This is a genomic window from Xylocopilactobacillus apis (genome assembly GCF_033095965.1).
Lineage (GTDB): Bacteria > Bacillota > Bacilli > Lactobacillales > Lactobacillaceae > Xylocopilactobacillus > Xylocopilactobacillus apis.
The window spans coordinates 344,366-402,036 of the sequence record NZ_AP026801.1 but is presented as its reverse complement, the minus strand read 5'-3'; the positions used below and the strand labels follow the sequence as shown (position 1 = coordinate 402,036).

The window sequence follows — 57,671 nt, the reverse complement described above, 5'->3', positions numbered from 1 at the left end:
CTTTAAAACAAGAACTGCTCAATCTTTCAGGTCAGCAATTTTCCAGTTCTGATTTTTTAGTTGCTTCTTTTAAGGCTCATGGAGAAAAGTTAAACGCCCAATTATTAACAACAATTTTGCAGAAAAAAGGAATGCCCAGTCAATTTCTGGATCCCAAAGAAGCAGGTTTAATTGTCACCAACGATCCGCATAATGCCCACGTTCTTCCGCAGACCTATTCCAATTTGACTGATTGGCAAAATCGCGAAGAAATATTAGTCGTTCCAGGGTTTTATGGGATCACCGAAAATAACGAAATTGCTACTTTTTCAAGAGGTGGATCAGATATAACCGGGGCAATTATGGCTAAAGGTTTAGCTGCTGATATTTACGAAAATTTTACCGACGTTAATGCGGTTTATGCTGTAAATCCTAAGTTGGTTGCTAATCCCGTTCCAATTAAATCAATGACCTACCGGGAACTACGAGAACTATCATATACAGGATTTTCAGTATTTCACGATGAAGCATTGATCCCCACCATTGAAGCTAAAATCCCAATTAATGTAAAAAACACTAATCACCCTGATTTTCCGGGAACTCTTGTAGTACCAGAAAAAGATTTTAAACCGCAATATACAATTACGGGGGTCGCTAGTTCTAACCATTTTGCAGCAATTTATCTGCATCGTTACATGTTGAACAAAGAAACTGGTTTTACTCTTAAACTTTTGGAAATTTTTTATAAATATCATATTTCATATGAACATATGCCCTCTGGAATTGACGATTTAACAGTTATTTTCGACAAAGATCAATTCACTGATGAGTTGAAAGAAAAAATGTGTGAAGAAATTAAACAAACCCTTAAACCAGACCATTTAGAATGGATTGATGATTATGCGATTATTATGGTTGTTGGCGAAGGTATGCGGAACAAAATTGGCGTCCTTAAGAAGATTGTTGAACCTTTAGCCCAAAAAAATATTGCAATTCATATGATTAATCAAGGGGCTTCTCGAATTTCAATCATGTTAGGAACTAAACAAGCCGATGCTCCTAAAGCAGTAGCCCAAATTTATCAAAACTTTTTTACGGAGGACAAATAATGGTTCAAATTCAAAAAGTTCATGGTTCTGAGAATTCTTTTTTCTTACTAGATCAAACTATTTTGGATAGCCCGCTTACTCAATCCCAATTGGTTAAATTAGCTAAATATCTGACAAATCCGCAAAACCAGATTTTAAATGGTGCGGACGGTTTGTTGGTGGTGAGCGATTCTAAACATCCGGGCACTCTTGGTAAAATGCAGGTCATCAATGCTGACGGCTCAATTGCTTCGATGTGCGGTAATGGATTAAGAACGGTCGCTCGTTACTTAAGCGATAAATATCATGAGGACCAATTTTTGGTTGAAACTCAAAATGCAGATTTACAAGTTAAACGAGAACTTGACTGGTCTGACAATGTTTCTTGCATGAGTGTTGAAATTAGCCCAGTCAGTTTTGCTAAAAAAGATCTTCCATTTGATAATCTTGAGACAAACGAGATCATTAACCGCAAACTTTTGCCAATTGATCCCGAATTGAAATTCACATCAATTGCGGTGCCCAATCCGCATTTAATTAGTTTTGTTGATCAAAAAGTGATGAATAGTGATAAATTGGAACAATTGGGTACATTTTTAAATGGCAAAAATCCTTATTTTCCAGAAGGTGTTAATGTCAACTTTTCCCAGATAATCGATCATAATCATTTATTTGTCAGAACATTTGAACGCGGGGTGGGATTTACTAACGCATGTGGTACTGGAATGTCAGCTACTAGCTTAGCTTTTGCCCTCAACTACCCAGAATTTGAAGCTTTTAACCAATTGTTAACTGTCTCTAATCCTGGCGGTTACGTTCAAACTCGTGTTCATCATGATGATAGTAATTACTGGATGGAACTAATCGGTAATGCAACGATCACTCATTATTTAGAAATGTCCGAAGATGACTTGAAAACTTCTTCAATTAATCCAGAAAACATCGTAGTTAAAGAAACTGTAGAAGACAAAGCCTATCGAGATTTTATCAAAAAGCAAATTAATTAAAAAAAGAGCGAAGCGGCAGGTTGCCATTCGCTCTTTAATTCTATTCCTTACTTAACTTCTCAACTTCTGTTTGAGTTAACCCGGTTAACTCTTGAATATCTTCAAAGGACATTTTCTTTTTCAGCATTTTTCGGGCAGTTTCTTTAATACCTTCCTGAACTCCCTCTTTAATACCCTCTTGTCTGCCTTTAGCGATTCCTGACTTTTCGCCTTTAGCAATTCCCGATTGTTCACCCTTAATCCATTGGTAAGCAAACTCTGCTTCCTGATCTGCTTTTGCTCGTTGTGCTGCATCTAACATTGCTTGTTCCTCCTTTGACAAATTAGTATATTCCACTATTTTGCTGGCGGCTTTTACATGTTTTGGTGCTTTATTTGCCGCGTTACCCTTTTTTAAAAATTCATGCCAGTAACCTGAATTACCTTTGAGTTTTTCTGATGGTTTTAAAAGTTCTAAAGTAACAACCGTCCAAATCGGACGTCCATCTTCACTTTTTAATATGGTCTTATTTTTAATATCATATGGAACAAAGGTATGCAGTGGCTCATCATCTTCTTGAAACTGATTATAATATAAAATATTAATTGAGTATACCGGTCTTAATGAGCTATATTTAACTTCATGTCTGCCGTTTTTTATTTTTTCCAGTTTCTCAATACCAAAATTAGAACTATATTTTTCAGCTAGATAGTGCATTAATCTTTCAATAAAGAAAGCCTTGTGAGCAATCTGCATTTCAATTGTCACTAATGTTCCGTCGGCTAAACGAGCGATAACATCAACTTCTGTGACCTGAAGCCCTGAATTTTTATGAAAGGACCTAATATTATATGGATTGCCAACTTTCGCAGATTCAACATCAAGATCTAAAAGATCATTAATGAAAGCAACAAGAATCCATTCGTTTTCTGGACTCCCAAACAGTTTTTTGAACTGTAAATCACTCGATGGTGCAGTTTTTTTAATCATTTAATTTCCTTTTTCGTAATTTTTTGAATAGTGTTTTCCTACCCGTATAAAAATTACGCAAAAAAATTAAATTATTTACCTTTTAACTGCTGAGCGAGAGTATTAATTTTTCGAAGGCGATAATTAACCCCCGATTTACTAACCGTTTCTCCCGTTTCATCCTTTAAAAGCTGGCTTAGCTGATCTGTTGAAGCTTCTGGATACTTAAGACGCATTTCAGCAACACTTAATAACCGTTCAGGAAAATCTTGAACTCCTTTTACTTGAAAAATTATTTTAATATTTTCAATTTGGTGCTGAGCAGCAGCAATTGTTTTATTAATATTGGCTGTCTCGCAATTTACGACTCGATTAACGGAATTTCTCATATCTCTAACAATTCGTTCATCTTCAAAATGAAGCATTGATTCAGTTGCTCCCGTAATTTGTAATAAATCACTGATCTTTTCTGCTTCTTTAAGATAAACAATATAGCCGTTACGTCTTTTGGTAATTCTAGAATTAAAATCCAGTTTTTTCATAACTGACTGAATTTGTTTTGCCTGCTCTTGATATTGAGTTGCTATTTCCAGATGATAACTAGACTGTTTCGGATCGTTTACACTCCCAGTCGCCAAAAAAGCTCCTCTTAAAAAGCTTGCTCTTTTTTCTGGAGTATTTGTAAATTTAATTGCGGCACGTGTAAGATTATGATCCAAGGAAAGCTGAAATTTATCCATAATCTTATCTGTACCCTCAATAATTCTGATAATGAATTGGCTATTTTTCTGCAGCTTATTCTTTTTGGTCACAATTACTATTGGTTCAAGATTAAATATCTTTTTAAAAAGCACATAAATCCGCCGAGAAGTAGAAGAATTTTCGGTTTTTAATTCCAAAACCAATCTTTGATCAATAATATGAATTGAACCAGTCAGCATCATTAATGCTAGTAATTCACTATCAGAATTAGTCTCTTCAATAGGAACAAGTGTTAGCTCTTTTTTTACATCTTGAGCAAAAGACATCACTTTACCTCGTTAATTATCGTTAGAGAAAGATAAGTCTAAAATTTCTTTCGCTATTTTCTCTCCGTTATGATACACGCCATTTTCTCGTAAATCTAGAAAATCATCCATGATAACTTTAACGCCTAATTTTCTTAACGCCTGAAAATCATCAGCCACTGGTTCTAGATACCCATCACCCGTAGGATGTTTTAAATAACGTTCTGGAATCTTACCATTATTTACTAAAACTGTATTAATACAATTTTTTTTCAGATGGCGATTTAATACCTCAATGTGCATAGCATCAGTAAAGTGCTCTGTTTCACCCTGTTGAGTCATTAAATTACAAATATAGACAACCTGCGCTTTAGTTTTAACCAGTGCTTCACCTAGATTTGAAATCATCAAATTAGGCAAAATACTGGTAAACAAACTGCCGGGTCCTAAAATTACCACGTTGGCATCTAAAATTGATTGAATTACCGCATCAACCGCATGTGGTTCACGACCACTTTCTATTTCTTTAACCCAAACTCGCGAAATCAATTTTTCTGATTCAACAATTTGTCTTTCACCTACTGCTGTTGTCCCATCAGTAAATTCAGCGTGCAGAGTCAGTGGAATATTACTTGCTGGATACACGTGACCGTCTACCTGCATCATACGGGATAGGACCTGAATTGCTGGATAAATACCGCCTCGCATTTCAGAAAGTGCTGCAATTATTAGATTCCCGATTGCATGACCTGAAAAAAACGAATCATTACTTTGGAAACGATATTGAAAAATATCTAACTCTTCTTTTGGTAAATCCGATAGTGAAACCAAAACATTTCGAATATCTCCCGGCGGCACTACGTTCATATAGTTCCTAATGATTCCTGATGAACCGCCATTATCTGCAACTGTAACAATCGCTGTCAGATTAGCATTAAGATCTCTTAAACTGCGTAAAACAACTGGTAAGCCAGTTCCGCCACCAATTACAACAATATTTGGCCGGCGGCCTTTAATAACCCTAACAATTCTATTTTCTCTACTCATCTTATTGTTCCCGCGTTTCTTTTTTCATATCACGGTGAGTAACATCTACCGAATAACTACCAGCAAGGTCATCATGAAGTCTTTGAGCAATTGCAACCGAACGGTGCTGACCACCAGTACAGCCAACTGCAATAGTCAAATTCTCTTTACCCTGCTTTTTATATCCTGGAATCATTTCTTTAATCAATTGATAAAAGCGCTGATAGAATGACTCAGTTTCAGGCTGTTCCATCACATAATCCCGTACTTCTTGGTCAAGTCCTGTCAGCCGTTTTAATTTTTCAACATAAAAAGGATTTTTAATAAAACGAACATCAATGACGTCATCAGCATCAATGGGAATCCCATATTTAAAACCAAAACTTATAATTTCAATGAAGAAAGGCGCTTCTTTTCCTTCTTGAAAAGAATTATAAATCTGCTGTCTTAAACCGTTTGGCTTTAAATTAGTGGTATCAATAACAAGCTGTGCTTTTTTTCGGACACCGCTTAATAGCTCACGTTCTCTTATAATTCCACTCATCAAACGGCCTTCCGGCGCTAAAGGATGATTTCGTCTAGTTTCCTTATACCTAGCTACTAATGTTTCGTCAGTTGCATCAAGAAAGATGATTTTGACCTGATGCGTTTTTTCAGCCAAAAAATTAAGAAACTCACTAACCTGATCGAAGAATACGTTGGACCTTAAATCAATTACTAAAGCAATTTTTTTAATTGATGAATTATTGATAATCAATTCCCAAAATTTGGCAAATAGCGCTGGCGGCATATTATCGACACAGAAATATCCCATATCTTCAAAGCACTGGGCCGCAACTGTTTTTCCAGCTCCACTCATGCCAGTTACAATTACGACCTTGATCTCATTATTCATCCTTTATCCTTTCTTCAACATCTGAGCAAGATATTGTCCGGTGTATGATTTTTTTTCTTTTGCCACTTGTTCAGGTGTTCCTGATGCAACAACTTCTCCACCTAGATCTCCACCTTCTGGTCCAAGATCAATAATATAATCAGCCGACTTAATTACATCAAGATTATGTTCGATAACTAAAACTGTATTGCCCTGATCAACTAATCGATTCAATACATTTAATAAACGTGCAATATCATCAGTATGCAGGCCAGTTGTTGGTTCATCTAAGATATAAAAGTTTTTGCCGCTCGATTTTTTCTGTAATTCAGATGCCAACTTCATTCTTTGAGCTTCTCCGCCAGAAAGATCAAGCGCACTTTGTCCTAATTTTAGATACCCTAATCCAACATCTACAATTGTTTGAAGTTTACGTTTAATTTTGGGATGGTTTTCAAAGAACTTAACTGCTTCTTCGACCCGCATCTCCAGTACATCATAAATATTTTTGCCTTTATACTCAACTTCTAAAGTTTCTGAATTATAACGGCGTCCATGACACACGTCACAAGCTACAAAAACATCCGGCAGAAAATTCATTTCAATCTTCAGGATCCCATCACCATGACAAGCTTCACAGCGACCTCCCTTTGTATTAAAACTAAATCGACCCTTTTTATAACCGCGCATTTTTGCATCATTGGTTTTAGCAAATAAATCTCTAATATCGTCAAATACTCCGGTGTAAGTTGCAGGATTTGAACGGGGAGTTCGGCCAATCGGGCTCTGATCAATATTAATTAACTTTTCAATTCCCGTAACTCCCGTTAGCTTGGTATAAGGTTCTGGCTTACTGGTAGAAAGGTGCATTTGCTGACGCATGGCACGTTTTAAGGTCCCATTAACCAGTGTGGATTTTCCTGAACCTGAAACTCCCGTTACTAAAACCAATTCGCCGCGCGGAATTGTAATACTTAAATTCTTTAAATTATGCCCGTGAGCACCAGTTAATTTAATCTTCTTTCCGTCGCCTTTTCTTCTAGTCTTGGGAACTGGAATGGATTTTTTGCCGGAAAGATACTGACCGGTTAAAGATTTCGGATTATCTTCAACTTCTTTTGGAGTACCTGCTGCAATGATTTCTCCGCCGTGTTCACCTGCCCCGGGACCAATATCAACTAAATAATCAGCTGCCAGCATCGTCTCTTCATCGTGCTCAACAACAATTAAAGTATTTCCTAAATCTCTCATTTTCTGTAAAGAAGAAATCAATCGTGCATTGTCTCGCTGATGCAGCCCAATCGATGGTTCATCTAGGATATACAGGACACCTGACAAGTTCGAGCCAATTTGAGTGGCGAGGCGAATTCTCTGTGCCTCTCCGCCAGAAAGAGTTCCTGCTGCTCGGCTTAACGATAAATACTCTAAACCAACATTTATTAAAAATGTTAAACGATCAATAACTTCTTTTAAAATTGGTTTAGCAATTGCCGTTTCTTTTTCAGTTAGCTCTAAATTTTTGAAAAAATTAATTGATTCTTTAATTGGCTGCTCACAAATTTCAGCAATATTTTTGCCATTGATTTTAATTGCTAGCGCTTTGCGGTTTAATCGAGCACCGTGACAAGTTGAACACTCGATTTCATCCATATATTGATGCATTACTGAACGAACGAAATCACTGTTTGTCTCATGATAACGCCGATCAATGTTATTCATGACCCCCTCAAAAACAAAATCACCATCACTCACATTGCCAAATTCATTGACAAAATGAAAAGGAAAAGTTTTACCTTTTGATCCATGTAATACTAATTCTTGGTCACTGCGAGATAATTTTTCAAATGGTTTATTCATATCAATGCCAAAGTGATCACAAGCCTGCTTTAACATCTCAGGATAGTACTTGCTGGAAATCGGATTCCACGCAACGAGGGCTCCTTCGTTAAGTGTCTTTCTTTTATCTGGAACTACTAAATCTTCATCCACTTGCAACTGCATTCCAAGACCATCACAAGTCTCACATGCCCCAAAAGGAGCATTAAAAGATAACAATCTTGGCTCTATCTCGCCAACAGTGAACCCGCAAATTGGGCAGGCATAATGTTCAGAAAAGATTAAAGGTTCTCCTCCTATCACATCTATATCTGCATAACCATCAGCTAAGCGCAGCGCTGCTTCCATTGAGTCAAAAAGGCGGCTGCGAATCCCATCTTTAACCACAATTCGGTCAACAACTACCGAAATATCATGCTTTTTAGTTTTAGCTAGTTCAAAATCATCAGAAATATCGTGAACCTCGCCATCGACCATTATTCTTACATAGCCTTCTTTTTTAATTCGATCAAAAACTTTTTGATGCTGACCTCTTTTAGCACGGATCACGGGACTTAAAATCTGAATCCTCTGTCCCTCAGGAAGACCTAAAATCCGATTTACCATCTGTTCAACTGACTGACTGGTAATTTCTGTGCCATCATTCGGACAAATCGGATGTCCCACTCTAGCCCATAAAAGTCTTAGATAATCATTAATTTCCGTAACTGTCCCAACGGTTGAGCGAGGATTTTTAGAAGTTGTTTTCTGATCAATGGAAATGGCTGGCGATAGACCATCAATGCCATCTACATCCGGCTTTTCAATTTTCCCCAAAAATTGCCGCGCATAACTAGAAAGACTTTCAACATAACGGCGTCTTCCTTCTGCATATAAAGTATCAAAAGCAAGTGAACTCTTACCCGAACCAGAAAGACCAGTGAATACTACTAGTGCATCCTTAGGAATTGTTAAATTTACATTTTTTAAATTATTCTCCCTTGCACCTCTGATAACAATATTTCGATTTCCCTGGTTTTTCATTAATCCTCCTACTCTTGTGCTTCTAATTCTAAAATTGTATCACGTAACTGAGCAGCATCTTCAAAATCTAATTTCTTAGCTGCATCCTTCATTTGCTGTCTCAGCTTTTCAATAACTTTTTGACGTTCTTTTTTGTTAAGCTTCGTATAATCCACGTCTGGATCCCCGGTTGAAGACTTAACCTCTTCTTCAACAACAGCTGAAATATTATCACGAATTGGTTTAATGATTGTCTTTGGAGTAATTCCATGCTCTTCATTATATTTTTCTTGAATTGAACGGCGGCGTTTAGTCTCATCAATTGCCTTCTTCATTGAATCGGTTATTTTATCTGCATACATGATAACTTCCCCATTTTCATTTCTTGAAGCTCGGCCAATTGTCTGAATTAATGAACGCTCCGCTCGCAAAAAGCCCTCTTTATCGGCATCAAGAATTGCAACTAATGATACTTCCGGGACATCAAGTCCTTCTCTTAAAAGGTTGATCCCGACTAAAACATCAAATTTTCCTAAGCGCAGATCTCGAATGATTTCAGTTCGTTCTAAAGTTTTAACATCGCTATGTAAATAGCGAACTTTAATGTTCAAATTTTTAAAGTAATCCGTTAAGTCTTCAGCCATTTTTTTAGTCAAAGTTGTCACAAAAACGCGTTCATTTTTTTCAATTCGCTTATTGATCTCGCCTACTAAATCATCAATTTGACCCATGATTGGCCTAACTTCGATCTTAGGGTCTAATAATCCTGTTGGCCTAATAATTTGCTCTGAAATATTATTTGTTCGTTCTAGTTCATAAGGCCCTGGAGTGGCTGATACATACAAAATTTGGTTTACGTGCTGTTCAAATTCATGAAGTTTTAACGGACGATTATCTAAAGCTGATGGAAGACGAAATCCATAATCAACCAAAGTTTGCTTTCTAGCACGATCACCATTATACATCCCACGAATTTGGGGCATTGTAACATGAGATTCATCAACCATAATTAAAAAGTCTTTCGGAAAGAAATCAAGTAACGTAAATGGTGGCCCTCCAGGCTTACGGCCATCCATATGACGAGAATAATTTTCAATTCCCGAAGTATAGCCCATTTCTCTTAACATCTCAATATCATAATGAGTTCTCTGTTCTAAGCGCTGAGCTTCTAACAATTTATCATGATCACGAAACCACTTCAATTGTTCTTCTAACTCTTCTTCAATTCCTTTAATTGCGATGCCCATTTGGTTGTCATTAACCATAAAGTGGGTTGCCGGAAAAATTACGATATGATTTCTTTTCCCTAATACTTCACCAGTTAGTGCATCTACTTCGGTGATAGAATCAATCTCATCACCAAAAAAATCAATTCTTACTGCATGCTCGCCTTGAGAAGCTGGAAATATTTCAACTACATCACCCCGAACTCTAAAGCGCCCGCGTTGAAAATCAATATCATTTCTTTCGTATTGAATTTCAATCAGTGATTTTAAAAGCTGATTACGAGAAATCTCCATTCCCGGTCTAATTGATACTGAGTGATCACGATATTCAACCGGACTTCCCAAGCCAAAAATACTTGAAACAGATGCGACTACAATCACATCATTCCGTTCTAACAAAGCACTTGTCGCTGAGTGACGAAGTTTATCAATCTCATCATTAATCGAGGCATCCTTTTCGATAAAAGTATCACTTGAGGGAACATAAGCTTCCGGTTGATAATAATCGTAATAACTTACAAAATATTCAACTGCATTATGCGGAAAAAACTCTTTAAACTCTCCATAAAGCTGTCCTGCTAAAGTTTTATTATGTGATAAAACTAAAGTTGGACGATTTAAATTGGCAATTATTTCAGACATTGTAAATGTCTTTCCAGTTCCTGTAGCTCCCCAAAGAATTTCTTCTTTTTTGCCATTTAAAAAGTCATTCGTTATTTTTTCAATTGCCTGAGGCTGATCTCCTGCAGGCTTATAATCTGTTACTAAATCAAATTTGTTATCAGTAGTTCTTTCTATCATGCAAAATTACTCCTAGATTAACAAAGCGAGGCACCAAAAATGGCCTCGCTGAAAAATGAAAATATTATTATAGGTCAATAATTTCAACAGAAGACATAATCTCCTCTGCCATACCGTTAAGTTTTTTGTGATACAAAAAATCTTCATCAAGCATTTCTGGTAAGATTTTTTTAATAAAATATCGAACTGAGTAAAGCTCTTGAAATTGTAAAATTGTAGTCAAGCTTTCTTCAAACATCGAAAAGTAAACTTCTTCAGGATTTCCTTTTTCAATTTCTTCAAAAGATTCATACAATAAATCCAACTTATCAGCAACTGAAAGAATTTTTCCTTCTAAAGTAGAATCCTTACCTTCAGATAAACGACGTCTAAATATTTCTCGCAAATTTTCCGGAATTTCATTGTCAATAAAGTTTTCTGTCATCGACGATTCGACCGTTGCTAACATTTCCCTTAATTCATGAGAAGCGTATTTAACCGGGGTCTTAATATCACCAATAAATCTTTCAGTATAATCATGATTAAGCGATTTTTCATAAAGCATCCGCCAATCTACAACATTACCATCTAAATTTTCTAAATCTCCCAAAAGCTGAGCAACTTCAGCAACTCGAAATGAGTGAGCCGCAACTGAATGCTTTTCAAATTTAAAAAATCCGGGAGCTCGATAAATTTTTTCTAAATCATTTAAACTGCTGATATATTGATGAAGTCCCATTATGTCCTCCTATGATATATAAGCTTTTAGGGCTTTGATTAAATGATCCAAGGAGTCTTGGGCTGCTTGGTCGTCTTTTCCTTTAGTTCCAAAATAGAACTTAATTTTTGGCTCGGTACCTGACGGTCGAGCAGCAATCCAAGAACCATCTGTTAATACATATTTCAAAACATTAGATTTTGGCATGTTTAATTTTTCTTCTTTACCAGAACTATAAACTCTCAAATCACAATCATAATCTTCCGTTAATTCCACTGGAATTCCTGCAAAATTATCAATTTTTTCAGCTCTTAATTTAGCCATGATCGCAGCCATTTTGTCTTTTCCAGCTGCACCTTCAAATTCTTCTGAAATAGTTTTTTCAATAAAATGACCATACTGTTTAAAAATCTCCTGCAAACCATCGTAAACGGTTTGACCAATAGATTTATAATAAGCAGCAATTTCCGCCATAATCGTAATTGCTTGAATTGCATCTTTATCACGGACAAATTCTTTTAATAAATATCCATAACTTTCTTCAAATCCAAAAAGAAAAGTCCCATGATTTTGATCTTCAAATTCTTGAATCTTTTCAGCAATGAATTTAAAGCCGGTTTCAACTTGAAAAGTTTGAATGCCAAAGGATGAAGCAATATCCTTTGGTAATGTACTAGAAACAATGGACTCTACCAATGCCCCGTCACTAGGCAAATCATTATGAGCTTTTTTTGCGGTCAAAACGTAATTAAGAATAACGGCAGCAATTTGATTTCCTGTTAGCTGGCGATATTCACCATCTGGCATCTTAACTTCTACTCCCAGACGATCAGCATCAGGATCTGTTGCAATTAAAATGTCAGCATCGATCTCTTTACCAATTTGTTTTGCTTCGTTGAAGGTCTCCTCAAACTCTGGGTTTGGACTCGGAGTTTTTGGAAACTCCGGGTCAGCAATTGCCTGATCTTCAACCATTCTAAAATCAGTAAAGCCAATATTTTTCAATGCTTTATAACCAATAACCTTACCAGTTCCGTATAAAGGCGTATAAACAATCTTAGTTTTCGGTGCCCATTTTGCAATCATTTCTGGATCAATACTAACAGACTGAACATCAGCTAAGTATTTTTCATCAACATCAAATCCGATTATCTGCATCAGTTTTTGGTCTCTTAGTTCGTAGATTGAATCCTCTTTAATATGAAAAATATCTGTTACTTCTCTAATATATTTTGTGACAACATCGGCATCAACTGGCGGCATTTGTCCCCCGTCTTCACCATAAATCTTGTATCCATTATAGCGTTTAGGATTATGACTTGCTGTAATCATAATCCCAGCAAAAGTATTAAGTTCACGAATCGAAAATGATAATTCCGGAGTCGGTCGAATATCATCAAAAACATAGGTTTTAATTTGATGTGCGCCTAAAACACCAGCGGAGATAAAAGCAAATTCACGCGAATGATAACGAGAATCATAACTAATAACGACACCCCGTTTTTTGGCTTCGCTTCCCTGCTCATCCATAAATCGTGCCAGGCCTTCTGTTGCCTGCTTCACCGTATAAATGTTCATTTCGCCAATACCAGGTCCTAAGTACCCGCGCATCCCTGCAGTCCCAAATTCCATCGGGTAACCAAAAGCTTCTTGTTTTTCTTCTTCTGGCATTGTTTCTAACTGCCTGCGTAATTCAGAATCTAAATCCTCGTAATCTAACCATTTTTGATATTCAGTTTGGTAGTCCATTTTTTCCTCCAGACTTAAAATAAACTATCTAAATTATAGTCTCATCTAAGAGGAAAATATATTAATTTTATTATCATTTTGCAGCTGGTAAACTTTGAAGATAATCAAACACACCTTTTCCAGCAACTGCTCCTTCACCGACTGCATTAGCAATTTGACGCAAATCTTTTTTCCGAGCATCTCCAACTGCAAAAACACCTGGTACACTTGTAGTCATATCTTCTGGATTACTAATAATCCAGCCGTTATTATCAAGAACACCCAGGCTTTTAAAAGCATCTGTCATTGGAAGTACTCCAACATAGATAAAAATTCCGCTTGCTGGAACACTCTTTATTTCATCAGTTTGTTTATCACGATAAGTAATTTCTGTTACTGCTTTACCATCACCAATAATCTCTTTAACATCAGCATTCCAAATAAAATGAATTTTATCGTTTGCAAAAGCTCGATCCTGCAAAATTTTCTGAGCTCTTAATTGATCCCTTCGATGAATTATGGTTACTGAACGTCCTAAATTAGCAAGATAGATTCCTTCCTCAACTGCTGAATCTCCGCCGCCGACTACTGCAATATCTTTATTTTTAAAGAAGTTTCCATCACAAACAGCACAATACGAAACTCCTCGTCCACCGTACTCTTCTTCACCAGGAATTCCAATTTTTCTGTGTTCTGCCCCGGTTGCTAAAATAACCGCTCCAGCTTGATATGTGCCTTCATCAGTAATAACTTCCTTAACAGTTCCTAAATCATTAATCGTTTGAACTGTTCCATATCGGTAATCGGCACCAAATTTTTCGACTCCATCATACATTTTTTGTGATAAATCAGGGCCAAGAATACTTTCATAGCCGGGATAATTTTCAATTTCTGCTGTATTGTTCATTTGACCGCCATAAATCCCACGATCTAAAAGTAAAGTCTTTAAATTTGATCTTGCAGCATAAATGGCTGAAGTCATTCCAGCAGGACCTGCTCCAATTATAATTACGTCGAAAATTTCTGCTTCTGTCATTCCCTTTTGCCTCTTTTCTTACTTTAAGTAAGTGATAAAAATTATAGCATGCCTAATTATAAAAACCAAATTATTAAATAAATTCGGGTTTTGAATCACGATTCATTAAATCAATGATGCCCTGTTTAAGGTCTTTATTTTCATATAAAATTTCGTAAATTGTATCAGTAATTGGGACTGAAACTCCTAACTCCTGAGCCTCAAAGTGAACTGACTTAGCAGTTGTTACTCCTTCTACAACTTGTCCAATATTTTCTAAAATATCATCAAGCTTTTTTCCACGTCCTAAATCATTTCCTGCCCGCCAATTACGAGAATTAGAACTAGTGCAGGTAACTATTAAATCACCAACTCCAGATAAACCACTAAATGTTAAAGGATCTGCTCCAAGCTTTACCCCTAAACGAGTTATCTCAGCAAGACCACGAGTCATTAAAGCTGCCTTAGTATTATCACCGTAGCCTAAGCCATGAACAATCCCTGCACCAATTGCGATTACATTTTTAAGTGCTGCTCCGACTTCCACTCCAACAACGTCATCGTTGGTATAAAGTCTAAAATAATTATTTTTAAATATTTGTTGAACTGTTTGAGCATGAGAAATATCTCGGGAGGCCACCGTTAAAGCAGTTAAATCTTTCCTTGCGACATCTTCTGCGTGTGATGGCCCTGAAATTACTACGACCTCTCCATATTCAGCTACCGGTAAAATACTTTCAATAACCTGAGAGATTCTCAATTTTGTTTTTAATTCAATTCCTTTTGCCGCATGAATTAAAATTGGTTTGTTTTCAGCTTGGTCAAGATAGGGTTTAATTTGTTCAGCAACAACTCTAATTGCATTAGTCGGTACAACAAATAATACTGCATCAGACCCATTTAAAGCGATCTTTAAATCATGATCTGCTTTTAAAGTAGGATTTATGTGAAACTTCTTTAAATAATGTTCATTTGTGTGGATATTATTAATTTCATCAATTACTTTGGGATTATTACCCCATAAATGAACCTCATGACCGTTCTCAGACAACATATTACCCAAAATTGTCCCCCAAGAACCAGTTCCTAGTACCGTAATCCTACTCATTATTACCTCGTTTTATTCTATATACCATTTAAGTTTTCTGTTTTTTCGACGGACTATAATTAATAATCCAGAGCCCAAAACTAAGATTAAAGCTAAAACTTGCGAAACTCTCATTGTGCCAAACATCAGCGAGTCCGTTCTCATTCCTTCGATAAAGAAGCGGCCAACTGAATACCAAATTACATAAGTTAAAGCAATTTCACCTTGTTTAAATAATTGTTTTCGATGTCTAAGAGCCAAAATTATAATAACTCCAATTAAACTCCATAAAGATTCATAAAGAAATGTCGGCTGATAATAAACTCCATTAATCTTCATTTGATCAATAATAAAATTAGGTAAATGTAATGACTCTAAAAAAGCTCTCGTTGTTATTTCACCATGAGCTTCCTGATTCATAAAGTTACCCCAGCGTCCCATGGCCTGTGCCAGAAGAACTCCTGGAGTCACTACATCTAAAATTTGCCACATGTTAAGTTTCTTATGTCGGCAATACAGGTAAATCACTAATAACCCTGTAATTAAACCGCCATAGATTGCAATGCCGCCTTGTCGAATATCAAAAATTGCCAAAAGATCGTGCTGATAATTTTTCCAATCAAAAGCCACATAATAAATCCTTGCTCCGACAATTGAAAGAGGTACTGCCAAAAGCAAAATATCATAAAATGTATCATCTGGTAGACCAACTCTTCTGCCTTCGCGTAATGCCATCAAAAAAGCAATCACAATTCCGCTCGTAATAATAACACCGTACCAGCGGATCTCAAGCCCAAAAAAATTACCAAAAATCGGATTCAATGTTTCTAAATTAAGCATGATCTTGGTCATTTGTATCTTTATTTAAAGGTTTCGCTGCTGCGTGATCTTTTTGTCTTTGTTCTTCAGATTCATTTTCTTGATCAATTTTAGAATTTTTGGCTATTAATTGATTAAGATTATTATCAAAAGTTTTCGCTGCATCAAATCCCATCAATTTTGAACGATAATTCATGGCTGCTGCTTCAATAATTCCGGGAATATCGCGACCAACTCTAATTGGTACCGTCACACGAGGTACTTCAATTCCCAAAATTTCATCTTTTTTAAACTGGGTTCCAATTCGGTCATATCGGTTGTTATTATCCCAATTAACTAGTTCAACCTTAAAATTAATATCCGCCCGATCTCTAACTGCTCCAACACCAAACAAACTCATAACGTCAATGATCCCTAATCCCCTAATTTCTAACAGATGACGTAAAATTTCTGGTGGTTCACCGATTAAAGAGTTTTGATTCATTTGATGAATTTCTACTCGGTCATCAGCAATCAGCAAATGGCCCCGCTTTAAAAGTTCAAGCGCAGTTTCACTCTTTCCAATGCCAGATTCCCCAGTAATCAAAACTCCCAAGCCATAAATCTCAACAAAAACACCATGAATCGAAACTCGTTTTGCTAATTGATCACTTAGGAACTGCTCCAACATACTTGAAACTTGACTGGTCGCAATTGAGCTTGAAATCACCGGGATCCCATTAGAAGTAGCAACTGCCATTAATTCTGGGGGCACTTCTAGATCTCGAGTCACCAAAAAAGCTGGCGTTTCTGCTTCACACATTTCTTCAAAAACTGCCATTCGATTAAGATGACTAATTGACTTGATATAACTAATTTCCGTTCGTCCTAAAATCTGAATTCGATCTGCTGGATAAAAGTCAAAATATCCAGTTAACTCTAATCCGGGGCGAGAAATATCACTAACTTTAACTTTTCGATTGATAAAATCAATTCCTGATTTAACAGTTAAATTTAACTTTTTAACAACTTCATCAACTGTAACAAAATCTGCCATGAAAACCTCCTCAGTAACTTGTTACATTATACCTAATTTTAACGGCGAGATTTAAAATAATTTTGAACTAAAAGATTAGCACCAGAGAAAATCAACCCTAAGATTAAGGCACTAGAAAAACCATTAATGCTAATATATTCTCCGTGAAGATAATTATTCACCCATGAAGCGCTCAATTCTAATAGTCCAGCATTAAGAATTACCAAAAAAAAACCTAGCGACAAAACCGTAATCGGAAAAGATAGAACTTTAAGAATCGGTTTTAAAAGCGTATTGATGATGGCCAGAAAAAGCCCCGCAATAATTCCAACTTGCACTGAGTTAACAAAAAGCATACCTGGAAAAAGGTATGCCACTGCTAGAAAAACGATAATATTAGTTGCAATTCTTAAAATAAATTTAACCATTTTTGAATTTAAAAGTTACTCCATTCATCATGATCGTGATTACGACGACGATTCTTTTTATCCACTACATACCAATCTCGATGATGATAATGACGATTACGATAGCGATTACGAGTTGATTTAAACAGTCGTCCACCTGAAATTAGATCAATTATCCAAGCAACAAAGGCAACACTAATAATAATTCCTAAAAACTTGAACAACAATCCAAAAATCAAGCCCAATATCGAAAAGCAAACACCCAGGATCAATATTATTACAAAAATTGAAATGAACAGACTGAGCATTATTATTTGTCCTCCTCTGTTAAACTATCTTTTAAATAAACCGAACCAGAAATCGTACTAACTTGAAGATCGGCTGCACCTGCGCCAAGATGTTCAAGTTTCACTATTCGATTGTTTTTCTCAGATGACAAAACATTGATATCACTTAAACGATTGTTAATTGACCCATTTTTTGTTTCTGCTTTAATCACATAACCTAACTCAACTGGAACTGAAATTTTTACAGTCCCATTAACCACATGAGCATCAACATTTTTAGAATATTTACTTAAATGGCTCAAAATTATACTTCCATTAACGCTTGAAAGTTCAACATCGGTCAGACTATCCAAGGTCTTAATCGAGCCATTTACTGTATTTAATAAACCGTTTCTTAATGTACTTTGTTCAACTTTAATTGATCCATTTACATTATTTATTTCTAAATGATCCACGTCCGCTTGATTTAAAAATACAGTCCCATTAGTTGCCGCAACTACAAGATCATCAACTTCAAGATCGTTTAAATCAAAACTTCCGTTCTTACACCTTAAATTAACACTCGATAAACTAGTTTCTGAGGGGATATTAATTTCAATCGTTGCCTCAATTCGATGATGCATTTTAATGTTAAGAGTTGAGCCATTTAATTCATTGACAGTATTGTTTTTAAAAAAATCTTCAGCACTACTATTTCTAATATTACCGTAAACACGATAAGTAATACGTTCATGAATTTGATTATCATCACTCTTATTAATAATAATGTCTCCGTTAAAATTCTTAACTGTTAAAACTTTAACTCTGCTTGCATCATATTCATAATTATTAGTAATTTTCTTTGAACGAGCAAAACCTGGAATTTTTACATTGAAATCACGAAGTTCAAAGTTATTGGAAATGTTTTTTACACCTTCTTTAACCTTGGAAGCAAGATGTCTCGCTTGCTCTTCTAATCCATCAGTATCAATGTCGAAATCCATCCCAAAGAATTTTCGGTCATCTTGAGAATCCATTGTCTTACGTTCTTTTTCTGCCTTAACAAGTTCTGCCTGCAGTTCAGCTAAAGACCGCTCCAGATCATCGCGTTCAGCAGCCTCTTCATCATTAAGTCTTTCAAAATCATCCAGCGTATTTAAAACAGTTAAACGTTCTTTAACTTGTTCGATGCGCTTCTTTAAATTATCAATATAGTCACTAGATTCATCATTCTGATAAGTAGTTTTCTTCGTATTATAATTATAGGCATCTTCACCTGTGCCTTCGGCACTTTCTTCACCCAACTTTTCAAGCAAAACAATTGCTTCTTCTGAAGTGATTACTCCTTTTTTTACCAGATCCATGATCCTTTTACGTTCATCCATGGATAATTACCTCCAACTTGATTACCTTATTATTATGCCTTGATTAAAAGTATTTATCATAAGTCTTGAGGCTGATTTTAAAAATTAGGACATATTATCGGTATCAAGATCTACTAATTTACCTTCAACTAAATAAACAACCCATTCACAAATGTTAGTAACGTAGTCTCCCATGCGTTCAATTGTATTAGCTACTAGCATGTAATTTGTATCGGTCTCGACGGTATCAGTTCTTTTTTTCATATTCTTAATACACATCTTATATACTTCAATTGAAAACTCATTGATATTTTTATCTGAACGGGCAATTTCAATTGCCTGCTGTTGATTTTCTTTAGTAAACGCCAAAAGAACCTGATCCAACATTTGTTGAACATCAAGGCCCATTTGGGCAATAATTTGCTCAATTGGCATAATTCGCTCGAAATTATCTTGACGCAGTAAATATTTTGCAACACTTACTGCATGATCACCCATTCTTTCTAAATCAGAACTTGCCTTTAAAACAGTTATAATTAAACGTAAATCAGCAGTAACTGGTTGCTGTAAAGCAATTAATTCTAAGCTCTTCTTTTCGATTGTCATCTGCTCATCGTTGATCTCAAGATCCCTCTCAATTACTTTTTGAGCTAATTCTAAATCTTGATTTAAATAAGCACCAACTCCATCTTCAATTTGTTTTTCCACCATTTTACCCATATGGGTAAAACCTTCATTTAATTTTTCTAATTCCTCGTCAAAAGTCTGTCTCAAACTTTATTCCTTTCTAACCAAATCTTCCTGAAATATAATCCTGAGTTTCTTGTTGCTCTGGATTTAGGAACATTTTCGATGTTTTATCAAATTCTATTAATTTTCCTTGTAAAAAAAATGCAGTCATATCAGCAATTCGCGAAGCCTGATGCATATTATGAGTGACCATAATAATCGTATAATGATCCTTCATCGAAAGAAGCATATCTTCGATTTTATTGGTTGAAATCGGATCCAACGCACTTGTCGGTTCATCTAAAAGAATAATTTCTGGCCTAACTGCTAATACTCTGGCGATACATACTCTTTGCTGCTGCCCGCCCGAAAGTCCAAGAGCCGAAGAATTGAGTTTATCTTTCACATCTTCCCAAATATCTGCTTCTTTTAAAGATCTTTCACACACTTCTTCTAATTGAGATTTATCTTTAACTCCCGCAATTTTCAGACCATAAACCACGTTTTCAAAAATTGAGAAAGGGAACGGATTAGGCTGCTGAAAAACCATACCCACTCTCTTTCTTAATTTAGTAACGTCAGTTGAAGGTGCATAAATATCTGTATCTCCGATCACTGTTTTACCGGTAATAGTTACTCCCGGAATCAAATCATTCATTCGATTTAAAGTTCGAAGATATGTAGATTTACCACAGCCGGATGGTCCGATTAAAGCAGAAATTTCATTTTTCTTGAATTCAATTGAAATTCCATGTAAGGCTTCAAACTTTCCATAATAGAGATTTAAATTTGTTGTTTTTATTAATGCCATGTTTACCTTTAACCAAAATGTCCAGAGACATAATCATCCGTTAATTTTATTCGCGGACGCATGAAAATATTCTTTGTATCATCATATTCATAAACATTACCATGATGAAAAAAGGCTGTAAAATCACTAATTCTGGCTGCCTGCTGCATATTATGGGTCACAATAATAATTGTATACCGATCTTTTAACTCCATCATTGTATCTTCAACTGCTTGGGTTGAAATCGGATCTAGTGCACTTGCTGGTTCATCCATCAGTAAAATATCAGGTTCCATCGCAATTGCTCGAGCAATGCAAAGCCTTTGAGCTTGTCCTCCCGACAGAGCTAAAGCGCTGGTATGCAATTTGTCCTTAACTTGTTCCCACAAAGCTGCCTGCTTTAAAGTCTTTTCAACAATTGCATCAAGCTTTGCTTTATCTTTTTCACCATGCTGCTTTAAAGCAAAAGTAATATTATCATAAATCGATTTAGCAAAAGGGTTAGGCTGCTGAAACACCATTCCAATATGCTTTCTCATTTCATAAACATCAATTTTATCTGAATTAATATCTAAACCACGGTACATAATTTTTCCAAGAACTTTAGTACCATAAATATTATCATTCATTCGATTTAGCGAACGTAAGTAGGTAGATTTACCAGATCCTGAAGCTCCAATCAGCGCAGAAATTTTAAATCTTTCAAAACCCAAAGACACCCCATGAATTGCCTCATGCTCTCCATACCAAACATGTAAATCATCGGTACTTAGTGCAAGTTCTCGATCTTCTTTTTTTAGATCCCGAATATAAGTTTCTGAATTTTCATCAATCAACTTTGATTCCCCGTCATATGTTTATAAAGGCGATTACCTAGATATCTTGCCCCAAAGTTAAAAATTAAAACCGCAATAATCAATACTGCTGAAGCTCCTGCTGAAACTTGGGAAGCATCCGGGATTAATCCTTCTGAGTTCACTTTCCAAATATGAACTGCCAGAGTTTCTGCTGGTCTAAAAGGACTTAAAGGACTTGAAATATCAAAAATATTCCAATTAGAAAAGTTTAATGCCGGCGCACTTTGACCTGCTGTATAAATTAAAGCAGCGGCTTCACCAAAAACTCTCCCGGAAGCTAAAATCATTCCCGTGATGATACTCGGAAGGGCCGCTGGAATTACAATTTTCCACACAGTTTCAATTCTAGAAAGTCCTAAAGCAAGTCCTGCCTCTCTTTGAGTAAAATGAATCGACTGGAGTGCATTTTCAACATTAGTTGTTAAAAGCGGTAAACTAAAAATTGTTAACGCAAGGGCTCCTGACAATAAAGAAAAACCCATGTGAAATTGTAAAACAAATAAAATAAAGCCAAAAAGTCCAACCACAACTGAGGGTAAAGAACTTAAAATTTCAATCGTTGTACGAATAATATCCGTAAAACGATTCTTTTTCGCGTATTCTGAAAGCCAAATTCCAGCGCCTAAAGAAATCGGAATGGAAATAATCATCGTTAAAATTAACAGGTAAAACGAATTGAATAATTGAATTCCAATTCCTCCACCTGCCTGAAATGATTTGGAAGTGGAGGTCAAAAATTTCCATGAAACATGCGGTAACCCAGTAATTAAAATGTATAGAAGCAATGCTGCTAAGATTAAACAGATAATACCCGCAATTGCATAAAATACAACGTTTGCTACTCGATCACTGAATTGGCTGTCACGACTTTTTTTTGCACTATTCATTTCAAAGAACTCCTCTTACCAATCCAACGAACCAACATGTTAAATAACAGTGACATTAAAAGCAATAGTAACGCTAAGGACCAAAGAGCATTATTTTCTAATGTTCCGGAAACCGAATTACCAATCCCCATTGTCAAAATAGAAGTTAATGTCGAAGCCGGATTGGTTAAACTTGAAGGCATCAAAGCAGCGTTCCCAATTACCATTTGAACCGCTAGTGCTTCTCCAAAAGCACGTGCCATCCCGAAGACTACCGCGGTCATGATGCCAGGAGTTGCAGCCCGCCAAACAACTTTATAAATTGTCTGAAATCTTGTCGCCCCTAAGGCCAAAGAAGATTCACGATAATTTCTAGGAACCGAATTTAAAGCATCCGTAGTCATCGAAGTAATCGTTGGCAAAACCATCACAAAAAGTACAAGGGTTGCAGTTAAGATTCCAAATCCTGTACCGCCAAAAATTTTTCTGATTAATGGAACAAATACTGCTAATCCAACAAATCCATAAACAACAGAAGGAATTCCCACTAGTAATTCCATTACCGGCTGTAAATATTTTTTCCCTGATCTAGGAGAAATTTCCGTCATAAAAGTAGCTGCTCCAATCGCAAACGGAGTTGCCACTAATGCTGAAAAAATAGTAACTAATAAAGAACCCAGAAACATTGGCAGGGCACCAACCTGGGGTTTATCAAGCGATGGGTTCCACTTAGTTCCAAACAAAAATGAAATTGGATTAACTTTATTAACAAAAAAAGTTGCTAAACCTTTAAAGGTTACAAATAATAAAATTGCCCCCACCATCACAATGATCAGCAAAATACAAAAAGTGGTAATTATCTTCCCAATTTTTTCTTCTTTTGTTTTTTTTGAAGTTTTAAGTAAGCTCTCTTTAATTGGATCCATGATTTAGCTCCGGCGCTAATTTTTTAACCTTACCATTAACATCCCGTTCAACCTTCATTTGGCTGGTTGGAATATATTTCATTGATTTAATTAGTTCAGTTAACTTCTCAGACTGTAAATAATTTAAAAAGCTAACCGTGGTTTTATTTGGATTTTTACGGGTATAAAGATGCTCATAAGACCAAATTTTCCACTTATTAGTAGTAACATTTTTTTGAGTTGGGCGAACACCTTCAACTGTAGGCTGTAAAACACTATTTTTTAGATACGCAAAAGAAACATAACTAATTGCTCCCGGAGTTGAACTGACAATTGAAATTGTCATTCCGCTTGAATCTTGTTCCTGAGACGCTTTTGCCGTTTGTCCATTTAGGACAATCTTTTCAAAATTAAAACGTGTTCCACTACCATTAGCTCGATTTACAATTACAATTGGTAAATTTTGACCCGTAATCTTTTTCCAATTGGTAATTTTCCCCGAAAAAATATCTCTTAATTGTTTAAATGTTAAATTTTCTACTTTTACTTTATTGTTAACGACTGGTGCAATTCCCGTTACTAGAAGCCGATGATCTTGAAGCTGTTTAGTATCAATGCCACGTTTTTCTTCCGCAAAAAGATCGCTCATTCCAATATCTACAGCACCTTGCTGAATTTCTGAAAGTCCCGTGCCTGAACCACCACCTTGAACATTTACAAAAATTCCACTATGAGTTTGACTATAATCTTCGGCAGCTGCTTCAACTAGTGGTTGTAATGCCGTAGAACCTACAGCTGTAAGCTGCTGACCTTTAACCTTTACACCGCAAGCAGTTAGGCTCAAAGCCACTACTGGTAAAATTAAAAATAGCAGTAACTTTTTATACTTCAAAACTTCTCCTTCGCTCCAAATTGGAGAGAAATTATATTAAATTTTTAGAAATCTTCTCATTGAAACCAGCGAACCAAGGCTTCCGATGATAATAGCTAACAAAATTAGTAATAAATCAATTTGGAAAAGGAATCCCCCTGGTGCATAAAGAGTATAGCCTGAATTAGTTAATCCACTAACTGTTTGATTATAAACAACAGTATAGCCCCAATTAATTAAGATTATTGGAATAATTGAGCCTAAAATTCCAGTTTCTGCTCCTTCTAGTAGAAAAGGCCATCTGATATACCAGCTAGTTGCACCAACTAAACGCATCGCCTGAATTTCATTTTTCCTTGAAAGGATAGTTAATCTAATAACGTTTGAAATCAAGAATAAGGCAATTGCCACCAAAATTATAATTGAAATAATACTCCAAAATTGAACTCCACTCATAAACTTAAAGAGATTTTTAGCCTGATCTCCGCCGTACTGCGCACGATAAACATTATCTAAAGAACGAATCTCTTTTGCTACCTTAATAGTTTTCTTAGGGCTTTTTGTTTCAACAACAAAAACATCACTTAACGGATTTGCATCACCCGAAAACATTTTAAAATTAGAATTGTACACTTTGGTAATTTTGTCCAATTCATTGGTCTTGCTTGAAAAAGTAACTTTATTAACATCTGAAATATTTTCAATTTTCTTTCTTAAAGCCGATTCTTGAGATTTTGATGCTTTAGTATCAATTTCAACTCGAACCTTAACGTCTTTTTCAATCTGACCCGAAATATTTCCAACATTAAAAATTGCAGTAAAAAGTACCCCTACAATAAAAAGAGTAACAGTAACTGCACTAACGGCAGCAAAAGTCATCCATCCATTACGGCGGATACTTTTTAAACTATCAACTATATGACGCCAAATAGTTCTAAGCTTCATAACGATAAGCTCCTTCTTCTTGATCACTAATTAAATGCCCTTGTCTAATTGTCAAAACTCGATGGACATACTTATCAACAATTCCTTGATTATGAGTTGCCATAATTACTGTTGTATTTTGTTGATTAATTCGTTCAAGAATTTCCATGATTTCATCAGAGGTATCAGGATCAAGATTTCCTGTAGGTTCGTCAGCAATTAAAATCGATGGTTTATTCGTAATTGCACGAGCAATTGCAACTCGCTGCTGTTCACCACCTGATAATTCATTTGGATATCGTCTAATTTTGTCTTTTAAGCCGACCATTTCTAGAACTTCAATTACTCGCGTTCTAATTTCTTCTGGTCTTTTTTCAATTACTTCCATTGCATAAGCAACATTTTCATATGCCGTTAACCGCGGCAAAAGGCGAAAATCTTGAAATACAACACCAAGTTCACGACGAAGATAAGGAACTCGGCTATTTTTCATCCTCATTAAATCATATTCGTTTACTTTGATAATTCCAGAAGTTACTCGCTCTTCCCGATAAAGAGTTTTAATAAGAGTTGATTTTCCGGAGCCTGAAGCACCAACGATATAAATAAACTCACCTTGTTCGATTTTGAGATCAATTCCTTTTAAAGCGGTAATTCCATTAGGATATTCTTTTATCACATTTTTTAATTCAATCAATATCTTGTTCCTTATTTTGATTCAAGTTCCATTGCAGATAAGCATTAACAAAGCCTTCTAATTTTCCATCCATCACTGAGTTTACATCGCTTGTTTCAAAGCCGGTTCGATGGTCTTTTACTAAATTGTATGGATGAAAAACATAAGAACGAATTTGAGAGCCCCAGGCATTCTCCATTTGATTTCCTTTAATTTGGGCCATCTCTTTTTCTTTCTTCTCGCGCTCTAGTTGATAAAGTTTTGATTTTAACATTGTCATTGCAGTTTCCCGATTTTGAAATTGAGACCGCTGTTCCTGAGAAGCTGCAACCAGTCCTGTTGGCAAATGGGTGATCCTCACAGCACTAGAAGTCTTATTAATATGTTGGCCCCCAGCTCCACTTGAGCGATAAACGTCTACTTTTAGATCTTCTGGTCGGATATCAATTTCAATCGAATCATCAATTTCTGGAATTACATCAATTGATGTAAACGAAGTTTGACGCTTACCCTGAGCATTAAAAGGAGAAATTCGAACCAGCCGATGAACCCCTTTTTCTGATTTAGAAAGGCCATATGCATTATATCCTTTCAACACGAAGGTTGCACTTTTTATTCCTGCTTCTTCTCCCTCTTGATAGTCAATAAGTTCAAACTCAAAGCCACTAATAGCTGCATAACGGTTGTACATCCGGTAAAGCATTTCTCCCCAATCTTGAGATTCAGTGCCTCCTGCACCCGGATGAATTTCAAAAATAGCATTTAATTTATCATATTTACCGTTTAAAAGCTGACGCATTTCGTAGTGCTGCAGATCATTTTGCAGTTTAATTAACCCTGACTCTAATTCTTGTTGAATGTCTTGATCTGCTTCTGCACTGACAAGATCATAAGAAACTTTTAATTCATCAGCTTGTTCAGTCAATTTCTTAAAATTATTATAAGTATCTTTTAAACTATTAGTTTCATTAATTAAATCTTGTGCCTTTTTTGCATCGGACCAAAAGTCTGGCTCTGTCATTTGATCCTCATTTTGTGCAATCTGAGCTTCTAGACCTTCTAGGTCAAAGTGACCTCCTAAATTGATTTATTTTGGCATCAAAATTATCCAATTCTTTTTTTATTGTTCCTAATTCCAATTATTTCTCCTTTTAGATAGAAAAAATCGCCGAAGCGATTCTTTTTTACTTAGTTAGCAACGCTTTGTCTAATTTCTGCCTTCATAAAGAGTCTTGTAACTCCATCTTCGATGTCAGCAATCATTACTTCAAAACTATTGTAACCTTCTTCTTGATATTCAACTAATGGATTCATCTGACCATAACCACGTAAACCAATTGAATTACGTAATTGATCCATTTCATCGATATGATTAGTCCAACGATCATCTACGACGCGCAAAATGACAATCTTTTCGAATTCTAACATTTGTTCTGGATCACCAATTTGTTCAAACTTATGATCGTAGTTTTTAGTAACAAAATCCATTAAATATTTTTTAATTTCTTCAGCTGACTTGTCTTTCAGGTCATCAGTTGTAATTTCATCTTCTCCAACTAAAGTTGTCTGAGCAAAATTTACAATATTATCTAAATCCCATTTAGATTTATCATCACCTTGAGTATGAACATTGACAACTCGATTAATTGAACGTTCAGCCATTCCAAAGAATACCGGTTTTAAAGTTTCTTCTTCATCAATAACTTGTCGGCGCTGCTTATAGATAACCTCACGCTGTTCACGCATAACATCGTCATACTGAAGTGTTTGCTTACGAGCATCATAGTTTTGACCTTCAACCCGTTTTTGCGCAGCTTCGACTTGTCGAGTGAAAATTCTGCTTTCTAATACTAAATCGTTGTCATTGATCTTGAGCATTTTCAAACGTTTCTTCATTTGTTCTGATCCAAAACGTTTCATCAAATCATCTTCAAGTGAAAGATAAAATTGTGATTCTCCAGGATCTCCCTGACGTCCAGAACGGCCACGCAGCTGATTATCAATTCTGCGAGACTCATGACGCTCTGTACCTAAAACCATCAAGCCACCGAGTTCAACAACTCCTGGTCCTAATTTAATATCGGTCCCACGACCCGCCATATTTGTAGCAATTGTTACGGCTCCTCTTTGACCGGCATTCATAATGATTTCTGATTCACGAGTAATATTTTCCGGCTTAGCATTTAAAACAACATGAGGTACATGTGCTTCATTTAAAAGCTGCGATAAATATTCAGAAGTTTCAACGGCAACCGTTCCGACTAAAACCGGCTGTCCTTTTTCGTGCCGTTCAATAATATCATTAACAACAGCCGCAAACTTATTCTGTAATGTTGCATATAAAATATCATGACGGTCAACCCTAATCATTGGACGGTTAGTTGGAACCTCAATAACCCGCATGTTATAAATTTCAATAAATTCTTCTTCTTCGGTCTTTGCAGTACCAGTCATACCAGACAATTTTGAATACATTCTAAAATAATTCTGATAAGTGATCGTAGCAACAGTTTGAGATTCATCTTGAATCTCAACGCCTTCTTTTGCTTCAACTGCTTGGTGTAATCCGTCAGACCAACGACGACCGTCCATTGCACGTCCAGTAAATGGATCAACGATTAAAACTTCGCCATCTTGAACAACATAATCAATGTTTTTCAGCATGATATAGTTAGCACGTAATGCTTCTTCTAAATGGTGAGTTAACGCTGTATTTTCAATGTCATAAAGATTATCAAGACCAAAATTTTCTTCTGCTTTATGCATGCCGGCTTCAGTCAAACTAATCGTCTTTGTAGACCAATCAATTTTGTAATCTTCTTCATCTTTTAAGGTTTTAACAAAACGATCAGCTCTAATATAAAGAGCATTTGACTTTTCAGCCTGTCCCGAAATTATCAAAGGAGTTCTTGCTTCATCAATTAAAATCGAGTCAACTTCATCGACTACTGCAAAATTTAAACCGCGCTGAACCATTTGGTCATTTGAAACGACCATGTTATCACGCAAATAATCAAACCCTAATTCAGCATTCGTAGAATAAGTAATATCTTTTGCGTACGCTTCACGTTTCTCTTCTGAAGATAAACTTGCCAGGTTTAAACCAACTGATAATCCTAACCAGTTGTATAATTCACCCATTTCAGTAGCATCACGTTCTGACAAATATTCATTTACTGTAACAACATGAACGCCTTTACCAGAAATTGCATTTAAATATACAGGCATTGTAGCAGTTAAGGTTTTCCCTTCACCAGTCTTCATTTCGGCGATATTACCTTCATGTAAGGCAATCCCTCCAATAATCTGGACTTTAAACGGAAATAATCCCAAGACTCTGCGTGAACCTTCTCTTACTGCAGCAAAAGCTTCTGGGAGCAATTGATCAAGTGTTTCACCTTTTTGATAACGTCCCTTAAATTCTTCAGTTTTTGCCTTTAATTCATCATCGGATAATTTTTGATACTCATCTTCCAGAGCAATTACTTTATCGGCAATTTTTGCCATCCGATTAACTTCGCGTTTATCGCTTTCAACCCATCGACGCAAGAAATTAAAAGCACCTGGCCGTTTGTTAATATCGATCGTACCAGCTTCACGCGCTCTTTTTGTGTTTTCTTGAATCTTAGGATCTTCAATTTTATTTAATGTTGGATCTTTTTCTTTAACCATTTAACCTTCCCTAAAAAAATCAGGATTTATACAAATTACTATTATACAATTTTTAACAAAAAAAATGAACTGTTGTAACATAACGTTAAAAAAAGATCTTCTTTTCAAGAAGAAGATCTCTTCAAAATTAACCAGATCTACTCATCAGTTTCAATTAAACCATATTTATCATCGTGTCTGCGATAGACAATACTAGTACCATTAGTTTGAGCATCCTCAAAGATAAAGAAATCATGACCCAATAAGTTCATCTGAAGAATTGCTTCTTCCGCACCCATTGGCTTTAATGAAAGTCGCTTAGTCCGTACAACTGGAGTTGCTTCGTCTTCAACAGTGTCTTTTTCGCTATCAATGATAAGCTCAGACTCTTTAAAGCCTTTTGCCCGGTTCCGGCGATTAATTCGGGTTTTGTATTTTCTAATTTGACGTTCTAGTTTTTCTGAAACAAAATCAATACTCTGATATAAATCATTCGTTGTCTGTTCAGCTCGTAAAACTAGAGAATGAATCATAATTGTAACTTCAGCTTTTGCTTGTTTTTCCGGATATACTTTTAGATTGACGTTACAATTAGGATCTCCGCCTAAATCATTCGTAAAATATTTATCTAATTTATTTAATCTTTTCTCGATGTAATTTCTGATTGCCTCAGTTACTTCGATATTTTCACCGCGAATATTATAACGAAACATGTTTAATGCTCCTTTCATACCATTCTTTTTCTGGTTCACCTTTATTATAGTCGATCTATTCCAAGAAAGCTCGTAAAAAGAATTAATTAGTATTTTTTCAAACTAACGCGCAAGCGTTAAACTTTCAATTGGTGCATCAATATGCTGATCTCTAATTGCTTGACGCATGCGATAAATGGTTGCTCCTGTCGTATAGATATCATCAAATATCAATATTGAAGAAACATTTTTTAATTTTTGCGACTGAATTTCAGATAAGCTAAACGTCTGAATTGTTGCCAACCGCTCTCGTCGCGATTTTAATGATTGGTGTTCAACATTTAAAATATTATCAATTGTCACAGTCGGCTTAACTAGTTCTCCAAATAATGCTGTAACTGGATCAAATTTTCGTTTTAAAAAATGCTCTGAAGCGGTTGGAACAAAAATATACGCATCATATTTATGATGATCTAAATACTCGGCAATTATTTGTGAAAAAGCCAATCTCAAACGATAGTCGCCTCTTTTTTTAAATGAACGGAAATAATCGTGCATCTCTTGATCGTAAGCAAATAAGGATTTATTTTTTATAACGTCTTTACTATAAATACTCTGCCACTTTAAACAATCACCACAAATTTGATTATTATTCTGAAAACGTCCACATTGCGGACAGCTAGAATTTTTATTTAAACGGCAAAATTTATTTAAGCATCTTGGGCAAATAGAGGCGGGCCTTAACCGATTAAAATTAACGATAAATTTAAAATCCAAATTACGAACAAATTCTATATGACATAACAAACATTCAGTCATTCTCCGCCGCCTTTTGATTTAAATATTTTATCTGAGTTACCGCTTTTTTAAGATCTTTTGTATAATCAGAAAAATAGAAAATCACCTGATCGTCATAATGATCTTTATCACGTCCTGCCCTGCCGGCAATTTGAACCAAAGATGACCAATTAAATACCTTGCTTTCTGCTCCGATCACTAATACATTAATATGAAAAATTGTGACTCCTCTTTCTAAGATGGTCGTAGTAAACAAAACATCGTATTTACCCGTCCGAAAGTCTTGGACTTTTTCTTTTCGTTTTTCGTCACCGGCATAAACTGTTGCACATTTTGCTTTTTTAAAATTAGTATTAAAAGCTTTTTTAAGCTTATCAAGTAAGGAAATCTCGCTAACAAAAATTAAATAACGTTCTTTATTTTTCAATCCTTGAGCTAACACTCGTTTTACTTTTCTAGGCAAACGATTTGTTTTGACAAATTGCCGCCATTTTCCAAGATAAATACATTTAGGTACCGGCAGTGGATGTCCATGAAACCGCTGAGGTAAATAAGCAGTCGGAACTTTTTCGGTTAATTCATCTGGTGGAGTTGCTGATAAATAAATTCGACTGGCATTTTGTTTTACTGAATGATCTGCAGCAAAAGCCAAACTCTTATTGCCTGCATAAGGAAAAGAATCTACTTCATCAATAATAAGCACGTCAAAAGCTTGATAAAATCTAAGCAGTTGATGAGTGGTACATAAAACAAACTGGCAATAACTATAAGGTTCTTCATTAGAACCATATAGCACTGAAATGGGCAAATCCGGAAAAACTTTTTCTAAACGCGGAGCTAATTCAAGCACCACATCGATTCGAGGCGTTGCCCAACAAACTCTTAACCCCTGTTTAAAAGCTTCGTTCAAACCAGGAAACATCATTTCTGTCTTTCCAGCTCCAGTTACCGCCCAGAGTAATAGTGATTTACGTTTTAAAATTGCTTCAATTACTTCATCAGAAAGTCTCTGCTGAGCTTTTGTTAAAGTCCCATTAAAAACTAAATAATTAATATTTTTAGGAAAAAGATTGAATTCTGGTAAGTGGTATAATTTATCGCTGCTTGTTACTCGTCCTAAATTCACGCAATTGGGACAATAATAATCTCCTGTTGGTAAACAGACATCATTTTTTTGATATTGGGTGCTGCATCGTTCGCAAATAATTTCATCATTTATGATCTTCATTGCTGGACGATTTAATAATAAGTCTTTTTTAATTTCAGGCAGCTGAAAATCTAAGAGCTGCCTTCCAAATAATAATTCTTCATTGGCCATATAAAATATTACGCAAAAAAAACCGATCGACTTATTTACGATTTCGATTAAGTCGATGGGCAAACTTGCGTATCATATTTAAAAACGGGTGCCGATTTTCTCCCAGCAATCCAATTGCTTCGATGAAAAGCTCCAAACCTAACAAAACAAAAATTGTCAGGAAAATGCTAGCAGCAAATGATGAGATTGGATACATTAAAGAAATAAATGAAAAAATTAAAGAAATTCCATAAATGGCAAATACTGTTTGAGGAACGGTAAAACCCATTTGAAGTAATTGATGGTGCAAATGGTGTTTATCAGCCCTAGAGATTGGCTGTTTATTTAAAATTCTTCTCAGAATTGCATAAAATGTATCAGTGACGGGAACTCCTAAAATAATTACCGGAATTAAAAGGGTGATAAATGTTACATTCTTTAATCCCTGTAGTGAGAATATTGAGATCATAAAGCCAATAAATAATGCTCCAGTGTCTCCTAAAAAAATACGAGCCGGATGAAAATTATATGGTAAAAATCCTAGTAAAGCTGCCGCTAAAATGAAGATTGAAATAGCAATGCTTGGATTTTGAATATTTAAAAAGAAATAAGCGATGATGCCCATGGTACAAAGAGCAATAAAAGATACTCCAGTTGCTAATCCATCAAGCCCATCAATCAAATTTACCGCATTAGTAATAGCTAAAATCCAAAAAATCGTGATGGGCATACTAAAAATTCCAAATTGAATTTTACCAACTATCGGAAGAGTTAAAGAATTCATCTGGATTCCAGCTAAATAATAGATAATTAAGGCCGCAATTAGGATCCCTAACATCTTTTGACGAGGACGCAATTCTCTAATATCATCAATAATTCCGGTGATAATTATTACGCATTCTGCAATAAAAACTGAAAAAAGTGTATGGGTGGGAAAATTATAGCGCAAAAAAAGCATCATCGAAATATTAACTGCAATAAAAATTCCTAAACCCCCAATCGTGGGAATTGCTTTTTTATTTACTCTTCTTTGATTAGGCTTATCAACTGCACCTAAGGTAAAGGCTAACTTTCGAATAAATGGAGTGATACAAAGCGAAATTAACCCGGTCCCGAAAAGCATAAATATTGTTTTAAAAATAATTCTGACCTAACCTCTCCTTTTTTACTAATCATATTTTAGACAAAAAAGAGATGAAACAAAAGCCTTTCGACTTTTTTTCATCTCTAACTAGCAACTTCGACAGCTCTAAATTCACGTATAACAGAAACTTTAATATGTCCTGGATAAGATAAAGTTTTTTCAATTTTTTCTTTTATTTCACGAGCTAAAAATACCGTTTCATCATCGTTAATAACTTGTGGAGAAACAATAACTCTAATTTCTCGTCCAGCTTGAATTGCATAACTTTGTTTAACACCTGAAAATTCATCTACTAAATCTTCTAATTTTTCAAGCCGATGAATATAATTTTCCAAAGATTCTGAGCGAGCTCCTGGACGTGCTGCAGAAACTGCATCCGCAGCAGTTACCAAAACAGCGATAACTGATGTCGGTTCCTCATCTCCATGATGACTAGCAATCGTATTAATCACCTGTTTAGGCTCATGATATCTCTTAGTTAACTCAACCCCAATTTCAACATGCGAACCTTCGGTCTCATGGTCAATTGATTTACCAATATCATGCAATAAACCTGCACGGCGAGCCATCATTTCATCTTCGCCCAATTCTGCAGCCATTGTTCCTGCAAGCAAAGCAACCTGAATTGAATGATTTAAAACATTTTGGCCGTAACTGGTCCGATATTGAAGCCGCCCAATCAATTTAATTAATTCTGGATGAATATCGTGGAGCCCTAAATCGTAAACCGTCTGATCACCTAATTCTCGTAAATGATCATCAAATTCTTTTTGAGCTTTTTCAACTAATTCTTCAATTTTTCCTGGATGAATTCTTCCATCAGCAATCAATTTTTCTAATGCAATCCGTCCTATTTCTCTTCTGACAGGATCAAAACTGCTTAGCACAACTGCTTCTGGTGTTTCGTCAACAATTAAGTCAACTCCAGTTAACGCCTCAAAACTTCTAATATTACGTCCTTCTCGGCCAATAATTCTGCCCTTCATATCTTCATTTGGCAAATTAACAACCGTGACCGTAACATCAGAGACAATATCAGCAGCACTTCTTTCAATTGCTTGAACTACAATGTCTTTCGCAATTCGATTTGCTTCAATCCGGCTTCTTGATTCGCTTTCACGAACCATTTGAGCGCGTTCGCGCACCAACTTCTTTTTTAGTTTAGTAAGAATAATTGCCTTAGCTTCATCTTCTGTCAATTGAGCAATTTCATTGAGTTTACCCTGCTGAACTTCAACTAATTTCTTTGCTTCATTTTGCAAATTAGAAACTTCTTGACGTTGATTAGCAATAAGATCTTCTTGTCGATCTATTTGACTCTCTTTCTTATCAAGAAGTGTTTCACGTCGATCTAATTTCTCTTCACGATTATTTAAACGATTTTCTTGTTCAATAACGGTTACTCGACGAGAACGAAGCTCTTCTTCAATTTTAGAACGATATTTACTATTCTCTTCTTTGCTGTTTAAGAGAAGCTCTTTCTTTAAATTTTCTGCTTCTTTTTTAGCGTTTTCAATGATTCCTTCGGCGCTATTTCGTGCATCATCAAGATTGCGATTAAAAATATATTTATGAATCAAAAATCCAATGACGACACCGATAAAAGCAGAAAGCAACATAGTTAATGTTATGGTGAGAACTGGCGGCAAATCACTATGCGGTGGTATTTGCATAACCAATCTCTCCTTTTGTTATAAAAATAATTGGCTCATTAGAGCCAATTAAATAGTAAGGAGAAAACATCACAGTGTCAAGGTTAGAGCTTAATAAAAATTTAAATTAATTCTTTTTGTTCCGGCTCTGCATCCTTAGAATCTTTTTTCTCTTTTTTCGTTTCATTTTCATCAATTGTTGAATCTGGGAAATAAATTTCACGCAATTTTTTATTTAAGGCCTGTCGCTTATCATCATGATCCTTAAAATACATCTTTGCATTTTCTTTCCCTTGTCCAATTCTTTCACCATCATATGAATACCATGAGCCGCTTTTTTCAACTAAGTTCTCATCAACACCCATATCGATTAATTCACCAATCTGAGAAATTCCCTCGCCATACATCATATCAACTTCTGCAACTTTAAACGGAGGAGCTACCTTGTTTTTAACAACTTTAATTTTGGTTCGGTTTCCAACAACTTCCGTTCCATTTTTGATTTGTTCAGCTCTCCTCACTTCTAAGCGAATAGTTGAATAAAACTTTAAGGCTCGTCCGCCAGGAGTAGTTTCTGGATTACCAAATAAAATTCCAACTTTTTCACGAATTTGATTAATAAATATTGCAGTTGTATTTGTTTTACTTAAAGACCCTGAAAGTTTACGTAATGCCTGCGACATCAAACGTGCCTGCAGACCCACATGAGAATCTCCGATCTCGCCTTCAATTTCTGCTCGCGGTACAAGAGCTGCTACTGAGTCTACAACAACTAAATCAATCGCACCACTGGTAATTAACGCATCAGCAATTTCTAACCCTTGTTCACCTGTATCCGGCTGAGACAAAAGTAAATCGTCAGTATTAACCCCCAATTTTTCTGCATAATAAGGGTCTAAAGCATTTTCAGCATCAATATATGCGGCAACTCCGCCTGCCTTTTGAATCTCAGCAACTGCCTGTAGCGCAATCGTAGTTTTCCCGGAACTTTCAGCTCCATAAATTTCTACCACTCGACCTCTAGGAAATCCGCCGACTCCTAAAGCTACGTCTAGTGCTAACGATCCACTTGAGACAGTATCAATTTCTTGATTGGTACTATCGCCCATTCTCATGACCGAACCTTTACCGAAATTTTTTTCAATTTTCTTTAAAGCTGAATCAAGAGCTGCTTGTTTCTTATCTTTTTCCATTTTTTTCTCCATTTATTAGGCTTGAATTTAGAACGTTTGTTCTATTATATGCCTACATAGAAAATTACGCAAATTATTTTTTATTAGTTTTAACTTTTTCTAAATTTTCAGCAAAATTTTCTGTCGACTGCATAAATTGAGTGTAATCAATTTGAACTTGAGATGCATATGCCCGCGCCCAATTAACCATCTGCTCATCAAATTCTTTTTCATCGTCCGAATAACCGTAAATACAGGCTGCTAATGGGCTTTGAGCATGAGCGGCTGCTAAAAGATAACCGCAAATTTCCGCATATAATTCAAATTGTCGCAAATTTAGCTTCGAAAGATCGATTGACTCTTTCATATCACGAAATTGGCGAACATAAAAGCTTTGTCCTTCAATGTCAAAAAATCCTAAAAATGGATCAAACGCTCCCTGCATAATTTTTTGAGAAGCCGTAATTCTTTGACCTTCAGAAATATCTTTTCCTGATTTGAAATGCAAAATTTCACGATCAGATTCTCCAATTGTCTGTAAAGCCTCTTTAATTTGAAGAATTAAATGAGTTCCGTCACTATGTTCCAACAAAACTAAATAACACAGTGTTCCATAGCTGCCGATCCCAACACTATGCCGCACAATATCTATGATTCGATACTCTGACAAGAAGACAGCTACATCTGTTCTCACTGACAGTAAATACTGTTCCATTCCACTGACAATTTTGTCATACGAAATTTTATCGATATGCACTCGACGCGGTGGATTTTCATTAAATTTCAAACGCCCCTGATCATCAGTTTTCGTATATTTATCAATTACTTGGTCAGCTGTTCGATTGCGAGCTTTTGCAACAATTGACTGAAATAATTCAACATCTTTTTCTTTAATTTTCAAATGATTAAAAGCCGTTTGAAAGTCTGTTTGACGGTAAAATCGTTTGAGCGCCGAACTTTCGAACATCTCTTTTAGTCCATTTCGGTATGATTTGCAAGCATTTTGAACGACTGAATCTAATTTACTTCGTTTGAAATCATTGCAAAATCCGGCTAGAAAAATGCTAACCAGAAGCCGGCGTACATCCCATTCCCAATTTTTGTATCCAGCTTCATCAAAATCATTGAGATCAAAAAGAAGATTTCGTTCAGGAGATGCGTAAAATCCAAAATTACCAAGATGGGCATCGCCACAAATAATTACCTTAATGTTAGTATCAGTTTGTTCTAGGAGATCCATTGACATTAGTTTAGCTGATCCTCTAAAATAAGCAAAAGCTGATGCTCTCATTCTTTGGATTCGCTGAGGAACTAATTCTGGCACCATAAATTGACGTGCATTTTCATCAATTTTCACCGCATCTCGCTGAACGCTATAAAATTTACCAATATCGGCGAAACTAATCTCTTGACGGATTTTATTACCCGCTTCAATCAATTCTTTTTGTGATGCACAAGTCGAAAGTTCTACAATTTTTGTCATAGCTTAATAATACAACATTTAAAGAATAAATTAAAAAGCTCCCAACCCTTGATTTAATTTGAAACTTCACAGAATAGGACACTTTTCTCTAACAAATGATCAAGTTCTATTCAAACTATCTTCACACACCTCAGATAAGATATTAATTGTAGGAAAGATAAATCCTACTTAAAAATGAATTTTTCATATTTTCCCCTAACATAAATAAAAATTCGTAATTTCTCCCCGAAAAAAGCAGAACAATCGTCGTTTTGCTTTTTTGCTTGCAAAAAAACCTAACCCCGAAATTCAGGATTAGATTTTTTATTTTATGATAAAACTATAACCTGGCTAATACTTTAGTTCTATTTACCAATTCAACAATAACTTGTCATATATTGCTTTATATCAGTACACCTTTTATCATTTCTTTTTAAAATTTTCAACTGATTTTTCTGATTTTATAATTGATAAGTTTTTAACCTGAGATGAATTTTTTGAAATATCTTTTATTTTTCCTATCTTTTGACCATCTTTGATTAAATAATACTGACCTTTATTTTTTAGAATATATAATTCAGATCTATCACTAAAAATAGCCCTGCAGTTTATCTGTTGAAAATCAACAAATGTTGGTTCAATAATAATCGAGGTCACTATCAAAGGCAAGGCAATTACAAATAGCTTTATCCACAAAGATGTGACTTTAATTTTATAATCTTGTTGCAAAAATTTGATTCTATGATTTAAATTACTATCAGGAACAATCACAAAATTAGAACTAAACAAATTATTTTTATTCATTGTTCTATCTTTAATGAATTCAGCAATGCCAATTAAACACTTAACATAGTCCAAGTAGTATTGTCGAGATTTATTATTCACAATTTGGTAATCAACTCGCAAATCCAAAATTAAATTTACCTGTCGTCTAAATAGATAAATTAAAGGAAACCACCAATAGAAACAAACTAAAAGCTCAACTATAAATTTCTTCAAATTATCAAGATTATTAATATGTAGTAGCTCATGTTGAACAATAAACTTTTGTTCAGTATAAGAATATTTCTTAGTGGGCAAAATAATGGATGACTGAAAAATTCCATTCATACAAGGAGAAATTTTTAATGGTGTTACATATACTTTCACATTGTCTGGAATCCATTTTTGTATTTTAGCCGCCAGAAAATCTGGTCGTGCTTCAATTAACGTTGCTTTAAATATTCGTTTAACTCGATAGTTATCGTAAAACAAACGAGTTGCCATTAACACAGACCCGATCAACCAAATCACTATAAGTATTTTTTTTACTGAAAACAAAGAAAACGATATCCCGCGTCCAAAGCTATAAATCTTTGGCACTTCTATACTTGAAGTATATGTTTGAGTAGTTGGAAATCCAAATGGCACCATTAAACGAAGTGCAATGATCCAGCTTAAAGATGACAAAACTGAAATCCGAAATCTCTTACCCATAAATTTATTACTTAATAATGCAGCCAAAATAACAATCATTATTGATGCCCAAAAGACTGACATTATCAGTGTTGAAGTTGAAAAATACATAATACCTACACTTATTTAGATTGATCTTTTTCGATAAGTTTATCTTTAAATATTTGATATAATTCTTTCAGATCTTCTTCATTTTCATCATTAGTAATAAAATTATTCACTACTTTTTTTAAAGCACTCTTAGGAATAATATTAGAAAAATAATCCTCTTCTGAAATCAAAGGTTCATACTCTCTGGTAATTGACGGTCCACTATAAGCAATACCACTTGTCTTGATAAAACCCTTCTTAAGAAGTCTCCGCAAAACAGACTGCACCACTGTTTGTTTAAGGCTAGTATCAACATCAACAATTCCTTTCGATGATAATGGTTTATCTGATTCCCACAGAACAATCATTACCTCTTCTTCGCCATTTGTAAGTTTTTTCAAGATAATCACGCCTTTCAGGATTGTTATATTTGATTATATCCTAATTATTTAAATATGTGATTGTTAAATTAATTAATACTTTAATAGCATTGTCCCATCCTTATCTTTTGTCAATTTTGAAATATCAATCACTTCATCGGCCTGATTCCAGATTGAACTATTATGAGTTGCGATAATTATTGTTCGACGATCATTCTTCAATGATAATAACAGCTGCATAACCTCCTCACCGTTTAACGGGTCAAGAGCAGCAGTCGGTTCATCAGCCATTATCAGCGGCGGATCCTTTAAAATCACTTTAGCTAAGGCCACTCGTTGTGCTTCCCCGCCTGAAAGCTCATAAATTTTTTGATTTAAATCAAGATATTCAAGGTTTACTTTCGCTAAAGCCTCCTTTTTTTTCGCTGTTTTTTCACTTGAATTTAATTTCTTGCCGACAAGGCCGAGATCTAAATTATCAGAAATAGTCATTGAATCTAGTAACCCAAAATTTTGGAATAAATAGCCTAAATCGTCACGAAAGAACTCCTGACTTTTAATTTTGAAAATACTTTTTCCTTCGTAGAGTACGTCTCCACCATCAACCTTCTCCAAATGGCCCAAAATATTTAGCAAAGTAGTTTTGCCACTGCCGCTTGGACCAATCAATGCATAGGCTTTACCTGCCTCAAAGGTCAAATTTAAATTTTCAAAAATAGAACGCTGATCGAATTTTTTTGTCAAATTTTTTGTTTTTAACATCTTTATTTTCCTTTCATTACTGTTACAGCAACCCGTTCTTCATGTTTAAGCTGGCGATACATCAACAAAGCTCCCACTGTCAAGAACAACAATGTGGTCAAAAAACTGATCGTAAGATTTTTCGTCAAAAAGAAACTGACAATTGTTGCTGCTAAAAGAACTAATAATTGTGCCAACAAATAATTAAAGTGAATTTCCGCAAAGTTCATGCCCGCAAGACGTTTAATAAAAATTTCTTTTCTAAATTCTTCAAAGTACAAAAGGTTCATCAAGGTAAACATAAAAATTGACGTAATAATACTCATTATTGCGCCGATTAACAGCGAAATAATTTGAGTTTTGATTCCGTTTATTTTGTTTAAATAATACATACGACCATTTACAACGTAGGAAAACCATTGATAGACATGATGTTTCTTGAGTAATTTAATGCTTGAATCATATCCTTTAAACAGAACATGTTCACTCAGTGATGCTGACCAATACATATTTGAACCTTCTGTATCTCTAGTCGATTTTGGCGTCCAAACAACAATAATCGGGTCTTTCACAAATTGATCATCAAGATCTGCAACTTCGCTCCCATTATAAAGAAAGCGATTTTTATTATTATCCAGATATCCGGTAACGGCCTTGAAAGGAATATTTTTGTACTTCGATTCTGTCCACATTCCACTAAGTTCTTTGGTATAAATTTTAGTGAGCTTTTTCTTTTGAGCTTTCAATTTACGTGGAAATAAAAGACCAAATTCTCCGGGTTTTAAATTTTGTAATCGTTTCTTTAAGTTAGAACTAATTTCAACATTTTGTTTAACTAAATAATTTGGTGTGACGTTAATTGTATTACCCAAAGGTAAATAATCATTTTTGTGAACCCCATCTACTACGGACTCAACTTCATACCTACTTAGATTGTTTTCGGCCAACAAGGCATCCTCATTTTCTACCGCATCATTTAACATCTGGTACTGAATTTTTTCTCTTTTGCGTTCTTCTTTCTCACTTGTGGCAGCCGCACTCATCCCAAAAGATGGGACAAAACGATCACTTGCTTCTTTCCATTTAACCTCGGCTTGCTTCATTTTTTGATAGGATTTGTCATAAGATGTGAATTGTTTAACTGCAAAACCGACCGTAACAATTGCCGCAAATTGTGCAACAAGCATAAATGCAATAATTCTTTTTAATGGTAATTTTCCTTTCACTAATGAGATTAAAGTACTTTTTTGTAAACTAAACAAATACAGTAAACTTAGAATGAAGGAAATCAAAATCAACGCCACTGTATAGACAATAATTCCAAGTGACAAAAATAAAATTAACAAAAGGTGAAAAGCTTGATTCAAATGTAAGATTATCAAACCAACAACCCAGGTTACTAAATTGACACTAATAATCGAAATTAGATCTGATTTCACTGGTTGTAGAGTAACTGCTGCTAATGATTCACCCGAAATCATTTTAATATCTGCAAAGCGCAAACCTTTGATCCGATAGATCAACGACAACCCAGCAAACGTTATCAAAAAAACAAATAAACACAGACGAGCGGTTTTATTTATGATTTGGGAGAAATTATCAATGAAAGAAATTTTATATCCGACCATTGATTTATAACCAAGACTTGATAGCTTATTAACCAACAAATTTGGTTCAATTTTTCCTTTAACAATTAGATAAGTTCCAGCAAGCGAACTGTAATTAATGCTTTTTTGTGACGCTTTCTTTAAATCTTTGGAAATATTACCCTTTCCATAAATTGCATATTTAAATTTAATTTTTCCTGACCGATTAGGTTCAATTATTCTATGCGCCAGAACAATATCATGATTTTCTGCAAACCGATTTAGTTCTTCTTCAAACTTTTCACGATGAACGCTGACTTTGTTAGGATCCACTCCCATCACATTAACGTCAGGATAGCCCTGAAATATTGTGACGTCTTTATCTTGAATTAAAGAAAATGACAGAAAAAGCATTACAACCGTTGAAGAAAAGATTAAAAATATTTTTTTCATAAGGACTCCTACTAAAAAGAAAAAATTAAAACGAGAAAATCATCGCTCATTATTTATATATTTGTTGTACCAGTGAGTTTAAGGTATTTGACTTCCTAGGGAATATCCTTTAACTCATGCAAAAATTGAAGATTGTAATGGTTAAAACGAAATTTAAAGTTAAACGAGTTATCTTCTGCTTTCGTTAAAATCAATTCTTAATAAACACAAATACATGATATCAAAAATAATTTTTAGATGCAAACATTTAATTTCGAACAATTATTTTTTTACGTTATAAATAATGAGCACAAAAAATCCATAAAAAAAAGACAATCATGAAAGATTGCCAATTTCTTTAAGTTGTTTTATTCTGCGCCGCTGATCCAGATATATTATAATCAAAATAAATGTAAACAAGTTCGCATAGAGGAAAATAAATATTCCAAACTGGGGATTTAATTCGCTATTTGAAGTGTCTGTCTTGGTAACTGTCTCTTGAGAAACAGTCTTACCTTCTTCAGTAACCACAGAACTAGTCGTTATCGATTCTTTTCCGCCAAAAGCTGCAACGCCTAAACTTGAAGAGGCTGCGAATAAAAAGAATACTAAAGGTAAAATAAAACCCAAATATTTATTTTGTTTCCTTGAAAGATATATTTGACCACAGATTATCGCAGCCAAAATGATAAATCCAATCAAGCCCTTTATATCTCCGCTTCTTAATAAATATAGTTGCATATTTTCTCCTTTTTAAATAGTTAAAACTATTTATTATATCAGACAAAATATTTTTCGAAGTAGTATCTTTTCCACAAAAAAACCTAACCCCGAAATTCAGGATTAGGTCTCTAAAATAGTTTATTATTAAGCCTTTTTAATATTGTAGAATGATTTAACACCCTTATATTCAGCAGCGCCTTCTAATTGATCTTCAATTCTCATCAACTGGTTGTATTTAGCAATACGATCAGTACGGCTCATTGAACCTGTCTTAATCTGACCAGCATTAGTTGCTACTACAAGGTCTGCAATTGTTGTATCTTCAGTTTCGCCTGAACGGTGAGAAACAACTGCACTATATCCAGCTTCTTTAGCCATTTCAATCGCTTCAAAAGTTTCTGTCAAAGTACCGATTTGGTTAACTTTGATTAAGATTGAGTTAGCAACGCCCATTTCAATTCCCTTCTTCAAGTAAGAAGTGTTAGTAACGAAAAGATCATCACCAACCAATTGAACTTTCTTGCCAAGACGAGCTGTTAACATCTTCCAGTCATCCCATTCGTTTTCATCCAAAGGATCTTCGATTGAGATAATTGGATATTTGTCAACTAAACCTTCAAGTAAAGTTGTGAATTCTTCAGCAGAATATGAACGGCCGTCAGCCTTTGTTTCATATTTGTGAGTTTCAGTATTGTAGAATTCTGAAGAAGCACAGTCAAATGCTAAAGCGATATCTCCTGGGTTACCAGCAGTACTTGGGTTGTAACCTGCAGTCTTAATAGCTTCAACTAAAACATCAAATGGTTCTTCGTTGTTCTTAAGATCTGGTGCAAATCCACCTTCATCACCAACAGCAGTAGAATCGCCACGGCCTTTTAAGATCTTTTGAAGTGCATGGAAAGTTTCAGCACCCATTCTGACAGCTTCACGAATTGATTTTGCACCAATTGGCATAATCATAAATTCTTGGAAGTCAACGTTGTTAGAAGCATGTTTTCCACCATTAATAACGTTCATCATTGGAGTTGGTAAAACATGTCCGTTAGGTCCGCCTAAATATTCATACAATGGTTGGCCTAATTCATCTGCAGCAGCACGAGAAGCAGCAAGTGAAACACCAAGAATCGCATTAGCACCTAATTTACCTTTGTTAGGAGTACCGTCAAGATCGATCATAGCTTGATCGATTGCACGTTGATCAGTAACTTCCATTCCAACAATGGCATCTGTAATTTTTGTATTTACATTATTAACTGCTGTTAAAACGCCTTGGCCGCCAAAACGACTAGCGTCACCGTCTCTTAACTCAACAGCTTCGTGTTCACCAGTTGAAGCACCTGATGGAACATCAGCACGACCGAAGCCACCAGCTTCAGTATAAACTTCAACTTCAACAGTAGGATTTCCACGTGAATCAAGAATTTCACGAGCAAGTATATCTGAAATAATAGACATTAATTATATCTCCTTTATTTATCTGACACTTTTATTTTAACTAAATTAGAATTAAAAATATATAGTTAGTCGTTATAATTAGCTAATTGCAAGAAGCTTTCAGGTTCAAGCGAAGCACCGCCGACAAGACCACCGTCAATATTCTTCTTACCCATTAACTCTTTAATGTTCTCAGGTTTAACTGAGCCGCCATAAAGAACGCGCATTTTTTCAGCAACGCCTTCACTATAAAGTTTTTCAACCACTTTACGGATATGAGCACATACTTCTTCAGCTTGTTCTGAAGTAGCAGTTTTGCCAGTTCCGATTGCCCAAATTGGTTCATAAGCGATTACTAAGCGAGACACTTGATCTTCTGTTAAACCTTTAATCCCAGCTTTAACCTGATCTTCGACCCATTTGTTAGTTTCGCCTTTTTCACGAATATCAAGGCTTTCACCAACACAAAGAATTGGAGTCATCCGGTTTTTAAAAATTTGATGGGCTTTCTTGTTAACATCTTCATCAGTTTCGTGGAAATATTCACGCCTTTCAGAATGCCCAATAATTACATAAGGAATGTGCATTTCTGAAAGTACTTTTGGACTATTTTCACCTGTAAAAGCACCAGCATCTTCAAAGTAGCAGTTTTCTGCTGCTGGCTTTAATTGCGTATCTGATGAAGATTCGACCAAAGCTTCAAGATCTACTGCTGGAGCACCAATAACAGTTTCAACTTTACTTGATTGGGGAAGTTTTGATTTAACAGCTGAAACAAACTCACGAGTTTGTTCAGGGTTTTTGTTCATTTTCCAGTTACCAGCGATTAATGGTATTCTCATGTTTTCCTCCTACTTGTCTGAAATTGCAGCAATTCCTGGTAAAGTTTTACCTTCCAGGTATTCCAATGATGCGCCACCACCAGTAGAAATATGAGTGATTTTATCAGCAATTCCTAATTGGAAAGCAGCGGCCGTTGAATCGCCGCCACCAACAATTGTTGTTGCACCTTGAAGGTCACCAAGCGCACGGCCGATTTCTAAAGTACCTTCTGCAAAGTGACTCATTTCAAACGCACCCATTGGTCCGTTCCAAACGACAGTCTTTGCACCTTGTAATTTAGAAACAAATAATTTAATCGATTTAGGTCCAATATCAAGACCCATCTGATCATCTGGAATATCATCTTCAACAACACTTGTTGGAGCGTCATTTGAAAATTCAGGTGCTACCACGTGATCAACTGGTAAGACAATTTTGTCACCAGCTTTAGCTAATAATTCTTTAGCAAGTTCAACTTTGTCAGCTTCAAACAATGATTTACCAATTTTTTTGCCTTGAGCTGCAAGGAATGTATAAGCCATTCCACCACCGATTAAAATATAATCAGATTTTGGAATCAAATTAGTAATGACATCGATCTTGTCAGATACTTTAGCACCACCAAGAATTGTCACAAACGGATGAACTGGATTATCAACTGCATCACCTAAGAACTTGATTTCTTTTTCCATTAAGAAACCAGCAGCTACCGGTTTGCCGTCTTTCTTCATTGCCTCAGCAATTCCAACGTTAGAAGCATGGGCACGATGAGCTGTACCAAATGCATCATTAACAAAAACATCGCCTAAACTTGCCCAATATTCGCCAAGCTTTGGATCATTTTTACTTTCGCGTTTGCCGAAATCATTGTCAATATCTTGGAAACGAGTATTTTCCATTAAAAGAACGTCACCGTCTTTTAATTCATTAACTGCATCTTCAAGTTCTTTACCCTCATTAACAGGTACGAATTTTACGGGTTTTTCCAATAATTCACTGAGGCGTTTAGCAACTGGTGCAAGTGTTAATTCTTTTTTGTCATCATCAGACTTGATTCTCCCTAAATGAGACAAAAGAATTAATTTGCCACCCTGTTCCATTACATATTTGATTGTAGGAAGTGCAGCAACGATTCTGTTATCGTTACCAATAACGCCACCTTTGATAGGTACGTTAAAATCAACACGCATTAAAACTTTTTTATCTTTTAAATTAACATCTTTAACAGTTAATTTTGCCATATTTTATAATCTCCTTATCAATAAAAAAAGACGAATAGCCAAATAAACTACCCGTCTTAATCCACACTCTATTAAAGAGTAGCAAATTTGAGAAGTGTACGAACCATCTGGCAAGTAAAGCCGTATTCATTGTCATACCATGAAACAGTCTTAACTAATTGTGAGCCATCTGGAGCAGTAGTAACTTCTGTCTGAGTTGGATCAAACAATGAACCGTGAGTATCACCAATTACATCAGAAGAAACAATTTCATCAGCATTCCAGCCAAATGAATCGTTCTTGTCATTTGCATACTTATGAATTGCTTCGTTAACTTGATCTGCAGTAACGTTACCCTTGTCCAAAATTGAAACAAGTTCAGTTAATGAACCATCAATAACTGGAACACGTTGTGCATGGCCTTGTAATTTACCATCAACTGCAGGAACAACTAAACCAATAGCTTTAGCAGCACCAGTTGAATGAGGAATTGTACTGTTTGAAGCAGTACGAGCAGCACGTTTGTTACCGCCGCGAACTGGTCCGTCAAGGATCATCTGAGTTGAAGTGAATGCATGAACTGTAGTCATAGTACCAACTTTGATACCATATTCTTTGTTAAGTGCATCAACCATTGGAGCTAAACAGTTTGTAGTACATGAACCAGCTGAAACGATTCTGTCGTCATGAGTCAAAGTATCATCATTTACACTATAAACTATAGTCTTGATCTTGCCAGCAGGAGCTGAGATCAATACTCTCTTAGCACCAGCATCTAAATGAGCTTTTGCTTTTTCCTCTGAAGTGTAGAATCCTGTACATTCAAGAACAAAGTCTACGCCATCATTTTTTACCCATGGGATTTTGCTTGCATCAGGTTCAGCATATACATGATATGTTTTGCCGTTTACAACAATACTATCATCTGTTGCACTGACGTCAGCCTTCAAAGTTCCATGAGTTGAATCATATTTCAACAAATGAGCCAAAAGTGCAGGAGAAGTAAGGTCGTTAATTGCAACTACTTCAATATCTGTACTCTTGTCACCTAATTCTAAAATGCGACGAAAAGCTAAACGACCAATACGTCCGAATCCATTAATACCAATTTTTACTGTCATACTTTAACAGTTCCTCCTTAGGAATTTATCTAAATATAGGTTTTTAATAACCCTTACTTATTAACCAAAAAGTTATTAAACCAACGCTTCAGTGATAAGGATTTTTACCCCTATCAACCATGAAAAATAATACCACTAATCACCAATATTTGCTAGAAACTTAAGGGCAAATTTAAAAAAATATTATCTATCTATAACTACAAATTTTTAGTAAAACGCTATCACATTTGATTTAACATGATAGGTTTAATTCCTTGGATTATCCAATTTTCAACATTAATATTTTTCGTTAAACATATTCTGTTATGGTTTTAAATTCTCCATTTATTTTCAGAAGTATTTGACAAGCACTTCACAGATAAGATAGGATCATTCTAAGCACTTTCTAAATTTAATATATTCGTCTTTTACAAAAATATTATTAATCTAATATTCTTATATGTATGTTTAAGGAAAGATTAAAAATTCAACTTTGGTTGATTATTTCTCCAAAAGTTATCGTTTAGTCGTTAACCATTTCACGAGAATCTCAGATGTTAGTAAGTCGGCAACAAATTTGGTTGCTTCTAAAACTTAGAAATCAACAGTTAATGCCTGATTAGTATCTTCTTACCTTAAAACGAGTACTTGGCACGATAATCATGAGGAAATTATTTATTATGAAAAAAAATAAAATCTTTTCTGTTTTGAAAATAATTGTATCTTTTTTAGCAGGTATTGTATTTGCTTTTATGTTGATGAAATCTTTTCAGATAGATTCAGGTATAGTTGGAACTTTTGCTGATAATGGTGTAGAAGACCAGGTTGTTATTTCTTTTAATCAGTCAGGTAAATATACAATTTATCATGGTGGGAAAAAATTTGATAAGGGATCGTATGATAATTCTGACAAAAACTTTTTTGTTTTATATTCTGATTCTTATAAAAAAGGAGATAAAAACGGGGACAAAAGCGGAGGACTTTTTTTAATAAATAAAGTCGGTCACTTATTCTTACCTGCTTTATCAAGCAATACCATTACCTTAAAAAAAGATAGCGACGTCCCCACTTATTTTAAATAGCGAACACAATTTTTGAGCAAAACAAAGAGGCTGCCAACACAGCCTCTTTTTGTATGCTCTATATTCCTTGATAATTTACGTACAGATTTCTTGTAACTACGTTATCATTACCATCCTTAACTTTAACCTGAAATTTATTTAGCCCAGGAATTAAATTCAGGGAAGTTGAAAAGTTAATCGGTACATTGTTCGGCTGATGATTCATCGAGATGTATCCAGGCGTTGAATCCACTATATTATCATTAACAAAAACTTCAAGACCAGCAAAATTATCTTCTGCCGTCCCTGCTAAAATAAACGGTTTCTTCATTGTAGTAAGATGGTAATCACCCTTACTATCTTGCTTCCAACCATCTGAATTGTTTAATGATAACGTGGGCTTAATTGTATCAGACATAAAACGAATTGAATTATCAGCTAACATTTTACCATTTTGATCTTTAATGACAACCGAAAAGACTTTATAGCCATTTGCAGGTACTTTAATTGTTTTGCTGAATTTTAATGTCTTAGAATCATAATTAACATCTTCACCACCGATTTTAAATGTTCCAACCGGTCTCTTCAATTTACCCGTTAGTTTAAATTCCCCAGTTGTTGGATTAAAATCTTCACTTTCTGTATTAATAAATTTAGGAAAACCTTCAATCGAATCAGCTACACCCTCATCATCAAAATCAATAACTTGTTCAGAATCCTTACCATTAGTTGTATTTATTGTTATATATTTCGGATTCGACGTGTTTCCTTCAATATCAATTGCAGTAACCTTAATCTTGTTACTACCATAGGATAGGCCGACTTGACTTGTATATTCTCTATTTTGGTTATCTTTACTAGGTCCCATTATGGTTGCACCAAACCCTGATCCTTCATTTTCGACTAATACTACTTCGACTTTAGAATGAACCATGCCACTAATTTCATACACTTTTTTATCAGTGTTTATGGTCTTTCCTTCATTGTTTAAAGTGAAAAATCCAAATTTCATCGCCATATCAGCTTTAATAGTTCGAAGAAGTTTTTTCCCAGCCCGATCAGCGGAAAATTTAAATACTCCATTAGTTGGGATTGGTACTTTTAATGAAAAAATTCCTTTTTTATCGATTTTAGCTAAGCGACCATTGATATAAACATTAGTAGAGTATGACCCTTTAACTTGGAATGTTTTATTTTTAGCATTTACATCTGAAGTTTTTGGAGAAATTCTTTTACCGTTGTATAAATTATAAACAACCAGTCCTTTAGCTGATTTCCCTGGCGCCTGAGTCAAAGTCTTGTTATAACCATAGTTAGCTGCATTATCAAGGACACCAGTTTCAATTTGATTCTTCCCACCAGTAAGACTTGCTGCCTGTTTTTTGTTTAGTTTAAATACAAAATTTTTACTATAATTTGCATATTTTAATGCACTTCTTGAAGTTGAATCTATTTCTTCAGTTTCTTTTCCATCTTCTAAATTATAATTTTGAGGTACTCCGTTAATAGTTACATTAAAGACGCCCTTGTTTTGAATACCACTATTATTGTCATAAAGTTTTGCATTAAGATACAAGCCATCTTTTCTCTTAATTAATTTCACATCGGATATTTTAGGTTTAACTGTATCAACTCTAATTGTCAGATCTTGAGACTGAGTTTTGGCATTTACTCCGTGAGGTGTCACATTCAAACGATACTTGTAAACCCCGTCAACTATCGGTTCGTTCTTCCCGCTTTTAGCATTCCAACGTGTTCCATCCCAACCATAGATTTCGCCGCCAGTTATTAAAAATCCAATCCCTACATTAACCGATTTTGTAGCATTATTCTCTTTTTTGATTGTTTTAATCACTGAACCTTGGGAATTTATAATTTGAGCTGAAATATTTTTAGCATTTCGGTATAAATAAAAGTCTGGTTTTGCGATATCCTGATGCCCATCATTATTAGGCGAAATTGCAACTGTATCTGGATTAATATGACTCAACAATTTATCAGGATCATTAGTGAAATCACCAGCTGAGTTTTGATTAAACCGATCTGATCCACCTAAATCTGAACCTAATACATTCTCTAATTCATCTCTAAAGATTCCGCCGCCAAAAACTGAATCTTTTTCCCATGCGGGGTTATCGATAACTTTATCTTGCCCCCATTTACCATGGAATCCCATATAAGGAACCACTAATTTTGGAGCTGTTTCACTATCAAAACCAATGTATCCCTCAACAAATTTCTGCTGGGCAAAACTCATTGGCAGACTTAAATGAATGGTGATTTCTTTTTTACCTTTAGCAGGAACCGTAATAGAATTAGAATCTGTAGTTAGTGAAGCACCTTCAATTCTTTTTTCGGATGCCTTCTTTTTTAATTCATCGTTATTAGTCCAAGGGCCACCGTGATCATTAAAAGTATATTTTATATCTTTATCACTTCGGTTATTTAAGGTCACTGTCATATCAACATTTTGACCAATTTCTTTTAGCGCAAAAGATCCTTCCCCATCCGGCGTTGTTGCTGTTACTCGATTATCAACTGCTTGATCAAGCTGAATAGACCCAGATCCTTGTTGTCTCGGAGATACAATATTTCCTTCATGATCAACGTCCATCATGGGCTTTGCCGTATTCATTAAACTAATTTTTGCAAATTTAGTTAATTGATCCTTGCTAAGCTGAACTCCTTCTTGCTTAAGACTTTCAACCAAAACTGCTGTTGCTCCAGCAATAAATGGTGAAGCCATCGAAGTTCCGCTTAAACTTTGATATTTATTATCATTTGCAGTTGACCAAATTTTCCCACCTGGTGCTGTAATATCTGGTTTAAAAGAAAGATCTGTTGTCGGACCATAAGATGTAAACGACGACATCCGGCCACTATCTTTATTAGGCTGTTCTACTTTATCAGTTGTAACGGTGTAAATTGTGTTTGGAGCTGCTTTAATTCCAGAAACTAATTCTTTACCATCTGCGTTACTAAGTCCGAGGGTTGGAAAATCTTCATTCCAAGGGTATCTAGATGGTTCATTATCAGGATCGTCATCAATAATTACAACTCCTACTGCACCTGCTGCTTTGGCATTTTCCTGAATGTCTTCAAAAAAAACTTCGCCCAAGGTTACAACTGCAATTTTTCCCTTAGCAGAATCGTCAAAATCTTTTGAATAACCCATACCCGGCATATTATCTTTACCATTTTTTGCGAGATAAAATCCATGTCCCGTTGTTTCGGAAAAATCTTTATTAGTAGAAACCTGCCCTTTTAAATCACGGCCCAAAAGAAGATTCCCCTGAGGATCATTAAATCGTACAACATTAGTAACTTGATTTTGATTTTCGCTGGATGCAACAGTAATAGCTTCTGAAGTTACACCAGGTGATCCTAGAGTACTGTTATCATTATTATTATAAAATGGAGTATCGTCAGACTTAAGAGAATTAGACATTCCAGAGTTCCCCGCAGCAATAACCGGAATAACGCCTTGTTTAGCTGCATTAGAAACAGCAGCTTGCATCGGATCTCGGTCATCAGAATCACTGCTAATCATTCCTAAAGATAGATTAATTACGTCTGCTCCTAATTTAACGGAATCTTCAATTGCACTAATAATATCATCATCAAGTGCACCACCAGAGCCGTTTCCAAATACTTTCATATCAAGTAGTTGGGCTTCAGGAGCAACTCCTTGTACTGAATTTTTGAAATCTCCTTCTTTACCGTTAGCTGCAGCAATTCCTGCCACATGCATGCCATGCATTATTGTTCCAGTATCCCAAACTGTATCGCTGTTAGCATCAGCATAGTTATAGGCAAACGGAACTTTATCACTAAGTGCTTTCCCATAACCAAGCGTTTGAGCAAAACTATTTCCCTGAGCTTGAGAAATTTTGGCTGTGGTAGGATCGCTTAATTTTAAATCCTGATGTTTAGCATCAATCCCCGAATCAATAATAGAAATTACAGTGCCTTCTCCTTTTAACTTTTTCTCAGACCAAACTTTTTGAACGTTCGCTAATTGATTAGCTGATGTATCCAGCGGTTGATAGGTCTTAGAAATAGTTACACTCTTGACGCCAGAAATAGCCTTTATTCTCTGAATTTGACTTGGTTTTGCTGAAATTGAAAAACCATTGATTAAATAGCCATAATTACGACGCGCTTTAGTTCCAGTAATTGATTCAACTTGCCTTTTAATGGAATCATGGTTATTAATAACTTGATCTGTTGCCTGATCAATCTTTTGAATTGACTTTTTGCTGCCATCTGGATCAATATTTTTTGTTACTGCTGGTTTAGATGACACCTCAACAATAACTCTAACAGCTTTATCTCCAAGCTGTTTTGAACCATTTTGTTGATACTTTAAATGATTTTTAGTTGTTTTTTTAGATGTAGTTTGCTGATCAGGTTCGTTTCTTAATTGTTTCTCGATTAATTTACTATTATCTTGTTGATAGTTTCCCTTGGATTCAGCAAAAACACTTTGAATTTGATTTAATGGTGATATAAGTAATAAAAGTGAGCTTAAAACCTTAGTGATTTTTCCCGCTTTATTTTTCATTTATTCCCTCTTTCATAATATGGTATTCAAATTATACGGGAGTTTAACACGTTTAACAATTTTTTATTTAATATCAATAAATGTAATTTATTTCTTGAAATCTACAGAATAAAAAAAGATTAGTTATTAAACTAATCCCTCGATATTATGACCTTAAATTTTGGCAATAAGCGATAAAATTCAGATTTTCAAGTTGATAGAAACTAATAGCCCACTTGTCAACATGATCTCTAAATATTACATCTGAGCATTCAACTTGATGATAAAGATTTTTGGTAAACATGAAAGCGTTTTAAATCTTTTAACCGCTTCTCTTCCAGATACATCCCTGGTCTTTTCTTGATTTCTTCAAAAAGTTCAAAGGCATTCATTCGGTTACCTCTAAATACGGCGATCGTTCTTTGGTGATAAATAACTGATCACTGACTGATTTTAGACATTGATCTAAAGGTCGATCAGAGACTACATACAGATAATAGTCATAACCAAAATTAAAGGAAACGGAAGAACCTTCTAATTTACACCAGATTTTTTCTCGCAAAATGAGCTTTAAGAGTTTTGTAGTTCATCTATTTGATTAATTACTTGTCCTTCACGATAGTCTGAAATATGATTAAAATTCTCTAGCTTTCTAATTGTAAACTCTTTATCAGATGAACAAATTGCGACTTGTTCGATGACATCTAGGTAGTTGTTTTCCATTTGCTGATAAACACTTTTAGACACTGTTGAAACTATATTGCTATAGCTTGTCCAGTCTTTAACAGCCTTATATTGAGGATTATATTTAGATACTTTATATGAATTTATCAATTATTTTCTCCCTCGTATCGCACAAAAATCCAGCCCTTATATGCTCGCAAGCTCCCAATTGATTCACTTGTTTTAATCAAATTAATTTCTTGTTTAACAAACTCGGGAAAAGAAGCCATGATTTCTGTTACTGCAATATTGACAAGTTCATAATCATTATCGTTCGGCTCTTGATCTAAATAGACATAAATAGCAACGGAATCTTTAGAATGATCGTAAGCAATCGCTCAAAAATATTTTTTGATTGCTCCCAAAAAGGCTGTAACAATCGTCAATTTTAATTTGCTTTCATCATATCTTCAATTCTGATTCCCCAATTCTCTATAGATTCATTGATCTGTTGATGTCCTCAATGCTCATTCCAAAAACATCTATCGTATTGTTGTTCAAGCTCAGACCATAGTCGGTGTTAATTTTTCTTAACCAAACATAAAAATTAATAAAGTTTTTTTCATTTTCTTTCGTTACATCCATAAAACCTGAATCTGCATGTGAAAGTTCAAGAGAGTCTACAATAAAACGAAAAATATCTTTATTTACAATTAAATCCTCAGTTTCCACCTTCATCAAATCATTAATGATTCGGATTTCTTCAGAGATATTCATTATCGTAGGAAGAGATATAATTTCACTCTTTATGGTTTCTAAATTTTTCATTCAATTCTATCCCAGTAAAAACCATGTTATCTTCCTCAGTTACTGAGATAACATATGAAAGCAATTCATCTAAAACATAAACATTCATGTAGGGCAAGTTTTCCAGGATCTCGATTACTTCTCCCCAATTATTTAAAACTAGACAACTTTTACTTTCTTCTGCGAACATATAAAACTTTCCTTTTTGTGGATTGTTTCTGAGCACCTGCAGACAGTAAGAATTTTCATAATAAACATTTGTCGGTTCTTTAAAGTTCAAAAATATTCTGTCATCAGATTTATTTAAAGAAAAATCTACAAATTTATCAATCATTTTTTGCCTGATTTCATCAGACGCAATTACTTGAACATTCTTTAATCCAGCGTCCTGAATTGCTTCTAACAAATACAATTCATCATATTTATCGTATCGTTTCATTATTTCAAAAATCCCCAAATGAATCACCATGTACCTTGCAGGTTGAAATTCTCCATTAGCACTAACGATTAAAAAATCATGTTGATTGCTGCATTTGGCAAAATTATAAACAAATCCTAGTCCGTTATAAGAATTATTCCCTGAATCTAAACCAGAAATCAAACTTATTACTTCGCATTTACCGTCTTCATCAAGTTTACAAAATGATTTAGATTCAATAACTTTTGATTCAATCTTATTTGAACAAAAGGGGCAGGAATATTCATGTCCATAATTTAGATACTCTGGCTCCAGCCCATCAAACAAAGTTTTCTTGGTCTTGCGTAGATTTACTGATTTTATCATATATTTTCCTTTATCATTTAATATTCAGGCGGTAAAGGGTAAAATTAAATCCATAAATACATTCTAGGACAACATTATGATTATACTGATCTCACCTGCAAAAAAATTAGATTTTAAATCTCCATTATTAACTCAGAAATTCACTCAGCCACAGTATCTTTCTGATGCAAAAGTCCTGATTAAATATTGCCAAAAACTAACTCCCGCCGATTTACAAAGTTTAATGTCAATCAGCCCAAAACTCGCTGAACTGAATTATGAACGATTCCAAAATTGGCAAAACGATCCCACTCTAGAGAACGCGCGCCAGGCAATTCAAGCCTTTAAAGGAGACGTCTATGAAGGCCTGCAAGTGGAGGACTTCTCAGACTCTGATTTCAAATTTGCGCAAACTCATTTACGAATCCTATCTGGCTTGTACGGCATCTTGAGACCACTTGACTTAATCCAGCCATATCGCTTAGAAATGGGGATCAAATTACCAAATGGGAAAAATAGTAATTTATATCAATTTTGGGGCGACCGACTGACCCACAACCTCAACGATGAAGAGGATCCAACCGTAATCAATCTTGCTTCAAACGAATATTTTAAAGCCATTCAACCTCAAAAGTTAAATGCAAAACTGATTCAGCCGATTTTTTTGGACGAGAAAAACGGCAAATATAAAATCATCAGCTTTTATGCAAAAAAAGCCCGCGGACTAATGAGTCGATTTATCATCAAAAACCAGCTCCAACAGGTCGAAGACTTAAAAAACTTTGATCTTGCTGGATATCATTTTGATAAAAGCCGCTCAACTGAATCCGTCTGGGCTTTTGTGCGACCAGAACGTTGACCACGGCGTATTCAAGCCAATTCCTCTCAATCTAAATTTTCATTTCGATTTCCCACTAGATAAAAAACTTCTGATTAAATCACAACATAAATTCATGAGGAAAAAGAATCTAGCTCTTCCCTTGAAACCTTCAATAATTTGTCAAAACAATTAACTTTTTTCACTAATTTCTTCTAATTTAAAAGTATTAATTTATTATTTCTTACATAATTTGCTAATTAGAACGGAATTATGTTTGGTGCAACGTGAAGTCAGATTCATCCAATTTAAAATCACCATCTATTTCTAGCTTTTTCATAATATGTTCTAATGCCTTGTTAGCAGCTCTAACTCCAACTAACAGTTCATTCATATATATATCTGGATGTAGTTGAGTAGAATTAAAGCCAAGACTTTCCGCTTCAGCTTCATCACAAAGCAATTCATTAGAATGATTAATTAAATTAAGAAGTTCTGCTCTTAATGGCTTACCCGCTCTGAACGCCTTTTCCTTTACAATGTTTAACCACTCTTCAAAATCTTTATTGATGTCCATTCTGAACTTTCTAATTTTTGGTGCAAACTTTTCATCAACGTCAACTTTACTGGCTGCAAGCGACAATAAGCATGGTTCAATATTTTCTGCCGCAGTCATATATAAATCTAATTCTTCGTCTTCGAATAGCTCTTCTATATAAGCTGCATAAAATCCGTAAACATAAGTACATGAATCATAAATAGCACAAATTAATCTAGTAAAAGGATTTTCGTAAATTTTTTGATAATCATTATCATCGGCTTCATCGTAATCAAACTCTAACTCTTTAGGGAAAGTTTTGGGAATCTCAACACCCATATTCTTTAAAATTCTAAAAGTATCTTCGCTCAAATCTCCGTATTCATCTTGTAACGTAATGGTATTAAAATCTGACTCACTTTCATCCTGAGCATCGTTTGCAAGATTGTGGATTAGTTCATCCCATTTATCTGCATCTTCAACTGAACCTGTAAAAAGTACAAGCCGCGGACTTCTATCACCAATGTTTGTAATTTCTCGAAATTTGTCTTCCATCTCGTCAGACATTCTTTCGCCTTTTTTCCATTTGGTAATTTGGGTAGGCGACACTTCCAGATGCTCCGCTAATTCTTTTTGACTACATGACAACTCTTTTAAAGCTAATTCTACAAATTCTTTACTATACATTATTAATTCTCCTTTAAAATTTAGTAAAATTGTATCGTAATTTACTAAATTAAACAAGCGGTTTGTCTAATTAGTCCAGATTTCCTTTTATAACCAATGATTAAAATCAAAAAAAGCGCCGATATTTTCA

51 protein-coding genes (1 of these 51 cut by a window edge) are annotated in these 57,671 nt (G+C 35.0%); 4 read left to right on the top strand and 47 right to left on the bottom strand.

Translation table 11 applies throughout. The features are described from left to right. Positions 1 to 1,088: the 3' portion of an aspartate kinase gene (locus tag R8749_RS01880; protein WP_317697463.1), read on the top strand. 274 nt of this gene lie to the left of the window's left edge; 1,088 of the gene's 1,362 nt are visible here — the last part of the coding sequence; the start codon falls outside the window, past its left edge; it ends in the stop codon at positions 1,086 to 1,088. Continuing rightward, a complete protein-coding gene (gene dapF, locus R8749_RS01875; RefSeq protein ID WP_317697459.1) occupies positions 1,088 to 2,074 on the top strand; it encodes a diaminopimelate epimerase in 987 nt (328 codons plus the stop codon). The genes R8749_RS01880 and dapF overlap by 1 nt, the downstream gene beginning before the upstream one ends. A 40-nt stretch (positions 2,075 to 2,114) precedes the next feature. Here dapF and R8749_RS01870 read toward each other — a convergent pair whose 3' ends face one another. The 41 genes from R8749_RS01870 to gap form a co-directional block, all read right to left on the bottom strand. Further along, the gene (locus R8749_RS01870) at positions 2,115 to 3,044 is read right to left on the bottom strand and encodes an Rpn family recombination-promoting nuclease/putative transposase (protein WP_317697457.1); all 930 of its coding nucleotides are present in this window, start codon (positions 3,042 to 3,044) and stop codon (positions 2,115 to 2,117) included. Between the two features lie 71 nt (positions 3,045 to 3,115). Next, complete coding sequence (whiA, locus tag R8749_RS01865; RefSeq protein WP_317697455.1) at positions 3,116 to 4,051, bottom strand: DNA-binding protein WhiA; 936 nt, start codon at positions 4,049 to 4,051, stop codon at positions 3,116 to 3,118. A 12-nt stretch (positions 4,052 to 4,063) separates the two neighbouring features. Continuing rightward, positions 4,064 to 5,077: a gluconeogenesis factor YvcK family protein gene (locus R8749_RS01860; protein WP_317697453.1), complete on the bottom strand. Its 1,014-nt coding sequence runs from the start codon at positions 5,075 to 5,077 to the stop codon at positions 4,064 to 4,066. A 1-nt stretch (position 5,078) separates the two neighbouring features. Beyond that, positions 5,079 to 5,951, bottom strand: coding sequence for an RNase adapter RapZ (rapZ, locus tag R8749_RS01855; RefSeq protein WP_317697451.1), 873 nt, complete (start codon positions 5,949 to 5,951; stop codon positions 5,079 to 5,081). Between the two features lie 3 nt (positions 5,952 to 5,954). Further along, the gene (gene uvrA / locus R8749_RS01850) at positions 5,955 to 8,789 is read right to left on the bottom strand and encodes an excinuclease ABC subunit UvrA (RefSeq protein ID WP_317697446.1); all 2,835 of its coding nucleotides are present in this window, start codon (positions 8,787 to 8,789) and stop codon (positions 5,955 to 5,957) included. An 8-nt stretch (positions 8,790 to 8,797) separates the two neighbouring features. After that, positions 8,798 to 10,795: an excinuclease ABC subunit UvrB gene (gene uvrB, locus R8749_RS01845; protein WP_317697444.1), complete on the bottom strand. Its 1,998-nt coding sequence runs from the start codon at positions 10,793 to 10,795 to the stop codon at positions 8,798 to 8,800. Between the two features lie 67 nt (positions 10,796 to 10,862). Beyond that, entirely contained in the window at positions 10,863 to 11,513 is a 651-nt protein-coding gene (locus R8749_RS01840) for a YfbR-like 5'-deoxynucleotidase (protein WP_317697442.1), read from the bottom strand. Positions 11,514 to 11,522: 9 nt separating this feature from the next. Beyond that, complete coding sequence (locus R8749_RS01835) at positions 11,523 to 13,241, bottom strand: phospho-sugar mutase (RefSeq protein ID WP_317697440.1); 1,719 nt, start codon at positions 13,239 to 13,241, stop codon at positions 11,523 to 11,525. Positions 13,242 to 13,314: 73 nt separating this feature from the next. After that, positions 13,315 to 14,256, bottom strand: a complete 942-nt coding sequence (trxB, locus tag R8749_RS01830; protein WP_317697438.1) for a thioredoxin-disulfide reductase — start codon at positions 14,254 to 14,256, stop codon at positions 13,315 to 13,317. A gap of 73 nt (positions 14,257 to 14,329) precedes the next feature. Further along, complete coding sequence (locus R8749_RS01825; RefSeq protein ID WP_317698485.1) at positions 14,330 to 15,346, bottom strand: NAD(P)H-dependent glycerol-3-phosphate dehydrogenase; 1,017 nt, start codon at positions 15,344 to 15,346, stop codon at positions 14,330 to 14,332. Positions 15,347 to 15,355: 9 nt separating this feature from the next. Continuing rightward, positions 15,356 to 16,174, bottom strand: coding sequence for a prolipoprotein diacylglyceryl transferase (lgt, locus tag R8749_RS01820; protein ID WP_425613205.1), 819 nt, complete (start codon positions 16,172 to 16,174; stop codon positions 15,356 to 15,358). Then, complete coding sequence (gene hprK, locus R8749_RS01815; protein WP_317697435.1) at positions 16,155 to 17,177, bottom strand: HPr(Ser) kinase/phosphatase; 1,023 nt, start codon at positions 17,175 to 17,177, stop codon at positions 16,155 to 16,157. Before hprK ends, lgt begins: the two co-directional genes overlap by 20 nt. A 38-nt stretch (positions 17,178 to 17,215) precedes the next feature. Continuing rightward, complete coding sequence (locus R8749_RS01810; protein ID WP_317697433.1) at positions 17,216 to 17,584, bottom strand: phage holin family protein; 369 nt, start codon at positions 17,582 to 17,584, stop codon at positions 17,216 to 17,218. 8 nt (positions 17,585 to 17,592) lie between these two features. Continuing rightward, positions 17,593 to 17,871 carry a hypothetical protein gene (locus tag R8749_RS01805; RefSeq protein WP_317697431.1) on the bottom strand — a complete coding sequence of 93 codons (279 nt, stop codon included), beginning with the start codon at positions 17,869 to 17,871 and terminating at the stop codon, positions 17,593 to 17,595. Positions 17,872 to 17,873: 2 nt separating this feature from the next. Next, positions 17,874 to 19,214 carry a DUF4097 family beta strand repeat-containing protein gene (locus tag R8749_RS01800; RefSeq protein WP_317697428.1) on the bottom strand — a complete coding sequence of 447 codons (1,341 nt, stop codon included), beginning with the start codon at positions 19,212 to 19,214 and terminating at the stop codon, positions 17,874 to 17,876. Positions 19,215 to 19,298: 84 nt separating this feature from the next. Then, on the bottom strand, positions 19,299 to 19,967 hold the full coding sequence (gene phoU, locus R8749_RS01795) for a phosphate signaling complex protein PhoU (protein WP_317697426.1): 669 nt from the start codon (positions 19,965 to 19,967) through the stop codon (positions 19,299 to 19,301). Positions 19,968 to 19,980: 13 nt separating this feature from the next. Then, positions 19,981 to 20,733: a phosphate ABC transporter ATP-binding protein PstB gene (gene pstB / locus R8749_RS01790; protein ID WP_317697424.1), complete on the bottom strand. Its 753-nt coding sequence runs from the start codon at positions 20,731 to 20,733 to the stop codon at positions 19,981 to 19,983. An 8-nt stretch (positions 20,734 to 20,741) separates the two neighbouring features. After that, positions 20,742 to 21,521 (bottom strand): phosphate ABC transporter ATP-binding protein PstB, encoded by a 780-nt coding sequence (pstB, locus tag R8749_RS01785; protein WP_425613238.1) that lies wholly within the window; start codon positions 21,519 to 21,521, stop codon positions 20,742 to 20,744. 23 nt (positions 21,522 to 21,544) lie between these two features. Next, positions 21,545 to 22,456 (bottom strand): phosphate ABC transporter permease PstA, encoded by a 912-nt coding sequence (gene pstA, locus R8749_RS01780; protein WP_317697419.1) that lies wholly within the window; start codon positions 22,454 to 22,456, stop codon positions 21,545 to 21,547. Next, positions 22,453 to 23,361 (bottom strand): phosphate ABC transporter permease subunit PstC, encoded by a 909-nt coding sequence (gene pstC, locus R8749_RS01775; protein WP_317697416.1) that lies wholly within the window; start codon positions 23,359 to 23,361, stop codon positions 22,453 to 22,455. The genes pstA and pstC overlap by 4 nt, the downstream gene beginning before the upstream one ends. Then, positions 23,348 to 24,232 carry a phosphate ABC transporter substrate-binding protein PstS family protein gene (locus tag R8749_RS01770; RefSeq protein WP_317697414.1) on the bottom strand — a complete coding sequence of 295 codons (885 nt, stop codon included), beginning with the start codon at positions 24,230 to 24,232 and terminating at the stop codon, positions 23,348 to 23,350. Before R8749_RS01770 ends, pstC begins: the two co-directional genes overlap by 14 nt. 36 nt (positions 24,233 to 24,268) lie before the next feature. After that, complete coding sequence (gene ftsX, locus R8749_RS01765) at positions 24,269 to 25,156, bottom strand: permease-like cell division protein FtsX (protein WP_317697411.1); 888 nt, start codon at positions 25,154 to 25,156, stop codon at positions 24,269 to 24,271. Beyond that, a complete protein-coding gene (ftsE, locus tag R8749_RS01760; protein ID WP_317697409.1) occupies positions 25,146 to 25,832 on the bottom strand; it encodes a cell division ATP-binding protein FtsE in 687 nt (228 codons plus the stop codon). The genes ftsX and ftsE overlap by 11 nt, the downstream gene beginning before the upstream one ends. Continuing rightward, a protein-coding gene (gene prfB, locus R8749_RS01755; protein WP_317697407.1) for a peptide chain release factor 2 occupies positions 25,825 to 26,950 on the bottom strand; the annotation gives its coding sequence in 2 pieces (ribosomal slippage) (positions 25,825 to 26,877 and positions 26,879 to 26,950; 1,125 coding nt in all). Before prfB ends, ftsE begins: the two co-directional genes overlap by 8 nt. 49 nt (positions 26,951 to 26,999) lie before the next feature. After that, complete coding sequence (gene secA / locus R8749_RS01750; protein WP_425613237.1) at positions 27,000 to 29,318, bottom strand: preprotein translocase subunit SecA; 2,319 nt, start codon at positions 29,316 to 29,318, stop codon at positions 27,000 to 27,002. A 302-nt stretch (positions 29,319 to 29,620) separates the two neighbouring features. Next, entirely contained in the window at positions 29,621 to 30,175 is a 555-nt protein-coding gene (gene hpf, locus R8749_RS01745; RefSeq protein ID WP_317697403.1) for a ribosome hibernation-promoting factor, HPF/YfiA family, read from the bottom strand. A gap of 102 nt (positions 30,176 to 30,277) precedes the next feature. Continuing rightward, positions 30,278 to 30,973, bottom strand: a complete 696-nt coding sequence (locus tag R8749_RS01740; RefSeq protein ID WP_317697399.1) for a ComF family protein — start codon at positions 30,971 to 30,973, stop codon at positions 30,278 to 30,280. Beyond that, the gene (locus R8749_RS01735; protein ID WP_317697397.1) at positions 30,966 to 32,270 is read right to left on the bottom strand and encodes an ATP-dependent helicase ComFA; all 1,305 of its coding nucleotides are present in this window, start codon (positions 32,268 to 32,270) and stop codon (positions 30,966 to 30,968) included. The genes R8749_RS01740 and R8749_RS01735 overlap by 8 nt, the downstream gene beginning before the upstream one ends. A gap of 31 nt (positions 32,271 to 32,301) precedes the next feature. Continuing rightward, the gene (locus R8749_RS01730) at positions 32,302 to 33,390 is read right to left on the bottom strand and encodes a glycosyltransferase family 4 protein (RefSeq protein WP_317698483.1); all 1,089 of its coding nucleotides are present in this window, start codon (positions 33,388 to 33,390) and stop codon (positions 32,302 to 32,304) included. Positions 33,391 to 33,476: 86 nt separating this feature from the next. Beyond that, the gene (rny, locus tag R8749_RS01725; protein WP_317697396.1) at positions 33,477 to 35,066 is read right to left on the bottom strand and encodes a ribonuclease Y; all 1,590 of its coding nucleotides are present in this window, start codon (positions 35,064 to 35,066) and stop codon (positions 33,477 to 33,479) included. 101 nt (positions 35,067 to 35,167) lie between these two features. Then, a complete protein-coding gene (gene recA, locus R8749_RS01720) occupies positions 35,168 to 36,238 on the bottom strand; it encodes a recombinase RecA (protein ID WP_317697395.1) in 1,071 nt (356 codons plus the stop codon). Positions 36,239 to 36,311: 73 nt separating this feature from the next. Next, complete coding sequence (locus R8749_RS01715) at positions 36,312 to 37,700, bottom strand: DUF2252 domain-containing protein (protein WP_317697393.1); 1,389 nt, start codon at positions 37,698 to 37,700, stop codon at positions 36,312 to 36,314. Between the two features lie 402 nt (positions 37,701 to 38,102). Beyond that, positions 38,103 to 39,245: a M56 family metallopeptidase gene (locus tag R8749_RS01710; RefSeq protein WP_317697391.1), complete on the bottom strand. Its 1,143-nt coding sequence runs from the start codon at positions 39,243 to 39,245 to the stop codon at positions 38,103 to 38,105. A gap of 11 nt (positions 39,246 to 39,256) precedes the next feature. After that, positions 39,257 to 39,625: a BlaI/MecI/CopY family transcriptional regulator gene (locus R8749_RS01705; RefSeq protein WP_317697390.1), complete on the bottom strand. Its 369-nt coding sequence runs from the start codon at positions 39,623 to 39,625 to the stop codon at positions 39,257 to 39,259. A gap of 72 nt (positions 39,626 to 39,697) precedes the next feature. Beyond that, positions 39,698 to 40,366: an ABC transporter ATP-binding protein gene (locus tag R8749_RS01700; protein WP_317697388.1), complete on the bottom strand. Its 669-nt coding sequence runs from the start codon at positions 40,364 to 40,366 to the stop codon at positions 39,698 to 39,700. A 2-nt stretch (positions 40,367 to 40,368) separates the two neighbouring features. Continuing rightward, positions 40,369 to 42,384, bottom strand: a complete 2,016-nt coding sequence (locus tag R8749_RS01695; RefSeq protein ID WP_317697386.1) for a bacteriocin-associated integral membrane family protein — start codon at positions 42,382 to 42,384, stop codon at positions 40,369 to 40,371. Positions 42,385 to 42,699: 315 nt separating this feature from the next. After that, on the bottom strand, positions 42,700 to 43,104 hold the full coding sequence (locus R8749_RS01690) for a hypothetical protein (protein WP_317697383.1): 405 nt from the start codon (positions 43,102 to 43,104) through the stop codon (positions 42,700 to 42,702). Between the two features lie 126 nt (positions 43,105 to 43,230). After that, the gene (gene eno / locus R8749_RS01685) at positions 43,231 to 44,541 is read right to left on the bottom strand and encodes a phosphopyruvate hydratase (RefSeq protein WP_317697381.1); all 1,311 of its coding nucleotides are present in this window, start codon (positions 44,539 to 44,541) and stop codon (positions 43,231 to 43,233) included. Between the two features lie 65 nt (positions 44,542 to 44,606). Then, a complete protein-coding gene (gene tpiA / locus R8749_RS01680; RefSeq protein ID WP_317697379.1) occupies positions 44,607 to 45,362 on the bottom strand; it encodes a triose-phosphate isomerase in 756 nt (251 codons plus the stop codon). Positions 45,363 to 45,371: 9 nt separating this feature from the next. Then, positions 45,372 to 46,583: a phosphoglycerate kinase gene (locus tag R8749_RS01675; RefSeq protein WP_317697376.1), complete on the bottom strand. Its 1,212-nt coding sequence runs from the start codon at positions 46,581 to 46,583 to the stop codon at positions 45,372 to 45,374. Positions 46,584 to 46,654: 71 nt separating this feature from the next. Then, positions 46,655 to 47,683, bottom strand: a complete 1,029-nt coding sequence (gene gap, locus R8749_RS01670) for a type I glyceraldehyde-3-phosphate dehydrogenase (RefSeq protein WP_317697373.1) — start codon at positions 47,681 to 47,683, stop codon at positions 46,655 to 46,657. A 659-nt stretch (positions 47,684 to 48,342) separates the two neighbouring features. On the opposite strand from gap, the gene R8749_RS01665 reads away from it, so the two are divergent. After that, complete coding sequence (locus R8749_RS01665) at positions 48,343 to 48,744, top strand: hypothetical protein (protein ID WP_317697371.1); 402 nt, start codon at positions 48,343 to 48,345, stop codon at positions 48,742 to 48,744. Between the two features lie 58 nt (positions 48,745 to 48,802). Here the strand turns inward: R8749_RS01665 and R8749_RS01660 are convergent, their stop codons facing one another. From R8749_RS01660 to R8749_RS01645, 5 genes are all read right to left on the bottom strand, one after another. Continuing rightward, positions 48,803 to 53,287 carry a S8 family serine peptidase gene (locus R8749_RS01660; protein WP_317697369.1) on the bottom strand — a complete coding sequence of 1,495 codons (4,485 nt, stop codon included), beginning with the start codon at positions 53,285 to 53,287 and terminating at the stop codon, positions 48,803 to 48,805. 549 nt (positions 53,288 to 53,836) lie between these two features. Beyond that, positions 53,837 to 54,100, bottom strand: coding sequence for a hypothetical protein (locus R8749_RS01655; protein WP_317697367.1), 264 nt, complete (start codon positions 54,098 to 54,100; stop codon positions 53,837 to 53,839). Next, the gene (locus R8749_RS10895; protein WP_486684825.1) at positions 54,097 to 54,324 is read right to left on the bottom strand and encodes a MafI2 family immunity protein; all 228 of its coding nucleotides are present in this window, start codon (positions 54,322 to 54,324) and stop codon (positions 54,097 to 54,099) included. Before R8749_RS10895 ends, R8749_RS01655 begins: the two co-directional genes overlap by 4 nt. Before the next feature lie 97 nt (positions 54,325 to 54,421). After that, positions 54,422 to 54,757: a hypothetical protein gene (locus tag R8749_RS01650; RefSeq protein WP_317697365.1), complete on the bottom strand. Its 336-nt coding sequence runs from the start codon at positions 54,755 to 54,757 to the stop codon at positions 54,422 to 54,424. Next, the gene (locus R8749_RS01645; RefSeq protein WP_317697362.1) at positions 54,729 to 55,520 is read right to left on the bottom strand and encodes a hypothetical protein; all 792 of its coding nucleotides are present in this window, start codon (positions 55,518 to 55,520) and stop codon (positions 54,729 to 54,731) included. The genes R8749_RS01650 and R8749_RS01645 overlap by 29 nt, the downstream gene beginning before the upstream one ends. A 76-nt stretch (positions 55,521 to 55,596) precedes the next feature. Here R8749_RS01645 and yaaA point away from each other — a divergent pair, with 76 nt between their 5' ends. After that, entirely contained in the window at positions 55,597 to 56,358 is a 762-nt protein-coding gene (gene yaaA / locus R8749_RS01640) for a peroxide stress protein YaaA (RefSeq protein ID WP_317697360.1), read from the top strand. Positions 56,359 to 56,587: 229 nt separating this feature from the next. On the opposite strand, the gene R8749_RS01635 is transcribed toward yaaA, so the two are convergent. Next, the gene (locus R8749_RS01635; protein ID WP_317697358.1) at positions 56,588 to 57,541 is read right to left on the bottom strand and encodes a helix-turn-helix domain-containing protein; all 954 of its coding nucleotides are present in this window, start codon (positions 57,539 to 57,541) and stop codon (positions 56,588 to 56,590) included. Positions 57,542 to 57,671: the final 130 nt, after the last annotated feature.

Excerpts from the sequence above, each read along its gene's own strand:
- dapF (WP_317697459.1), top strand. The coding sequence starts at position 1,088 with ATGGTTCAAATTCAAAAAGTTCATGGTTCTGAGAATTCTTTTTTCTTA.
- hprK (WP_317697435.1), bottom strand. The coding sequence starts at position 17,177 with ATGGCAGATTTTGTTACAGTTGATGAAGTTGTTAAAAAGTTAAATTTA.
- R8749_RS01805 (WP_317697431.1), bottom strand. The coding sequence starts at position 17,871 with ATGCTCAGTCTGTTCATTTCAATTTTTGTAATAATATTGATCCTGGGT.
- ftsX (WP_317697411.1), bottom strand. The coding sequence starts at position 25,156 with ATGAAGCTTAGAACTATTTGGCGTCATATAGTTGATAGTTTAAAAAGT.
- eno (WP_317697381.1), bottom strand. The coding sequence starts at position 44,541 with ATGTCTATTATTTCAGATATACTTGCTCGTGAAATTCTTGATTCACGT.
- R8749_RS01710 (WP_317697391.1), bottom strand. The coding sequence starts at position 39,245 with ATGTATTTTTCAACTTCAACACTGATAATGTCAGTCTTTTGGGCATCA.
- gap (WP_317697373.1), bottom strand. The coding sequence starts at position 47,683 with ATGACAGTAAAAATTGGTATTAATGGATTCGGACGTATTGGTCGTTTA.
- hpf (WP_317697403.1), bottom strand. The coding sequence starts at position 30,175 with ATGTTTCGTTATAATATTCGCGGTGAAAATATCGAAGTAACTGAGGCA.
- R8749_RS01635 (WP_317697358.1), bottom strand. The coding sequence starts at position 57,541 with ATGTATAGTAAAGAATTTGTAGAATTAGCTTTAAAAGAGTTGTCATGT.
- rapZ (WP_317697451.1), bottom strand. The coding sequence starts at position 5,951 with ATGAATAATGAGATCAAGGTCGTAATTGTAACTGGCATGAGTGGAGCT.
- yaaA (WP_317697360.1), top strand. The coding sequence starts at position 55,597 with ATGATTATACTGATCTCACCTGCAAAAAAATTAGATTTTAAATCTCCA.
- R8749_RS01690 (WP_317697383.1), bottom strand. The coding sequence starts at position 43,104 with ATGCAACTATATTTATTAAGAAGCGGAGATATAAAGGGCTTGATTGGA.
- R8749_RS01870 (WP_317697457.1), bottom strand. The coding sequence starts at position 3,044 with ATGATTAAAAAAACTGCACCATCGAGTGATTTACAGTTCAAAAAACTG.
- R8749_RS01700 (WP_317697388.1), bottom strand. The coding sequence starts at position 40,366 with ATGTTAAAAACAAAAAATTTGACAAAAAAATTCGATCAGCGTTCTATT.
- R8749_RS01650 (WP_317697365.1), bottom strand. The coding sequence starts at position 54,757 with ATGAAAAATTTAGAAACCATAAAGAGTGAAATTATATCTCTTCCTACG.
- recA (WP_317697395.1), bottom strand. The coding sequence starts at position 36,238 with ATGGAAAAAGATAAGAAACAAGCAGCTCTTGATTCAGCTTTAAAGAAA.
- R8749_RS01810 (WP_317697433.1), bottom strand. The coding sequence starts at position 17,584 with ATGGTTAAATTTATTTTAAGAATTGCAACTAATATTATCGTTTTTCTA.
- secA (WP_425613237.1), bottom strand. The coding sequence starts at position 29,318 with ATGGCAAAAATTGCCGATAAAGTAATTGCTCTGGAAGATGAGTATCAA.
- lgt (WP_425613205.1), bottom strand. The coding sequence starts at position 16,174 with ATGACCAAGATCATGCTTAATTTAGAAACATTGAATCCGATTTTTGGT.
- tpiA (WP_317697379.1), bottom strand. The coding sequence starts at position 45,362 with ATGAGAATACCATTAATCGCTGGTAACTGGAAAATGAACAAAAACCCT.
- R8749_RS01835 (WP_317697440.1), bottom strand. The coding sequence starts at position 13,241 with ATGGACTACCAAACTGAATATCAAAAATGGTTAGATTACGAGGATTTA.
- pstA (WP_317697419.1), bottom strand. The coding sequence starts at position 22,456 with ATGAATAGTGCAAAAAAAAGTCGTGACAGCCAATTCAGTGATCGAGTA.
- R8749_RS01715 (WP_317697393.1), bottom strand. The coding sequence starts at position 37,700 with ATGACAAAAATTGTAGAACTTTCGACTTGTGCATCACAAAAAGAATTG.
- R8749_RS01735 (WP_317697397.1), bottom strand. The coding sequence starts at position 32,270 with ATGGCCAATGAAGAATTATTATTTGGAAGGCAGCTCTTAGATTTTCAG.
- R8749_RS01740 (WP_317697399.1), bottom strand. The coding sequence starts at position 30,973 with ATGACTGAATGTTTGTTATGTCATATAGAATTTGTTCGTAATTTGGAT.
- R8749_RS01660 (WP_317697369.1), bottom strand. The coding sequence starts at position 53,287 with ATGAAAAATAAAGCGGGAAAAATCACTAAGGTTTTAAGCTCACTTTTA.
- uvrA (WP_317697446.1), bottom strand. The coding sequence starts at position 8,789 with ATGAAAAACCAGGGAAATCGAAATATTGTTATCAGAGGTGCAAGGGAG.
- R8749_RS01860 (WP_317697453.1), bottom strand. The coding sequence starts at position 5,077 with ATGAGTAGAGAAAATAGAATTGTTAGGGTTATTAAAGGCCGCCGGCCA.
- R8749_RS01800 (WP_317697428.1), bottom strand. The coding sequence starts at position 19,214 with ATGGATGAACGTAAAAGGATCATGGATCTGGTAAAAAAAGGAGTAATC.
- R8749_RS01665 (WP_317697371.1), top strand. The coding sequence starts at position 48,343 with ATGAAAAAAAATAAAATCTTTTCTGTTTTGAAAATAATTGTATCTTTT.
- R8749_RS01645 (WP_317697362.1), bottom strand. The coding sequence starts at position 55,520 with ATGATAAAATCAGTAAATCTACGCAAGACCAAGAAAACTTTGTTTGAT.
- pstC (WP_317697416.1), bottom strand. The coding sequence starts at position 23,361 with ATGGATCCAATTAAAGAGAGCTTACTTAAAACTTCAAAAAAAACAAAA.
- uvrB (WP_317697444.1), bottom strand. The coding sequence starts at position 10,795 with ATGATAGAAAGAACTACTGATAACAAATTTGATTTAGTAACAGATTAT.
- pstB (WP_317697424.1), bottom strand. The coding sequence starts at position 20,733 with ATGGCATTAATAAAAACAACAAATTTAAATCTCTATTATGGAAAGTTT.
- R8749_RS01695 (WP_317697386.1), bottom strand. The coding sequence starts at position 42,384 with ATGAAAAAAATATTTTTAATCTTTTCTTCAACGGTTGTAATGCTTTTT.
- R8749_RS01840 (WP_317697442.1), bottom strand. The coding sequence starts at position 11,513 with ATGGGACTTCATCAATATATCAGCAGTTTAAATGATTTAGAAAAAATT.
- R8749_RS01675 (WP_317697376.1), bottom strand. The coding sequence starts at position 46,583 with ATGGCAAAATTAACTGTTAAAGATGTTAATTTAAAAGATAAAAAAGTT.
- rny (WP_317697396.1), bottom strand. The coding sequence starts at position 35,066 with ATGCAAATACCACCGCATAGTGATTTGCCGCCAGTTCTCACCATAACA.
- whiA (WP_317697455.1), bottom strand. The coding sequence starts at position 4,051 with ATGTCTTTTGCTCAAGATGTAAAAAAAGAGCTAACACTTGTTCCTATT.
- trxB (WP_317697438.1), bottom strand. The coding sequence starts at position 14,256 with ATGACAGAAGCAGAAATTTTCGACGTAATTATAATTGGAGCAGGTCCT.